At 39.4% G+C, this 54,451-nt stretch carries 68 protein-coding genes, 1 tRNA gene, 1 pseudogene and 1 riboswitch (2 of these 71 only partly in view); of the genes and pseudogenes, 47 read left to right on the plus strand and 23 right to left on the minus strand.

Annotation, left to right across the window (positions count from 1 at the left end; all coding sequences use genetic code 11):
* From tenI to NSQ17_RS05950, 8 genes are all read left to right on the plus strand, one after another.
* Nucleotides 1–204, plus strand: partial view of a thiazole tautomerase TenI gene (gene tenI / locus NSQ17_RS05915; RefSeq protein WP_277519217.1) — the 3' portion only. It extends 414 nt beyond the left edge of the window; the window shows 204 of its 618 coding nt (coding positions 415–618); the start codon falls outside the window, past its left edge; the stop codon is at nt 202–204.
* Complete coding sequence (gene thiO / locus NSQ17_RS05920; RefSeq protein WP_326377828.1) at nt 188–1,300, plus strand: glycine oxidase ThiO; 1,113 nt, start codon at nt 188–190, stop codon at nt 1,298–1,300. Before tenI ends, thiO begins: the two co-directional genes overlap by 17 nt.
* Nucleotides 1,297–1,500, plus strand: a complete 204-nt coding sequence (thiS, locus tag NSQ17_RS05925; RefSeq protein WP_008348442.1) for a sulfur carrier protein ThiS — start codon at nt 1,297–1,299, stop codon at nt 1,498–1,500. Before thiO ends, thiS begins: the two co-directional genes overlap by 4 nt.
* Nucleotides 1,501–1,504: 4 nt before the next feature.
* Nucleotides 1,505–2,272, plus strand: a complete 768-nt coding sequence (locus NSQ17_RS05930) for a thiazole synthase (RefSeq protein WP_007498979.1) — start codon at nt 1,505–1,507, stop codon at nt 2,270–2,272.
* On the plus strand, nt 2,269–3,282 hold the full coding sequence (locus tag NSQ17_RS05935) for a thiazole biosynthesis adenylyltransferase ThiF (RefSeq protein WP_024720132.1): 1,014 nt from the start codon (nt 2,269–2,271) through the stop codon (nt 3,280–3,282). The genes NSQ17_RS05930 and NSQ17_RS05935 overlap by 4 nt, the downstream gene beginning before the upstream one ends.
* A 17-nt stretch (nt 3,283–3,299) precedes the next feature.
* Nucleotides 3,300–4,106, plus strand: a complete 807-nt coding sequence (gene thiD / locus NSQ17_RS05940) for a bifunctional hydroxymethylpyrimidine kinase/phosphomethylpyrimidine kinase (RefSeq protein WP_342467947.1) — start codon at nt 3,300–3,302, stop codon at nt 4,104–4,106.
* A gap of 149 nt (nt 4,107–4,255) precedes the next feature.
* Nucleotides 4,256–5,032, plus strand: a complete 777-nt coding sequence (fabI, locus tag NSQ17_RS05945) for an enoyl-ACP reductase FabI (RefSeq protein ID WP_003211867.1) — start codon at nt 4,256–4,258, stop codon at nt 5,030–5,032.
* A gap of 113 nt (nt 5,033–5,145) precedes the next feature.
* On the plus strand, nt 5,146–5,721 hold the full coding sequence (locus tag NSQ17_RS05950; protein WP_024720134.1) for a CotO family spore coat protein: 576 nt from the start codon (nt 5,146–5,148) through the stop codon (nt 5,719–5,721).
* Between the two features lie 37 nt (nt 5,722–5,758).
* On the opposite strand, the gene NSQ17_RS05955 is transcribed toward NSQ17_RS05950, so the two are convergent.
* From NSQ17_RS05955 to NSQ17_RS05975, 5 genes are all read right to left on the minus strand, one after another.
* Nucleotides 5,759–6,202: a CotY/CotZ family spore coat protein gene (locus NSQ17_RS05955; protein WP_008348434.1), complete on the minus strand. Its 444-nt coding sequence runs from the start codon at nt 6,200–6,202 to the stop codon at nt 5,759–5,761.
* Nucleotides 6,203–6,414: 212 nt separating this feature from the next.
* A complete protein-coding gene (locus NSQ17_RS05960; protein WP_008348432.1) occupies nt 6,415–6,906 on the minus strand; it encodes a CotY/CotZ family spore coat protein in 492 nt (163 codons plus the stop codon).
* A 147-nt stretch (nt 6,907–7,053) separates the two neighbouring features.
* Nucleotides 7,054–7,539 carry a spore coat protein gene (locus tag NSQ17_RS05965; protein WP_008348431.1) on the minus strand — a complete coding sequence of 162 codons (486 nt, stop codon included), beginning with the start codon at nt 7,537–7,539 and terminating at the stop codon, nt 7,054–7,056.
* An 88-nt stretch (nt 7,540–7,627) separates the two neighbouring features.
* Complete coding sequence (locus NSQ17_RS05970) at nt 7,628–7,963, minus strand: hypothetical protein (protein ID WP_035392394.1); 336 nt, start codon at nt 7,961–7,963, stop codon at nt 7,628–7,630.
* 44 nt (nt 7,964–8,007) lie between these two features.
* Complete coding sequence (locus NSQ17_RS05975) at nt 8,008–8,394, minus strand: spore coat protein (RefSeq protein WP_007498962.1); 387 nt, start codon at nt 8,392–8,394, stop codon at nt 8,008–8,010.
* Nucleotides 8,395–8,571: 177 nt separating this feature from the next.
* Between NSQ17_RS05975 and NSQ17_RS05980 the strand changes: the two genes are divergently transcribed.
* The 5 genes from NSQ17_RS05980 (at nt 8,572) to NSQ17_RS06000 (ending at nt 10,044) form a co-directional block, all read left to right on the plus strand.
* Nucleotides 8,572–8,922, plus strand: a complete 351-nt coding sequence (locus NSQ17_RS05980) for a DUF1360 domain-containing protein (protein WP_035700339.1) — start codon at nt 8,572–8,574, stop codon at nt 8,920–8,922.
* Nucleotides 8,923–8,993: 71 nt separating this feature from the next.
* Nucleotides 8,994–9,122 (plus strand): hypothetical protein, encoded by a 129-nt coding sequence (locus NSQ17_RS05985; RefSeq protein WP_008348422.1) that lies wholly within the window; start codon nt 8,994–8,996, stop codon nt 9,120–9,122.
* An 84-nt stretch (nt 9,123–9,206) separates the two neighbouring features.
* On the plus strand, nt 9,207–9,428 hold the full coding sequence (locus NSQ17_RS05990; RefSeq protein ID WP_008348420.1) for a hypothetical protein: 222 nt from the start codon (nt 9,207–9,209) through the stop codon (nt 9,426–9,428).
* An 84-nt stretch (nt 9,429–9,512) separates the two neighbouring features.
* Entirely contained in the window at nt 9,513–9,650 is a 138-nt protein-coding gene (locus NSQ17_RS05995) for a YjcZ family sporulation protein (RefSeq protein WP_008348419.1), read from the plus strand.
* A 136-nt stretch (nt 9,651–9,786) separates the two neighbouring features.
* Nucleotides 9,787–10,044: a stage VI sporulation protein F gene (locus NSQ17_RS06000; RefSeq protein WP_008348417.1), complete on the plus strand. Its 258-nt coding sequence runs from the start codon at nt 9,787–9,789 to the stop codon at nt 10,042–10,044.
* A 16-nt stretch (nt 10,045–10,060) separates the two neighbouring features.
* On the opposite strand, the gene NSQ17_RS06005 is transcribed toward NSQ17_RS06000, so the two are convergent.
* The gene (locus NSQ17_RS06005; protein ID WP_342467948.1) at nt 10,061–12,370 is read right to left on the minus strand and encodes an ATP-dependent helicase; all 2,310 of its coding nucleotides are present in this window, start codon (nt 12,368–12,370) and stop codon (nt 10,061–10,063) included.
* A gap of 126 nt (nt 12,371–12,496) precedes the next feature.
* Between NSQ17_RS06005 and NSQ17_RS06010 the strand changes: the two genes are divergently transcribed.
* On the plus strand, nt 12,497–12,754 hold the full coding sequence (locus NSQ17_RS06010; RefSeq protein WP_008348414.1) for a hypothetical protein: 258 nt from the start codon (nt 12,497–12,499) through the stop codon (nt 12,752–12,754).
* Between the two features lie 83 nt (nt 12,755–12,837).
* Here NSQ17_RS06010 and NSQ17_RS06015 read toward each other — a convergent pair whose 3' ends face one another.
* The 3 genes from NSQ17_RS06015 to NSQ17_RS06025 are packed head-to-tail and all read right to left on the minus strand — an operon-like array spanning nt 12,838 to nt 14,587.
* Nucleotides 12,838–13,272 (minus strand): GNAT family N-acetyltransferase, encoded by a 435-nt coding sequence (locus NSQ17_RS06015; protein WP_008348412.1) that lies wholly within the window; start codon nt 13,270–13,272, stop codon nt 12,838–12,840.
* Between the two features lie 6 nt (nt 13,273–13,278).
* The gene (locus NSQ17_RS06020; protein WP_024720139.1) at nt 13,279–13,794 is read right to left on the minus strand and encodes a YjcG family protein; all 516 of its coding nucleotides are present in this window, start codon (nt 13,792–13,794) and stop codon (nt 13,279–13,281) included.
* Nucleotides 13,795–13,846: 52 nt separating this feature from the next.
* Entirely contained in the window at nt 13,847–14,587 is a 741-nt protein-coding gene (locus NSQ17_RS06025; protein WP_019743058.1) for an esterase family protein, read from the minus strand.
* A gap of 220 nt (nt 14,588–14,807) precedes the next feature.
* Nucleotides 14,808–14,929, plus strand: a riboswitch (SAM riboswitch).
* A gap of 79 nt (nt 14,930–15,008) precedes the next feature.
* On the opposite strand from NSQ17_RS06025, the gene NSQ17_RS06030 reads away from it, so the two are divergent.
* The 3 genes from NSQ17_RS06030 (at nt 15,009) to NSQ17_RS06040 (ending at nt 17,503) form a co-directional block, all read left to right on the plus strand.
* Entirely contained in the window at nt 15,009–16,127 is a 1,119-nt protein-coding gene (locus NSQ17_RS06030; protein WP_342467949.1) for a methionine biosynthesis PLP-dependent protein, read from the plus strand.
* Nucleotides 16,124–17,302, plus strand: a complete 1,179-nt coding sequence (gene metC / locus NSQ17_RS06035; protein WP_100324888.1) for a cystathionine beta-lyase — start codon at nt 16,124–16,126, stop codon at nt 17,300–17,302. The genes NSQ17_RS06030 and metC overlap by 4 nt, the downstream gene beginning before the upstream one ends.
* A 128-nt stretch (nt 17,303–17,430) precedes the next feature.
* Nucleotides 17,431–17,503: transfer RNA gene (locus NSQ17_RS06040), tRNA-Val, on the plus strand.
* A 129-nt stretch (nt 17,504–17,632) separates the two neighbouring features.
* On the opposite strand, the gene NSQ17_RS06045 is transcribed toward NSQ17_RS06040, so the two are convergent.
* Nucleotides 17,633–18,280: a site-specific integrase gene (locus NSQ17_RS06045; protein ID WP_138278402.1), complete on the minus strand. Its 648-nt coding sequence runs from the start codon at nt 18,278–18,280 to the stop codon at nt 17,633–17,635.
* A gap of 63 nt (nt 18,281–18,343) precedes the next feature.
* Between NSQ17_RS06045 and NSQ17_RS06050 the strand changes: the two genes are divergently transcribed.
* Both NSQ17_RS06050 and NSQ17_RS06055 read left to right on the plus strand, forming a co-directional pair.
* Nucleotides 18,344–18,679, plus strand: a complete 336-nt coding sequence (locus NSQ17_RS06050) for a YopX family protein (RefSeq protein WP_342467950.1) — start codon at nt 18,344–18,346, stop codon at nt 18,677–18,679.
* Nucleotides 18,676–19,158, plus strand: a complete 483-nt coding sequence (locus NSQ17_RS06055) for a hypothetical protein (RefSeq protein ID WP_167493201.1) — start codon at nt 18,676–18,678, stop codon at nt 19,156–19,158. The genes NSQ17_RS06050 and NSQ17_RS06055 overlap by 4 nt, the downstream gene beginning before the upstream one ends.
* A 39-nt stretch (nt 19,159–19,197) precedes the next feature.
* Here the strand turns inward: NSQ17_RS06055 and NSQ17_RS06060 are convergent, their stop codons facing one another.
* The gene (locus NSQ17_RS06060) at nt 19,198–19,470 is read right to left on the minus strand and encodes a hypothetical protein (protein ID WP_138278405.1); all 273 of its coding nucleotides are present in this window, start codon (nt 19,468–19,470) and stop codon (nt 19,198–19,200) included.
* Between the two features lie 121 nt (nt 19,471–19,591).
* Here NSQ17_RS06060 and NSQ17_RS06065 point away from each other — a divergent pair, with 121 nt between their 5' ends.
* From NSQ17_RS06065 to NSQ17_RS06095, 7 genes are all read left to right on the plus strand, one after another.
* Nucleotides 19,592–20,011 (plus strand): hypothetical protein, encoded by a 420-nt coding sequence (locus NSQ17_RS06065; protein ID WP_138278406.1) that lies wholly within the window; start codon nt 19,592–19,594, stop codon nt 20,009–20,011.
* A 39-nt stretch (nt 20,012–20,050) separates the two neighbouring features.
* Entirely contained in the window at nt 20,051–20,719 is a 669-nt protein-coding gene (locus NSQ17_RS06070) for a hypothetical protein (protein WP_138278407.1), read from the plus strand.
* A 94-nt stretch (nt 20,720–20,813) separates the two neighbouring features.
* The gene (locus tag NSQ17_RS06075; RefSeq protein ID WP_138278408.1) at nt 20,814–21,269 is read left to right on the plus strand and encodes a sigma-70 family RNA polymerase sigma factor; all 456 of its coding nucleotides are present in this window, start codon (nt 20,814–20,816) and stop codon (nt 21,267–21,269) included.
* A gap of 109 nt (nt 21,270–21,378) precedes the next feature.
* Nucleotides 21,379–21,897, plus strand: coding sequence for a hypothetical protein (locus NSQ17_RS06080; protein WP_056704939.1), 519 nt, complete (start codon nt 21,379–21,381; stop codon nt 21,895–21,897).
* A gap of 73 nt (nt 21,898–21,970) precedes the next feature.
* Nucleotides 21,971–22,570: a hypothetical protein gene (locus tag NSQ17_RS06085; protein ID WP_056704936.1), complete on the plus strand. Its 600-nt coding sequence runs from the start codon at nt 21,971–21,973 to the stop codon at nt 22,568–22,570.
* A 144-nt stretch (nt 22,571–22,714) separates the two neighbouring features.
* A complete protein-coding gene (locus NSQ17_RS06090; RefSeq protein WP_138278409.1) occupies nt 22,715–23,152 on the plus strand; it encodes a terminase small subunit in 438 nt (145 codons plus the stop codon).
* Nucleotides 23,145–23,681, plus strand: a complete 537-nt coding sequence (locus NSQ17_RS06095; RefSeq protein WP_235562241.1) for a phage terminase large subunit — start codon at nt 23,145–23,147, stop codon at nt 23,679–23,681. The genes NSQ17_RS06090 and NSQ17_RS06095 overlap by 8 nt, the downstream gene beginning before the upstream one ends.
* A 36-nt stretch (nt 23,682–23,717) precedes the next feature.
* On the opposite strand, the gene NSQ17_RS06100 is transcribed toward NSQ17_RS06095, so the two are convergent.
* Nucleotides 23,718–24,041, minus strand: coding sequence for a hypothetical protein (locus tag NSQ17_RS06100; protein ID WP_008348386.1), 324 nt, complete (start codon nt 24,039–24,041; stop codon nt 23,718–23,720).
* 21 nt (nt 24,042–24,062) lie between these two features.
* Nucleotides 24,063–24,608: a hypothetical protein gene (locus tag NSQ17_RS06105; RefSeq protein ID WP_047945559.1), complete on the minus strand. Its 546-nt coding sequence runs from the start codon at nt 24,606–24,608 to the stop codon at nt 24,063–24,065.
* A gap of 163 nt (nt 24,609–24,771) precedes the next feature.
* On the opposite strand from NSQ17_RS06105, the gene NSQ17_RS06110 reads away from it, so the two are divergent.
* The 3 genes from NSQ17_RS06110 to NSQ17_RS06120 all read left to right on the plus strand — a co-directional run bounded on the left by NSQ17_RS06110 (nt 24,772) and on the right by NSQ17_RS06120 (nt 26,190).
* On the plus strand, nt 24,772–24,981 hold the full coding sequence (locus tag NSQ17_RS06110; protein ID WP_342467951.1) for a hypothetical protein: 210 nt from the start codon (nt 24,772–24,774) through the stop codon (nt 24,979–24,981).
* A gap of 626 nt (nt 24,982–25,607) precedes the next feature.
* Nucleotides 25,608–25,829, plus strand: coding sequence for a hypothetical protein (locus NSQ17_RS06115; protein ID WP_056704928.1), 222 nt, complete (start codon nt 25,608–25,610; stop codon nt 25,827–25,829).
* 136 nt (nt 25,830–25,965) lie between these two features.
* Complete coding sequence (locus tag NSQ17_RS06120; protein ID WP_047945565.1) at nt 25,966–26,190, plus strand: hypothetical protein; 225 nt, start codon at nt 25,966–25,968, stop codon at nt 26,188–26,190.
* 403 nt (nt 26,191–26,593) lie between these two features.
* Here the strand turns inward: NSQ17_RS06120 and NSQ17_RS06125 are convergent, their stop codons facing one another.
* Together NSQ17_RS06125 and NSQ17_RS06130 are read right to left on the minus strand one after the other, a co-directional pair.
* Nucleotides 26,594–27,538, minus strand: a complete 945-nt coding sequence (locus NSQ17_RS06125) for an acetyl-CoA carboxylase carboxyltransferase subunit alpha (RefSeq protein ID WP_342467952.1) — start codon at nt 27,536–27,538, stop codon at nt 26,594–26,596.
* A 32-nt stretch (nt 27,539–27,570) separates the two neighbouring features.
* Nucleotides 27,571–28,017, minus strand: coding sequence for a MarR family transcriptional regulator (locus NSQ17_RS06130; RefSeq protein ID WP_072367639.1), 447 nt, complete (start codon nt 28,015–28,017; stop codon nt 27,571–27,573).
* Nucleotides 28,018–28,267: 250 nt separating this feature from the next.
* Between NSQ17_RS06130 and NSQ17_RS06135 the strand changes: the two genes are divergently transcribed.
* The 8 genes from NSQ17_RS06135 (at nt 28,268) to NSQ17_RS06170 (ending at nt 36,324) form a co-directional block, all read left to right on the plus strand.
* Nucleotides 28,268–29,098, plus strand: a complete 831-nt coding sequence (locus NSQ17_RS06135; RefSeq protein WP_342467953.1) for a sialate O-acetylesterase — start codon at nt 28,268–28,270, stop codon at nt 29,096–29,098.
* A 127-nt stretch (nt 29,099–29,225) separates the two neighbouring features.
* Complete coding sequence (catA, locus tag NSQ17_RS06140) at nt 29,226–29,888, plus strand: type A chloramphenicol O-acetyltransferase (RefSeq protein WP_342467954.1); 663 nt, start codon at nt 29,226–29,228, stop codon at nt 29,886–29,888.
* Nucleotides 29,889–30,094: 206 nt separating this feature from the next.
* Nucleotides 30,095–31,213: a Rap family tetratricopeptide repeat protein gene (locus NSQ17_RS06145; protein WP_342467955.1), complete on the plus strand. Its 1,119-nt coding sequence runs from the start codon at nt 30,095–30,097 to the stop codon at nt 31,211–31,213.
* Nucleotides 31,214–31,217: 4 nt separating this feature from the next.
* Entirely contained in the window at nt 31,218–31,403 is a 186-nt protein-coding gene (locus tag NSQ17_RS06150; RefSeq protein WP_251185347.1) for a RapH phosphatase inhibitor, read from the plus strand.
* 471 nt (nt 31,404–31,874) lie between these two features.
* Entirely contained in the window at nt 31,875–33,515 is a 1,641-nt protein-coding gene (locus NSQ17_RS06155; protein ID WP_268412567.1) for a T7SS effector LXG polymorphic toxin, read from the plus strand.
* 16 nt (nt 33,516–33,531) lie between these two features.
* Nucleotides 33,532–33,831, plus strand: a complete 300-nt coding sequence (locus NSQ17_RS06160; RefSeq protein WP_041507439.1) for a contact-dependent growth inhibition system immunity protein — start codon at nt 33,532–33,534, stop codon at nt 33,829–33,831.
* 338 nt (nt 33,832–34,169) lie between these two features.
* The gene (locus NSQ17_RS06165) at nt 34,170–35,003 is read left to right on the plus strand and encodes an SMI1/KNR4 family protein (RefSeq protein WP_338704923.1); all 834 of its coding nucleotides are present in this window, start codon (nt 34,170–34,172) and stop codon (nt 35,001–35,003) included.
* 424 nt (nt 35,004–35,427) lie between these two features.
* Complete coding sequence (locus tag NSQ17_RS06170; RefSeq protein WP_072367645.1) at nt 35,428–36,324, plus strand: macrolide 2'-phosphotransferase; 897 nt, start codon at nt 35,428–35,430, stop codon at nt 36,322–36,324.
* 43 nt (nt 36,325–36,367) lie between these two features.
* Here the strand turns inward: NSQ17_RS06170 and NSQ17_RS06175 are convergent, their stop codons facing one another.
* Both NSQ17_RS06175 and NSQ17_RS06180 read right to left on the minus strand, forming a co-directional pair.
* Complete coding sequence (locus tag NSQ17_RS06175; protein ID WP_342467956.1) at nt 36,368–37,243, minus strand: LysR family transcriptional regulator; 876 nt, start codon at nt 37,241–37,243, stop codon at nt 36,368–36,370.
* Nucleotides 37,244–37,266: 23 nt separating this feature from the next.
* Nucleotides 37,267–37,965 (minus strand): amino acid racemase, encoded by a 699-nt coding sequence (locus NSQ17_RS06180; RefSeq protein ID WP_342467957.1) that lies wholly within the window; start codon nt 37,963–37,965, stop codon nt 37,267–37,269.
* 192 nt (nt 37,966–38,157) lie between these two features.
* Between NSQ17_RS06180 and NSQ17_RS06185 the strand changes: the two genes are divergently transcribed.
* Complete coding sequence (locus tag NSQ17_RS06185) at nt 38,158–38,682, plus strand: DinB family protein (RefSeq protein WP_259254721.1); 525 nt, start codon at nt 38,158–38,160, stop codon at nt 38,680–38,682.
* A 4-nt stretch (nt 38,683–38,686) separates the two neighbouring features.
* Here NSQ17_RS06185 and NSQ17_RS06190 read toward each other — a convergent pair whose 3' ends face one another.
* Together NSQ17_RS06190 and NSQ17_RS06195 are read right to left on the minus strand one after the other, a co-directional pair.
* Entirely contained in the window at nt 38,687–39,250 is a 564-nt protein-coding gene (locus tag NSQ17_RS06190) for a GNAT family protein (protein WP_342467958.1), read from the minus strand.
* 16 nt (nt 39,251–39,266) lie between these two features.
* Entirely contained in the window at nt 39,267–40,172 is a 906-nt protein-coding gene (locus tag NSQ17_RS06195) for a LysR family transcriptional regulator (protein WP_342467959.1), read from the minus strand.
* Between the two features lie 112 nt (nt 40,173–40,284).
* Here NSQ17_RS06195 and NSQ17_RS06200 point away from each other — a divergent pair, with 112 nt between their 5' ends.
* Nucleotides 40,285–41,442: an MFS transporter gene (locus NSQ17_RS06200; protein ID WP_268431462.1), complete on the plus strand. Its 1,158-nt coding sequence runs from the start codon at nt 40,285–40,287 to the stop codon at nt 41,440–41,442.
* A 115-nt stretch (nt 41,443–41,557) separates the two neighbouring features.
* Here NSQ17_RS06200 and lpdA read toward each other — a convergent pair whose 3' ends face one another.
* Nucleotides 41,558–42,952: a dihydrolipoyl dehydrogenase gene (lpdA, locus tag NSQ17_RS06205; RefSeq protein WP_212360517.1), complete on the minus strand. Its 1,395-nt coding sequence runs from the start codon at nt 42,950–42,952 to the stop codon at nt 41,558–41,560.
* Nucleotides 42,953–43,136: 184 nt separating this feature from the next.
* On the opposite strand from lpdA, the gene NSQ17_RS06210 reads away from it, so the two are divergent.
* The 3 genes and pseudogenes from NSQ17_RS06210 (at nt 43,137) to NSQ17_RS06220 (ending at nt 45,420) form a co-directional block, all read left to right on the plus strand.
* A complete protein-coding gene (locus tag NSQ17_RS06210) occupies nt 43,137–43,706 on the plus strand; it encodes a TetR/AcrR family transcriptional regulator (protein WP_144625989.1) in 570 nt (189 codons plus the stop codon).
* A 31-nt stretch (nt 43,707–43,737) separates the two neighbouring features.
* Nucleotides 43,738–44,157, plus strand: coding sequence for a GNAT family N-acetyltransferase (locus NSQ17_RS06215; RefSeq protein ID WP_342467960.1), 420 nt, complete (start codon nt 43,738–43,740; stop codon nt 44,155–44,157).
* 128 nt (nt 44,158–44,285) lie between these two features.
* Nucleotides 44,286–45,420, plus strand: a pseudogene (locus tag NSQ17_RS06220) (Rap family tetratricopeptide repeat protein).
* A 791-nt stretch (nt 45,421–46,211) separates the two neighbouring features.
* On the opposite strand, the gene NSQ17_RS06225 reads toward NSQ17_RS06220, so the two are convergent.
* Nucleotides 46,212–46,475 carry a hypothetical protein gene (locus tag NSQ17_RS06225; protein WP_024720168.1) on the minus strand — a complete coding sequence of 88 codons (264 nt, stop codon included), beginning with the start codon at nt 46,473–46,475 and terminating at the stop codon, nt 46,212–46,214.
* Between the two features lie 251 nt (nt 46,476–46,726).
* On the opposite strand from NSQ17_RS06225, the gene alr reads away from it, so the two are divergent.
* Nucleotides 46,727–47,908: an alanine racemase gene (alr, locus tag NSQ17_RS06230; protein WP_024720169.1), complete on the plus strand. Its 1,182-nt coding sequence runs from the start codon at nt 46,727–46,729 to the stop codon at nt 47,906–47,908.
* Between the two features lie 78 nt (nt 47,909–47,986).
* Here the strand turns inward: alr and NSQ17_RS06235 are convergent, their stop codons facing one another.
* Entirely contained in the window at nt 47,987–49,099 is a 1,113-nt protein-coding gene (locus NSQ17_RS06235) for an NAD(P)-dependent alcohol dehydrogenase (RefSeq protein ID WP_007498906.1), read from the minus strand.
* Nucleotides 49,100–49,313: 214 nt separating this feature from the next.
* Between NSQ17_RS06235 and NSQ17_RS06240 the strand changes: the two genes are divergently transcribed.
* The 4 genes from NSQ17_RS06240 to hag (NSQ17_RS06255) all read left to right on the plus strand — a co-directional run bounded on the left by NSQ17_RS06240 (nt 49,314) and on the right by hag (NSQ17_RS06255) (nt 53,830).
* Complete coding sequence (locus NSQ17_RS06240; RefSeq protein WP_165378831.1) at nt 49,314–49,928, plus strand: TetR/AcrR family transcriptional regulator; 615 nt, start codon at nt 49,314–49,316, stop codon at nt 49,926–49,928.
* Between the two features lie 133 nt (nt 49,929–50,061).
* Entirely contained in the window at nt 50,062–51,534 is a 1,473-nt protein-coding gene (locus NSQ17_RS06245; RefSeq protein ID WP_342467961.1) for a kelch repeat-containing protein, read from the plus strand.
* A gap of 225 nt (nt 51,535–51,759) precedes the next feature.
* Nucleotides 51,760–52,626 (plus strand): flagellin Hag, encoded by an 867-nt coding sequence (hag, locus tag NSQ17_RS06250; RefSeq protein ID WP_159159571.1) that lies wholly within the window; start codon nt 51,760–51,762, stop codon nt 52,624–52,626.
* A 283-nt stretch (nt 52,627–52,909) separates the two neighbouring features.
* Nucleotides 52,910–53,830 (plus strand): flagellin Hag, encoded by a 921-nt coding sequence (gene hag / locus NSQ17_RS06255; protein WP_041092274.1) that lies wholly within the window; start codon nt 52,910–52,912, stop codon nt 53,828–53,830.
* 28 nt (nt 53,831–53,858) lie between these two features.
* Here hag (NSQ17_RS06255) and NSQ17_RS06260 read toward each other — a convergent pair whose 3' ends face one another.
* On the minus strand, nt 53,859–54,451 hold the 3' portion of the coding sequence (locus NSQ17_RS06260; protein WP_342467962.1) for an FAD-dependent monooxygenase. Its footprint extends 877 nt past the window's final position; only the last 593 of its 1,470 coding nucleotides appear in the window; its start codon lies beyond the right edge, outside the window; it ends in the stop codon at nt 53,859–53,861.

A 54,451-nucleotide genomic window follows, 5' to 3' on the forward strand; every position in this document is an offset into this window, starting at 1 on the left:
ATTGTGGAAGACATGACTTCTTCGCTGTCCATTCCAGTCGTTGTCATTGGTGGAATCACACCAGAACGACTGCCAGAATTGATGCATGTTGATTTAAAGGGAATAGCCGTCATGTCGGGGATTTTTGCTCATCCTCAGCCGCGCAAAATGGCGCAAATATTTTCTAAAAAGCGAAAGGAGAATCCTTATGAACAAGCATTATGATGTTGCAATCATTGGTGGTGGAATCATAGGGATGTCGATCGCTTATCACCTTGCAAAAGCAGGAAAGCAGATTGTCTTATTTGAGGCAAATGAGATCGGGAAGCAAACGACGAGTGCGGCTGCTGGCATGCTGGGTGCACATGCTGAAGGAGAAGGTGATGAAGATATTTTCTTTCAAGTAGGCAGACAAAGTCAGGCTTTATATGAAAAATTAACGGTCGACCTTCAGCGTGAATCGGGCATTGATATTCGGACATCAGTGGGCGGAATTATGAAGGTGGCTTTTACAGAACAAGAAAAGCGAGCGCTTTGCCGGATGCAGCATTTGCCCACATTTGAATGGCTTGAAGCAAGCAGCGTAAAAGAACGTATGCCTCAAATTGCAGATGACATCGTAGGAGCAGGCTTGATAGCAGATGATGTACATGTCGAGCCATATGCGGTATGCAGGGCTTTTTGGCAGGCGGCTATTCGGCACGGAGCGGATGTGAAGGAGTTTACCCCCGTTATCGATGTGAAGAGGGGAAAAGAAACTTTGACAGTCAGTACAGCCAAAGGCATCTTCACATGTGATCATCTGACTGTAGCAAGTGGTGTATGGTCAGGCCGTTTTTTGGAAGAACTGGGGTTATCACATTCTCTCTATCCAGTAAAAGGAGAATGCGTGTCTGTTTGGAATAACGGTCCAGCGCTTGCACACACCATCTATCATGATCATTGTTATATCGTTCAAAGGGATAGCGGTAAGCTAGTAATTGGTGCAACGATGAAACCGAATGACTGGCAGGCCGTTCCGACACTTGGCGGTATTGAAGCAGTTATTCACAAAGCATCTCAGCTCATGCCTTCTATTCGAGAGATGCCGATTGATCAATGCTGGGCAGGTCTTCGGCCAGCGACAAGCGACCGGCACCCCTATATCGGAAAACATCCGGAAGACGAGCGTATTCTTTTTGCAACGGGACATTACCGAAATGGCATTTTACTTGCGCCGATTACGGGGGAAATCATTCGCGGCTTGATAGTAGGCGAGTCTGTGAATAAGGAATGGCTTCATGCGTTTCGTATTGGGCGAAAGGAGGCATTGTTCGTATGAAAATTCAATTGAATGGAAGAATGGTTGATTTCGATAAGGAAAATGGCACGATTTTTGATCTGCTATCAGCCTATCAACTTGAAAACCGAGTGGTGATCGTTGAAAAGAACCAAGAAATTATAGATAAAGAAGCCTATCAACAGGTAAAAATTCAATCAAATGACACGATTGAAATCGTTCACTTTGTAGGAGGAGGATGACACCATGCTGCGCATTGGCGGAAAAACATTTACATCAAGACTATTACTAGGGACAGGAAAGTATCCATCATTTGAAGTTCAAAAAGAGGCGGTCAACGTATCAGAAGCTGAAATTTTGACCTTTGCTGTGCGAAGAATGAACATATTTGAACCATCACAGCCCAATTTTTTAGAGCAGCTTGATTTATCAGCCTATACATTGCTGCCAAATACTGCCGGGGCAAGTACAGCGGAAGAAGCGGTGCGGATTGCCCGTTTAGCGAAAGCTTCTGGACTGTGTGACATGATCAAAGTAGAAGTCATTGGCTGTTCAAGGTCTCTTCTGCCAGATCCAGTCGAAACGTTAAAAGCATCTGAAATGCTATTAGAAGAAGGTTTTATCGTGCTGCCATATACGTCAGATGATGTGGTGCTGGCAAGGAAATTAGAAGAACTTGGTGTCCATGCCATTATGCCAGGTGCTTCTCCAATTGGATCAGGTCAAGGGCTTTTAAACCCTCTGAATCTATCGTTTATTATCGAACAGGCAAAGGTGCCAGTTATTATTGATGCGGGTGTTGGTTCTCCGAAGGATGCTGCTTATGCGATGGAATTGGGCGCTGATGCTGTATTACTGAATACAGCCGTGTCTGGCGCAAAGGACCCTGTGAAAATGGCTAAAGCGATGAAGCTGGCGATTGAATCTGGAAGACTCGGGTTCGAGGCAGGCCGTATTCCACTCAAAAACTATGGAACAGCCAGCAGTCCGCAGGAAGGAATGCCAGCATTTTGAGCACACGTTATTCACGCCAAGAGCTTTTTAGGCCTATTGGAGAGGAAGGACAAAAACGGCTACATGCCTCAAAGGCCGTCATTATTGGGGCTGGGGCACTTGGAACAGCTAGTGCCGAAATGCTCGTTCGTGCCGGCGTAGGGTCTGTCACCATTTTGGATAGAGATTATATTGAATGGAGCAACCTGCAGCGTCAGCAGCTATACACAGAACAAGATGTTCTTGATCGGCTGCCAAAGGCTGTGGCTGCTGAGAAAAGACTCAAGCAGGTGAACAGTGACGTTCATGTGAGAGGAATCGTCATTGACGTGACCGCTCAAAATATTGATGAGTACGTCAGCGGGGCATCCATCATCGTGGATGCAGCGGATAATTTTGAGGTGAGAATGATTGCGAACGATGCAGCCGTCAAACATCAAATTCCGTTCCTTTACGGAGCCTGTGTAGCAAGCTACGGTATTCAATTCACAGTGATTCCTGGTGAAACACCATGTTTACACTGCCTGCTTGAGCATTTACCTGCACAAGGCATGACATGTGATACAGCAGGAATTATTAGTCCAGTTGTCCAGCAGGTTGCGGCCTATCAAGTGGCGGATGCACTGAAGCTTTTAACAGGACACCACATCACGCCGGTATTAAGATCGTTTGATTTATGGACAAACGAGCGATCTGATATTCGATCCGTTACGTCTTTAAAAAAGAAACAATGTCCAAGCTGCGGTCTTAAGACATACCCATTTCTCTCATATGATCAAAGAGCAAAAGCAGATGTATTATGTGGACGAAATACCGTCCAAATTCGCAGTGCACTAGGGGCACCCCCGGCGCTGCATGAAGTAGCCCGTCAGCTAAAGAAAGCAGGAATGGATGTGCTGGAAAATCCTTATTTGCTTTCGTGTCAGAAGGATGAGTACAAGCTCGTTTTATTCAAAGATGGCAGAGCGCTTGTACATGGGACAAATGATATTGCGAAAGCGAGAACGATTTATCATCAATGGATCGGCTAATGAGAGGGTGAGATGACATGACGATTAAAAAAGCATTAACCATCGCAGGTACTGATTCTGGTGGTGGAGCAGGTATTCAAGCAGACTTGAAAACCTTTCAGGAGCTTGGTGTGTACGGAATGTCCGCCATTACGGCCATTACAGCTCAAAACACACTTGGTGTTCACGGTATTTATCCACTGTCTATCGAGGCGCTCGAAAGTCAAATTGATGCAGTAGCAGAAGACTTGTTGCCAGATGCCGCTAAAACAGGGATGCTGTGGAGTGCCGACATGATCAGTGTCGTTGCTGAAAAGACGAAGCAATATGAATTGAAACTAATTGTCGATCCAGTCATGATTGCTAAAGGAGGCGCTTCTTTATTAAATGAAGATGCGGTCTCTGCTATGAAAACACAGTTACTACCTGTCAGTTATGCAGTCACACCGAATCTCCCTGAGGCAGAAGTGCTGACAGGCATGCGCATTCAGACAAAAGACGATCGCCATAGAGCAGCAGAACGACTTTATGAGCTTGGCACGTCCTATGTTGTGATCAAAGGAGGTCATAGCCCTTCAGACGGCCTCATTACAGATCTTTTGTACGATGGAAAAAGCTTTTTTGAACTCAGTAATGAACATATTGATACACCACATACACACGGAACAGGCTGTACATTTGCAGCGGCATTAACGGCAGAAATAGCAAAAGGTCGTTCCATGAAGGAAGCCTTTGAAACGGCAGAAACCTTTGTCCATGAGGCGATCAAATTTCCTCTGAATATTGGCGCTGGGCACGGACCGACTAACCACTTTGCTTATCAGCAAAACAGAGTCAAAGCATAAAAAGAAGACTGTCTTCACTTGTGAGGGCGGTCTTTTTTCTGAAATAAAAACTTTCTTTCAGAGGAAATTGTCAATATCTCATGATTTGTGATAAGATTATGATCAGGTACTAATACTATGTCTTGAAAAAATAGGAGGCTTTAATACATATGAATTTTTCTTTAGAAGGCCGTAATATTGTGGTGATGGGTGTTGCCAATAAACGAAGCATCGCTTGGGGAATTGCTCGTTCACTTCACGAAGCAGGAGCTCGTTTGATTTTTACTTATGTTGGAGATCGTCTGGCAGAATCAGTGAAAGAGCTAGCAAGCACGCTAGAGCGTGATGATTCCATTATTCTTCCTTGTGATGTGACAAGTGATGAAGAAATCGAAAAATGTTTTGCAACGATTAAAGAAAAAGTACAAGTCATCCATGGTGTTGCACATGCGATTGCATTTGCGAACAAAGAAGAGCTTGTCGGTGAATATTTGAACACGAACCGTGAAGGTTTCCTTTTAGCGCACAACATTAGTGCCTATTCACTAACAGCTGTAGCAAAAGCAGCACGTCCGCTCATGACAGAAGGCGGAAGCATTGTCACACTTACTTACCTAGGCGGAGAGCGCGTTGTCTCTAACTACAATGTCATGGGTGTAGCAAAAGCAGCCCTTGAAGCAAGTGTGAAATACTTAGCAGCTGATCTTGGAGCGGAAGGCATCCGTGTGAACAGCATTTCTGCTGGTCCAATTCGTACGTTATCTGCAAAAGGAATCAGCGGCTTTAATACGATCCTGAAGGATATTGAAGAGCGTGCACCGCTTCGCCGTACAACGACTCCTGAAGAAGTTGGCGATACAGCACTATTCTTATTCAGTGATTTATCGCGCGGCATGACAGGTGAGAATCTTCATGTTGATTCTGGCTTCCATATCATTGCCCGCTAAACGAATAAATGATTTGCAGCATACCAATCACTGGTATGCTGTTTTTTATTTTTCTTCTGATTTGGGGTGTCCTCTCATATATATAAGGAATGAATCATTCGGGAGGGATTAGTATGTCAAATAAAGGTGATGAGAATCAAAAGCCGCTTATGTATATTGTTCAGCCGAGCTATGATGAATCAGCGCCGGCCATGCAAAATATTGTGAGAAAGCGCAAGAAGTCAGAAAAACCTTCAGAAACCAAAAAAAGCGACAAAGAGCATGCAATCGAAGAGAGCGTGCAAGAACCTGTATCACAGGAAGTAAAGCAGAAAAAAGAAGAGCCGCCTGCGCTACAGCAAGAGCGGGAGATCAATCAAGAAAAAGATAATTCACAAAATCGAGAGCCAGTACAAGAACAAGAAAAACAGCCAGAAGGCGTATTTCATGAAACAAAAGAAGAACCAAGAAGAAAACGAGTGAAGAAGCCGTTAAGCCAAATGAATATCGAGGAGAAAGTCGATTTTCTTACAAGTCTGCCGCATAATATGCCGAGAGCGCTTTGCCTCATTGAAGCCGATGGAAAAACATACAGAGGAATCATCATGGAGAGAAAAGACAATATGGTCGTCATCCGCACGGCAGGCGGCGGTAATCCAGTGGAATTAGCGATTGGTGATATTTCTTCTATTCATCCACTTGGTTTTTAATGAACATAAAAAAAGTCCCATAACGGGACTTTTTTTGTTAGCAGCTACGGTTGATGAGTCTTGGATTTAAGCACTCGATTGCGCAGAAGCAGTCAAGGTCTACTTCAATGCAATATTTTGATTTTTCTAAACGGAACACATCACATACGGAATCTTTATCTGTAAAATCTAAAATATGACGATCTTTGTCAAATGCAATAAGCAAGCTGAGTGTTGCGCAGTGATCAGAGATGTGTTCGACTCTGAAAAATGCAGTGCTGAAGCAAGGGCCAGCATCTACTTCTCCGACGTTTCCGAATGCGACGAATGGTTTTGATTTTGAGGTAAATAGAACAAACGGGACAGTGTCACCTAATGAATGTGATGGAGAAAGGAGATTGCTGTAACAGCTGGTTGGGCAATCCTCTTCGACGGCATTTTGTAAGTCGTTTATGTTTTCAACAGCCTCTGCTACACAGTTCCATGAATGTTTGCGGCTCATATTCAACCCTCCTATACAAGGAAATTTGTTTGAGTGTTTGAGCACTGTCATCATCATCTATAAGCTTTATTACGTGTCTCGCCGGTTGATGCATCTAATGTCAATCAATGCGGAAGCGGCCGCCTTTTGCTGACTGCTCCGCATGATTGGTTGTCATTCGTGAGGAAGGGGATGCTTTGACTTATGACAAGTTAGATGAGCGGGCGATTGGTTTAGCCGTGGTGATGATGCTTTTTATCTTTTGTTGGCATGACTCTGTCGACAAGTTCTGGATTTAAACATTGGATCGCGCAGAAACAGTTCAAATCAACTTCGATACAAAAGTCCGCTTTTTCTAAACCAAAGAAGTCAGGATCGCAAGGGTGACAAACGCTTAGCGTATGTCCGTGTACATCAACAGGTCTTAATACAGATAATGTGGCACAGCAGTCATGCAATTTTTCAACCCGGAAGAAAATGGATTCGAAGCATTGGCAATCGTCAACAAATCCTCCAATGTTTCCGAAAGTAGAGAACAATCCGCCCTTTTTATCAAAAAGTAAAAACGGAATCGTATCTTTTCCAGAAACTGTCGGGCTTAATAAATTACTGTAGCAGCTCGTAGGACATTTATCTTCTACAGCTTCCTGCTCTGCTAAAATCTTATCAACCGCATCGCATACACAGTTTTCATCATGTCGGCCATGGTGTTTTCCGCAGCTCATGGATTTCAGCTCCTTTAACAAGGTATTTGACTTTAGTCCTTAACAACATATGTATGCGCCCTCTAGTTGGTGTGGGTAAATGACTATTTATCTTTGTTGTATTTTTAGAAAAAGGAAAAGCAGAGCTTTTCGCTCTGCTTTTGTACATTAGAGGATACCAATTGCAACGATCGTCGCAACAAGTGTCTGTGTAAGCGTTTGGATGGCAATAGAGATGTCTGCGTCGATTGTAGAGACTGTAACGTTTCTAGAGTTTTCGATGACAAGTTTCTGGCGATTTGTTTGTTTGTGGCTAGCTGCTTGCAATAGATCTTGCGTGACGCGGTCAGCTAGGTCACCATCAGCGATTGAGATGTTTGTAATGGTGATGATCGCTGTTTGAACAGCTGCTTGGATAGATGCTGCAACCTGTGCATCAACAGAAGAGACGTTAATGTCACAAGAATCTCTAACGATAATGACTTCCTCAGATGTCTGCTTTGTTACACTCACTTGATCAAAGTCTTGTAAAACATCTTCATCATCATAATAGTGGCCGTCACAAACTGCTTTTCTTTCGTAGTTATGATGGTAATCGCCGTGATGTGTACAGTTGCGATCTAGAGCGACCCAAGAGTATGGTTTAGAATCCATTTCTTTTCCTCCTTCCGTTTACTTTATTAAATGCTGGAATGATTGGTTTTGTCTCGGGCATTTATCCTAGCAGGCAACCCATTTTTATTTAATCGTTATTTTGCTGCGCTTGACGACGCTGCTGGATACGTTCTCTAAGTGAATTTCGTTTAGGGCGCACTTGTGGTTCAGGCTCGACCTCTTCTGCATGTTTTGCTGCCTCTGCCTGACGCTTTTTCTCCTGCTGCTGCTGTACGAAATCATCTGCTTTCTTTTGTAAATCCTGAACCAGCTTCAAAATCATCCTTCTTTGATCTTCTGAAAGGTTTGCTTTCTGATCATCTGTGACATTATTTTTGTTTAAAATATCACTCACAAGAAGGCTTGTTAATGGATCAACATCAGTGTTGATTTGAAACTCCTTTTTTTCGTTCTCTTCAGCCACGATTATTTCACCTCTTTCATACGTGATGTTAGAAAAAGAAAGGGTCAAAGAATGCCGGCTTCAACTAAAAGTACATTCAGTGTTTGAGTGAGAATTTGTACGGAGTTCATAATGGATGCATCAGATAATGTAATCGTGACGTTATAACAATTGATGATTTGAATCACGGTTTTCTTTTGAACTGTCACTTGTTGTGCAGCTAAAAGCTGTTCTGTGATGTCTGCAGCCAATTCATCATCTGGTACAAGAATTTGAATTAAAAGAGTAATGATTGTCGTTACGGTCGCTTGAAGGGAGAGTGCGGCTGTTACATCTGTTTTATGAATCGTGACATTTTCGGAATCCTTGATCTCGATGAAATCATCATAATTGCTGATTAATTCGTTCAACAGTTGTGTGTATAATAAATCAGCACTTTCTTCAATAGACAATACTTTCACTCCTTTCTTATCTATACATTATTTAATGCAGCAGAGGCTCAAGGTGGAATCGGAAAGCATGAAAAAGTACAACCCAATTTTATTTGCACCCGATTCATCATGGCGGTCTTTCTTTTTGCATATATAAAGAAAGGACGGAAAAAGAAGAATGAAGGAGGTGGAGGTTCCATGAGCGGCGCTTTGTCATTTGCTATATTTGCCCTCGCATCCTTTAGGCTGACGAGATTGATCGTGTTTGATACGATTACAGCCCCCTTTCGCCGTCTATTTCATGAAGAGCAAGAAGAGGTAAACGAACAAGGTGAAGTCGAGACCTATATCGTCATTAAGGGGAAGGGACTGCGATCGTGGATAGGAGAGCTGTTAAGCTGTTATTGGTGTACGGGTATGTGGTGCACTGCTGCTTTACTACTGATATACATATTTTTTCCTGTCATCAGCATGTGGCTTAATTTACTATTAGCGATTGCCGCAGCAGCAGGCTTGATTGAAGCAGTCGTGTCGAAGCTTGTGAAATAAACAGGCATTCTGATCAGACACGCTTAAAGAAAATGCATATACTAACATGGAATAGGAAAGGAAGGGTTGCGATGAAACCAACTGAAACACCGTCACATATGCTTCAAGGGTATCCAGCGCAGTCAAATCAACAATCTGTATATACGAAGAAAATCAAGAAGACGGGCTGCGGCTGCGGGAAGAAAAAGAAACCTCAATAGGGAAAAACAAAAGCCGGATTTATCCGGTTTTTTTGTTGCCCTTTTTTTGGGTGATGCATATGTAAGAGAGAAGGGGTGACCAGAATGGATGCATTCGAACAATTAATCGGTTCCTTGTTCACTAAACCCCATGATGGGAAAGAGCAAGCGCACGAAAAAGCTGAAATGGATCTAGCGAATAAAGCGAAGGATCTTGAAGAGCACTTAAAAGCATTTGGCGAGAAAATGGATACTTTTGCGAAAGAAACAGAAGCATTCATGATCCGTCATGGAGAGGCAGATTACGTCTTTAAACAGCAGAAATAAAAATTCCGCACTTTTTTATGTGATCGTCCAAACCATTTCATGTATTTTTCATATTTTGTAAGGGAGAAGAGGAGGTGCTTAAATATGAGTTGTTACGGTTACGGTGGCGGTTATTGCGGAGGTTATGGCGGCGGCTACGGCGGCGGTTATGGTTCAACTTTTGTTCTTGTCGTCGTGCTTTTCATTCTTCTAATCATCGTTGGTGCTTCTTTCTTTAACTAAACAGTAAGAAGGTGAGGGAAGCAATAGGGAAGCCTTTTGCTTTCCTTTCTCTTTGCTAACAAGGCAGCAGGATAGGCACATATCTCGCCTATTTTCATATAGTAAGGTGATTACTCCACAAAGAGGAGGCAAAGGAATGGATAATAAGTTCTTTAAAAGTGTGGAAAATAAAACAGGTGTAAATATGAATGATGTCTTTAAGCTTGCAGGTTCTTTGCAAAACGCGAACTTTAAAGATGAGAATACCGTTCGAGGTGTCATTAAAAAAGTAGCGCAGCTTGCAAACAAACGTGTACCTAAAGAAATGGAAGACAAAATCGTTCAATCGATTACAAGTGGAAAAGAAAAGCTTGATTTTAATACAATCGCTAAAATGATGAACAACAAAAAATAAACAACAGGCTCTCCGTTTAAAGGGGGGCCTGTTGTTTTTGTGTGAATAATTCTCGATTTTTCTTTAAAAGAGGGTACAAAAAGCGGGAGCGGTGAGCAGTTTTTCCTCTTCTATATGATGGAACGGATAGATAAAGGGATTGTTCTGCTCTCGTCATGGCAACGTATAATAAGCGCCGCTCCTCTTCAATGGCTTCTTCATCACCGCTTCTCAGCTCATCAAGTGCAAAGTCATGAGGGAGCGCCCCATCAACCACGCTCGTGATGTACACTGTTTGGAATTCTAGTCCCTTCGCACGGTGGATCGTCATGAGCTGAACGCCTGGTACATCTGATTTTTCCTTTTCAGCAGATTTCATATGTTCGGCATGAGCGAGGAAGGCTTCAATTGTTTCAAAACGTTTCGCCGCTGTTTTCACATCTCGTACATCATCTGTTCCTTTTTCAAGCACATTCGTATCATTCACACGTTTTTTTAAATAATCACCAAGTCCCATCCTTTGTTCAATAAACGCTACAGCTTCAGATGGCTTTAACGATTTTAACGTTCGAAACAGGGGAACGATCGATTGCAGTTTTTTGCGCTGAAACGGCTGAATGTCTGTTAGCTTTCCAAGTGCCTCTACCATAGAACAATCTTCCGTAATGGTCAGCGCCTTCAGGGTATTCAGTGTTTGCTGCTTTAAAAAGAAAACGGGCAGCAGCAGCTTCATTGCGGCGACATCATCTGCATCCTGACTTAGCGAAAGAAAAGCGAGCAGCACCCGAACAATTCTTCTGCTATAAAAGGCTTTTACACCAGCATCGGTTTGATACGGAATCGCCGATTGATGAAGACGTTCATAAATCGCACGGCCTCCTGTATTCGTTCTAAACAGCACGCAAAAGTCATTCGGTTTTGCACCGTTTTTAATTTTCTCCTGAATATCTGCTACGATCATGGTCGCTTCCTCTTCCTCGTCATATGGATAAAAAAGAGTCGGCGGAATTTTCTCCACGCGTACGGCTTTTAACGTTTTCTCGTAACGATGCTGGTTCTTCTTAATAATGGCGTCTGCACTTGCGACAATCGTATGATGAGAGCGGTAATTTGCATGTAAATGGACGATCTCGGCCGAAGGATAGTCCTGTTTGAAGTCAAGAATAAAAGCAGGATTGCTTCCTCTAAATGCATAGATGGCTTGATCATCATCGCCTACACAAAATAGCTGCTCGGATTCTCCAGCTAAAAGCTGGATTAATTGATATTGTACGGGATTAATATCTTGAAATTCATCTACTAAAATATACTTGAATCGTTCTTGATATTGTTTGAGCAATTCAGGCTGCTTATTCAGCATGTGTAAACAGGCAATCGCCATGTCATCAAAGTCAAATTGTTGATTTTCACGCTTTTGCTGTTCGTATGACTGATAGATTGTCCATATTTGCTTTTCCTTTTCATCTTTCAGCTCAGGAAGTTCGTTTGGTAAAAAAGCATTTTTCCAATAGCCGATTGATTGCAGCACTTGATCGGTTGGATAGTCTTTTTCATCAAGTCCTTCATTCATGATCGCTTTGCGAATATACTGCTCTTTTTGCCAGTCGAATTTGATCAAATGCTGTCCGTTCCATTTACCCCGATCATCGTGAAGCAGCATTTTATAAAATAGACTGTGGAATGTGCCTGTCACAACTTGGCTCGCCTGTGAAGGATGAAGCTGATACTGCATACGCAGTCTTTCTTTCATTTCACTGCTTGCTTTTGTGGTGAAGGTCACGAGCAGAATATGGTGAGCAGGGATTTGATGGTGCGACATCAGATAAGCAGCTCTTGCTGTCAGTACCCTTGTTTTCCCGCTGCCGGCGCCAGCTAGCACAAGCATCGGACCGTCTTTGTGTGTGACTGCTTGAAGCTGCGGTGCGCTAAAGGTGATGTGTGGAAAGAGGTCAATGGTATGCACTTCTTCATTCTTTTCTAAATGAAAGGTTTCGCCAAATTGAATGGATCGTGGTTCCTGCCAGTCATCCGATTCTTCTGTTTGTGAGATGATCTGTTTGCCGGTTGGAAAGCGAAAGCCGCCAAGTTCTTTGTAGGATGCCTCTTCCTCTCGTTCAGCCGGTTTCTTTTCCTCTTGTTGTTCTCTTTTTTCGCAAATCTCTTGCTGAGATATTTGCTTATGGATAAAGGCAGGTTCTTCATGTATATTTAATCTAAAAAAGACGGGTTGTCCGCAATATGGGCAAGATAAATGCCCTTTTTTCCCCTCATCATGGAGGAATTGATAGTGTTCTCTCGAATATGTATGTAATGAGATCGTTCGATCATGTCGTCGTGCGCATTTCAAAGCTAGTCCTCCAATAGTCAATCAATCTTAAAAAGAAACACATCTAATCATATCAAATGAGGCGTGTTTCAAACAGTCATAATTAGGGAATAGTAGAGTAGAAGAGAAGCAAAGGAGGCGTTCTTGATGGGATATATAGCCCCGATTCAGCCGGATCTGTATTTTCAATATATCAATCGTCCTGCTCCTCAGGATAAAGAAGACTATGCGAAAGTGACGAAGGTCACCCGCACCTTTCATGACAAGGTATACAGAGAGCTGGAGAAAAAAGAGGACTTAGTGACAGAAGCGGAAACGAAAGTACAGCAAAAAAAGCGGGAACGCTTTGTACGAGATATGTTTATGGAAGAAGGTAAGGGCGTTCATATCAATACTTACGTCTAAATGACTGCGCTTTCTTCCTGAGCGAACGAGATGGAATCAATAAAAAGCCAGAGCATCCATGATGCCCTGGCTTTTTATTTTCGTTAAACGGATAGTGTTTTTGTCATTTTGACATGTGTAATCCCTGCTTCTTCAAACGGTTCTGAAACGGCTTTGTAGCCTTTCTTTTCGTAGAAAGGAAGAGCTTGGACTTGTGCATGCATGACAGCTTCTTTCGCTCCGTTTGCCATCGCTTCAGACTCAAGTGCTTCTAAAAGCTGATGGCCAAGACCGAAAGAGCGCGCCTCTTTTAATACACAAATTCGTTCAAGCTTTGCCTTATGACCTTCAATTATGCGCAGTCTAGCAGCAGCTTGTGGTTTGTTGTCATCATTATAAATGACAAAATGAATGGCTTCGTCCTCAAGTTCATCAATTTCGATCTCTAACGGGACTTCTTGTTCTTTTACGAAAACTTCTTTTCGAACATAATAAGCATCTTCTCGTTGTGTTTGTTCTTTTACGATGACTGTATTCAAATGTCTTTAACCCTCTTCTCCTAAGATAAATGTTTCATAAACGGTCCAAGAACCGTTCTCTAATTGATATAAAAGATGGAAGCGGTCAACCGTTTCCTCGTGGTCAATTTTTCTGAGCTTCAATGTGCCTAGAACGTCTGAATGCTCATCGTCTGATAACTTTTGAGCCACTGTCACATGCGGAACAAATGCATATTCAGGTGTACCAGCAAGCGGATCAGTGTACAACTTCTCATTGAGAGTCATTAATTCTTCGTTCGGTTCTACTTTCATATAAATCACGTTGTTTACAGGAGCGAATGAACTGAATTTTTTAATACGTAACGTAATAGGAGAAGCATTTTTTGCGTACTCTCGCAAGGTGGAGACGACCTCAGCTGCTTCTAGATCCGTTAATTCAAAAGGTGTTCTTAATGTTAAATGAGGTGGTATGAGTGCATAGTTCGGATCATAACGTTTCCGATAAGAGTTCGCAATGTCTTGCAATTTTTTTGATGGAAATAAAACAACTCCGTATTTCATCATGTTCCCTCCTGATTAAGAAAGTATTTATTATTTTTTATTATAACAAAATTCAGTTGATTAACGAATATGGGAGCATTCTTTTTAACGAAGGTGAAATGAGCGGCTGCCAAAACGTCCATTTATGATCGCCTTCGAATGTCTCAAATAAATAATCCGCACCGGACTTCTCCAAAAGGACCTTTAATTCTTCGTTCGGCTGAATAAAGTCTAGCACTTGCCCATCTGTCGTTTTCACAGCTGTTTCTTCTAACCCGATTTGATGGATAATGGCATAATGAGCAAGGGATGATGACTGTTTGACTGCTTGCAGAACAGACTCATCCACGTAAGGAGACTGCAAAATCAGTCCGCCAAATAACGAAGGATAATCAATGGCTGTCATAAGTGAGATCGTAGCACCTAATGAATCACCAATAAATGTACGACCTGATCCAACTTGATACGTTGGATAGTGTTCATCAATATACGGAACTAGTTCATTTGCCAAAAAGCGTTTATACGCCTCGAACTTTGGTCCGTCTGGATGATACGTATTTCGTCTTTCAGTAACATTTTCATATGGGACACCAATGATAATCGAGCGTTCCATTTCTTTGTTTTGCATTAATTCTTCCGCTTGTCTGCCTATTTTACCTAGACGGAAATAATCATGACCATCTTGTGCAATGATGACATGATATGTATAAAGGGGGGAGTAATTGACTGGTAAATAAATCAAAATGGTCATATCTGCCCCAAGTTCTTTTGACTGTAAGGTTTCTTCTTGAATGATGCCTGTTTTCTTCACCATAATCCATTCCTCCAGCTAACCAAATTCATCATAAGTGAAACGTTTCCATTCATTGTAACACGAAAAACAGCGTTGTTCCTATATGCTAACATGCAATCAAATTGGCTAACATTCAATCTGCTACAAAATACAGAAAATTTTAATTAATCGTTACATTTCCCCTTGAAAAATGAGGTTTAATGCGTTACAGTATTAAGAATTAGAACAGACAGACAACACATTCTTATCGTGAGAGGTGGAGGGACTGGCCCTTTGAAACCTCAGCAACCGGTATGCATCACTTCATGTGATGTACCAAGGTGCTAAATCCAGCAAGCAGCTTTTTTGCTTGGAAGATAAGAGGAAGCGATTAAACCCCTTCTTCTTATGAAGAAGGGGTTTTTCTGTTTTGAAATTAGATTTTTACTTAGGATGGTGTCAAATGACAGAACATGTGGAAACGAAGTTAGCGCAAATTGGAAACCGCAGCGAAGAGGTGACTGGTACTGTCAGTCCTCCCGTTTATCTTTCAACAGCTTACAGACATAGAGGCATTGGAGAATCAACAGGATTTGATTATATTCGGACGAAAAACCCAACAAGGCAGCTTGTAGAAGATGCGATTGCTTCACTCGAAGAAGGAACGGCCGGTTTTGCCTTCAGTTCGGGAATGGCTGCCATCCAAACGATCATGGCGCTGTTTGAGAGCGGGGATGAACTCATTGTTTCATCAGATTTATATGGCGGTACATACCGTCTATTTGAAAACGAATGGAAAAAGTACGGACTGCGCTTTGTTTATGATGATTTTTCAGATGAAGACTGTTTACGCTCTAAAATGACGCCAAATACAAAAGCCGTCTTTATTGAAACGCCAACAAACCCACTCATGCAGGAAGCGGATATTCAAAAGGTTGCGAAAATCGCAAAAGAACACGGTGCATTGGTCATTGTGGATAACACCTTTTATACGCCCGTCTTGCAAAAACCGATTACACTCGGAGCGAACATTGTCATTCATAGTGCAACCAAATATTTAGGCGGACATAACGATGTTCTTGCCGGACTTGTCGTCACAAAAGGAGAGAAGCTATCTGAAGACATGTTCCAGCATCAAAACGCCATTGGGGCGGTTTTATCTCCATTTGACTCATGGCTTTTAATGAGAGGAATGAAAACATTGGCGCTGAGAATGCGTCAGCACGAGGCAAATGCGAAGGAATTAGCTGACTTTCTAAAGCAGCAGCCGGAAATTCAAGATGTCCTTTACCCAGGCAAGGGAGGCATGCTGTCATTCCGAGTAGCCAAAGAGGACTGGGTCAATCCATTTTTAAAGCAGCTGAAAACGATTTGTTTTGCTGAAAGCCTTGGCGGAGTTGAAAGCTTCATTACGTATCCTGCAACGCAAACCCATATGGACATCCCAGAAGAGATTCGCATCGCAAACGGTGTGTGTAACAAATTGCTCCGTTTCTCAGTCGGGATTGAGCATGTGGAGGACCTAAAAGCAGACCTGAAACAGGCACTATCAAATGTGAAAGAGGAGGTACACACGAAATGACCACACACGATTGGACACTAGAAACACAACTCGTTCATAATGCGTTTAAAACAGACCGTTCAACAGGTGCAGTCAGTGTACCGATTCAACATGCATCGACGTTTCACCAAAGCAGCTTCGATGACTTTGGTCAATATGACTACTCCCGATCAGGCACCCCTACACGTCAGGCATTAGAGGATACCATTGCAGCGCTAGAAGGAGGAACAAGGGGTCTTGCCTTTGCGTCAGGTATGGCAGCCATTTCAACCGCTTTTCTTCTATTATCAAAAGGAGATCATGTCCTTGTCACAAGAGATGTGTACGGCGGGACTTTCCGAATGATCACCCAAGTTCTTTCGAGATTTGGGATTGAGCATACCTTTGTGGACATGACTGATTTGAATGAAGTGAAACAAGGCATTCAATCAAATACAAAAGTCATTTACATGGAAACACCGTCAAACCCTACACTCGGTATTACGGATATTGAAGGTGTCGTACAGATTGCGAAAGAACATGACTGTCTGACTTTCTTAGATAATACGTTTTTAACGCCTGCGCTTCAGCGTCCGCTGGACCTTGGTGTTGATGTTGTGCTGCACAGCGCAACGAAATTTTTAAGCGGCCACAGTGATGTACTGTCAGGCTTAGCAGTGGTGAAAGATGAGAAGCTAGGAGACGAACTTTATTCGCTGCAAAACTCCTTCGGGGCGGTACTTGGCGTACAGGATTGCTGGCTTGTGCTTAGAGGATTAAAGACCCTTCAAGTCAGATTAGAAAAAGCCAGTCAAACCGCATTAGAACTGGCTTCATTCCTCAAAGAACATCCTGCGGTCAAAAAAGTATATTACCCAGGATTAGATGATCACCCAGGGGCAGACATTCAGCGGAAGCAGGCGAGCGGTGCAGGTGCTGTTCTTTCATTTGAACTAGAAAACCAAGCGGCTGTCAAAGAATTGGTCGATGGCGTCACATTACCTGTATTCGCCGTCAGCCTCGGAGCAGTCGAATCCATTCTTTCCTATCCGGCCAAAATGTCCCATGCCGCTATGCCAAAAGAAGAAAGAGAAAAAAGAGGCATCACGGATGGTTTACTTCGATTAAGTGTGGGCGTAGAAAACGGAGAAGACCTCAAAAGGGACTTCAAACAAGCACTAGATCAACTAAAGCCAGCTCTTGTAAACCAATCATAAAAGTCAGTAAAAAGCCGGTATGGATACCGGCTTTGTGCCTTTTTTGAACAAAACCATTGACGATTGATCATGATGGTTATATAATAGAGACTGTCAGTAACAGAAAGCCCAGAACTGATACATAACCCGATTCCGTAGCTCAGCTGGGAGAGCGCTACCTTGACAGGGTAGAGGTCGCTGGTTCGAGCCCAGTCGGAATCATCGTTGAAACCCTTGCCTAGCAAGGGTTTTTTGTTTTTATCTTTCCACATAAAACAAAGATTTCGACTTGTGGGGCCATTCTTTCAAAAAAAGTTATGAAATTGATCAAATGGTCTATTAATATTTAAATTAATTTGCGGTTTCGCTACGAGCTGTTTTAAACACATCGAATTTATCAGCTGTATCTTTATCAACTTTTTCTGTTACATGACTATATGTGTCAGAAAGAACTTTAAGGCGTTCATGACCACTTCTTTTTTGGATGGCTTTCATTTGAGCACCAGCTTCAATAAGAAGAGTAACCATTGTATGCCTTAGATCATGAAGTCTTATTTCTTTTATCTCAGCTTTTTTTCTAAACTTATCCCATCGAGCGGTTGGAGTTGTATAGTAAAATGGTTTTCCGCTGCCGTTGTGGAATAAAAATTCAAATGTACCGCCTTCCCATTCTTCACCAACTTTCATTTTTTCTTTCCTCCACCACAAATAATATTTCTGTAAATCTTCCATATACCATTCAGGCATTGAAACGAAACGACTTTTTTTGTTTTTAGTGGCTTTTATATACGCTTCTCCATTTTTAGTCTTGGACAAACTGCGGCTTATATTCAATCCTCCTTTATCCCAATCAACGTCTTTCCATTCTAAAGCCAGACCCTCACCTCTTCTTGTACCGGCAATTAACGTTGTTAAAAAATACATTCTCCACCAAATAGGCTCTAATTCATATAGTTTAGAAATGCACAAAGCAGCTTCTTCTGAATCAAAAAATCCCATCTCTTTTTTTCGATTTTTGGTGGTTTTAGTCCTTTCATAGGGTTCTCAGGAAGGATACAACGAATGTTCTACAATGTCCAATCAGGTATTTATATGGTTCCAGATGAATTTGAAAGTTTTAACGACATACTCGGGTTAGCACGTTATAAAGTGATGCAGTTCACAGGATTGAAGGATTGTAACGGCGTTGAGATTTATGAGGGGGGATTTCTAAAAATCATCTCAGCCTACAATGGACAAGAGATAATAGCAACAGTTAGATATGAAAATTCTCTTGCGTCATTTGTGTTTGAAACAGGAGAAGATCAAGGGTATTCGAGAATTGATGCAAGTTTTAAAGGGATCGAAGTCATCGGGAACATCTATCAAAATTCTGATCTATTGGAGGAAACACAATGAACGAAAACAACCTGATCATTACAAAAGTGATTGAAAAACTACATCGCCAGCAGGAAAAAGGCCTGCAAAAGTACGGGGTTGAGGTTGAAACCTCATCCCACGACTTAAAAGGATGGTTGCGACATGCGCAGGAAGAAGCAATTGATTTTGCGACATACCTTGAAACGGCCATTCAGTTGCTGGAAGAACAGGTTAATAGAAAAGACGAGGAAATGAAGTTTTATGAGGTAAACGAGCCGTATTACGCACTGATCAAAGCGAAAAACGATGAAAATGCTATGACAATCTATACTGATGTTGTCGCTGATGATGATGGCGGATTATCAGAAGAAATAACCGAAGTTACAGAAGCATATGCAACAATCATATACAGCCGAGTAAATGGAGAGGACAACAATATGATCCCGGTCAAAGAAGTGCTTGAGCATTTAACAAGTGAAGAAGAAATGGTGCTGATTATTGATGGCAGCTTGATATAAATAAAAAAGAGGGAGTTTTCCCTCTTTTAAAAGTAATATTCACGTCAATGTCGAGTACCAGCAACGCTCATATGCGCCATACCAAATACCTGAGTAAGTTTGCGCACCTTTTAGATACCAATTATAGGTGCCGTCGTTATAAATTGCTGGTATTGCATTTCTTGAAAAGTATGGACCAAATATTTCAGAAGTACAATGCTTCCATGTTTCGTTAGGAGTAGCAGCGTCTGCTTGTGCAGTAAAAAAAGCAGATGAAGAAAATAGCAAAGCGAGTGATAGAACTGAACTTGCAATTACTTTTCTGATTTGCATGATTGATGCTCCTTTTCATTTGGGATAATAGTCTTACAAGTTTAATAATACTATATATTCAAAAATAAACCATATGAAAATTTATTTAACTTATATGGGAATAAATATCGGGGGTTGTGAAATGAAAAAACTACTAATCACACTAACTATTATTATTGCGGCGGTGCTTTATGCGCCGTCTGTTGCGGCAGTAACAAGCGAATATAAAACAATTGGAGGGCATACAGTCAGCGTGTCGACGGATGCCAATTCATACACGCCGAGAGCCAAAAGTATTGATGTCACGGCACGTAAAACGGGAAATGAGACAGTATACTACCGCTTCACGTTACAAAAGAAGGTGAGCGGCAAATGGAAAGATCAACGGTTTAGTCTCGTTGGATCGTTTAAGACCGCCACGCCTGCAAAAGAGTTTTACATCGTCAACCATACAGTTGGCACGCACCGTATCAAAATGACGATATACAAAAACACCAATTGGACAGGTGTTAAGGGCTACATCTATACGCCAGCTTTTGAAGTGAAAAAGATGTTGAAATAAAGAATTTAATGTAATATTAAGTAAAAAAGGGAGAAATATATGAAACAACAAATTTTAGTCCCCAATATGGTTTATAAATTTATGGAGCCTAAGTATTTAAAAAAAATTCAAGATGATAAGAAAATTTTTATTAATTTTCTTGGTAATTATTCAACTGATAAATATGGGAATGCCATTGGTGATGACGATGAAGGTAAGCTTAATATCAGTGTTGAAATTAATAACCACATATTAGGTGATGGAAATGAAAGTGATTTAGATCATTACATGAATAATTTTTTTACTAAAGGAGATCCAAACGCAAAACTTCAGATAACGGGTGGTACTTTTTTAACACAAAATTTTGATAACAACTTTTATAATTATTGCGTTGCATTAGAGTATAGAGAAGAAATTAGAAAAGAGTTTGGCGGGGCCGTAATGGTGATCAGAAATTTCCCGAAATTTATAGAAGAGTTGAATAAAAAATTAAAGAAAAGAAAGATTGGTTTTGTATCTGCCGAGCAATGCGAATATGTTGTAAATAGAGAAAAAATTTATACTCAGAATAACTTCAGGTATGAAAATCCAGCTACTATTAAAGAATCAAAATATGAGTATCAGCAAGAATATAGATTATTATGGAAACCATTTAGTGGAATTAAAATAACTAAACCAATTGAAGTGTATTGTCCAAAAGCACTTGAATATTGTACATTCCATTTTTAATAAGTCCAAGACGGAGAGCCTGCGGACACTGATCAACACCTTTTAAGGGTGCTGGTTGGTGCCCGTTTTTTATTTCTTAGAAAGGAGTGGCACCATGAATAAAAAGGAGATCGAAGAACTCATTCACAATTATCACTGGATGGCGAAAGAGGTTCAACGGCTTCAACGTGTTTTATATGGCACTGACATACCTATGCGCAGCTGGGGCGTTGCTCAATACGGCATCGAGGCAACATTGCAAAAAGGGAGCAAAGGAAAGAGCCAAGCTGAATTACGTGACATGGATATGAGGGAAGAAAGATTGTTTAAGAGACTTCGAAAGTTTGAAGAACGTGTATATGCAATAGAGGCAGCAGCAAGCAAAATCGAAGGTGAAAAGCACAGGGTGGTCTATGACTGCATGATGGAAGGTATGAGTTATCGAGCCATTGGACTTCACTTGGGCCTGTCTCGTGAAAAGGTACGGCAGATGAAAGATAATATCATCGACCAAATATGCCAATATTGCCACTTTGTGCATATCTTGAATGACGAAAAATCCGTAGTGTAAAATGGAAGGCAGGACGGGGAGGCACAATTTTCCCGCGTCACCAATTCTTATTTTAAATAAAACTATGATAATCTTAAGTTACAAAATAAGAATTGGATGTGAATTACAAATGAAACTAGAATCTCAAAATATAAGTGAGGCTATCATTCGTAACTGGGGCCTTCCAGAAGCTTTATTAAGTCATAATGAAGATATTGAATTTAGATTCTCTGATGAAGGAATGAAAGAAAGTATTAGGACGGGTTATCACATTAATGACATGTCTTGTAAATTTTGTATATATAATGTAAGAGAGGATAAGCCTTTATTCAGTATGGATTTTCACGAAAAATTTTCTATTACGGAACGTTTTACTAAGACTTATGATGCTCAAAAAAACAGACCATTAATGCTACAACTAATACACGTACATGACGGCTCTTTAAGGAAAGGAGGAATAGCAACATTTTATATTGAAAAATTGATTGAGTATGCTAAATCAATTAAGAGTGATCATATTATTGTTAATAAAGTGAATGCAGAATCTCCAGATTTCAGAAGTGATCAAAATAATGCTTTGAAGCAGGATGAGTTAAAGAAATTCTATAAAAAGTTTGATACTCCTGAAATGCCAATAATACTAAATTGATTTTCGTTCGACAAATTTTGCGAATAGTTCCATGTGCTCGCTTTCTGCCGATATAAAGGCGGGGGTGATAAAGGTGAATTTTGAATCTAAATATTTAGTAAGATGGGGACTCCCTGGATGGGTGTTTATGATATTTATAACCCTGCTGTATTTAATAAACAAACCAGAGTATATACCCCAAATTCTAAAGTATAAAGGTTTCTCGCTAGTAGGTTTTACTGCACTAGCAGCAGCACTAGGATTAATTTTAGGGCATATCATTCATCAGATTAGTTTGTTTTTCTGGTTTGTAATTCCAGAATACAGAAAAAGAAAATGGTTAGTTTACTTTGATAAAGAATTTAAAATAGATAAGCGAATCATTGAAGAAGAACTTGGGAAAGGAATTAAAAACATATACAGTTATCGTTTAGGGCAACTACATGCGAGAAGAGGCTTACTTACAAGTTTAATGCTGTCATTTGTGACTATAGCAGTCCTCTGTTGGACAGATTTAACCTTACTCAGCGGAAAAACGATAATACTTGAAATTGGTAACGGTGTTCTAATAATGATTATGCTGATAAATTATCACTATTTTGATAGAAACCTAGAATATTTTATGGACAGAGTAAATGAGTTTAAAAAACAAAGTAATTCAAGTGATAACTCTGAACAATCTAATAATGAATAAAATGGCGCCTCTATTATTAAGGTGCTTTTTTTGTTCCCTGTAAACTGCTTCCGGTGAAGAATCTCTATAAAAAATATCGGCTTAAAGGTAGAGTGCGGCGGCAGTTTAGAGTGAATAAATTAAAAGGGGGTAAGGTGATATGCAATGAAACTGACAGAAAAACAGAAGCGCTTTGCTGACTACTACATCGAACTAGGAAATGCTACAGAAGCCGCTAGGAAAGCAGGATACAGCTCTAAGACCGCTAAATCAATCGGTCAAGAGAACCTGACTAAACCTGACATTAAATCCTATATAAAAGAGCGGTTGGATGAAAAGGATGCTGAAAGGATAGCTTCACAGGACGAGATTCTTGAGTTTCTAACTGCTGTCATGCGTGGAGAGAAAACAGAGCAAATACCTGTTGGCTTAGGCGAAGGCGCACAGCAATTAGAAGATAAAGACCCTTATCTAAAGGATCGTGTAAAAGCAGCTGAGCTGTTAGGGAAGCGTCATTCTATGTGGACAGATAAAGTTGATATGGTGGGACCTGTTGGCGTTCGTATTGTTGATGATATAGGTGATATCGATGACCATGATTAAAATATCGGAAGTGCTGGCACCGGCATTTCATGAGTTTTGGAGATGCAGGAGAGCAAAAGAGCATCTTCATTACGTTATGAAGGGCGGCCGTGCTTCTGGCAAATCGTTTAGCGTGGGTGTTGGAGTAGTAACAGACATCATTGAATACCCTGTTTCCGCTCTCGTGCTGCGTAAAGTACAGAACACGCTTGTTAAATCTGTTTTCGCACAAATAAAGCAAGCAACGGTAACGCTGGGTGTCTCTCATCTATTCAAGTTTGTTCCTTCTAGGTTAGAAATCACATACAAGCCGAGAGGGAACAAGATATATTTTGCAGGGGCTGACGATCCTGAAAAGCTCAAATCAATCAAAGACGCTGACTTTCCAATAGGTGTTATGTGGATTGAAGAGCTTGCAGAATTTAAGTCAGATGAAGAAGTAAGCACTATTATGAACTCGGTTCTACGTGAAGAACTAACACACAAAACAAAGCCGGACAACCCACGTAAACGAGCACAAGTATTTCTAAAGAGAGGTGCCTATATGTAATTGATGGCAATAAAAAAGACCTTCAAACCAAGGCCATTAATTGAATTTCTTTTTTAATCCATCCATCATATCTGCATCATAAAAAGATTGTAAAAGCTCATCTACATTGATTTTTTTATCCTTCTTGCTTAGAAATTGATTGATAATCTCTTCATATTCTTCTCTAGTATTTCCTTCAATATCTGAAAGGTTTAATTCTTCACCAAAGTGTCTAATGAACGCTGTCCTTGTTATATCATATGCCTTTTTGTTTTCTTCTTCACAGGTGCAAAATGCTCCTGAGAGAGTAATGAGGAATTGAACGTCTTCATCGTCTAAACCATTTGATTTTTGAAATTGAATGAATTGATTTTGTGACATATATATGTACCATCCTTTTATCTAAAGTATGAGTAAATCAGCAGTGAGAACAATGTATTCAACAACAAGTCCAATTGTATCAGCTACACCTGAGTCTATATGTTTTTTAAGCTCTGCAGAAACAACTTTTCGAGCCCTACTTGCTGCATTTTTTGGCGTATCAATAATTTTTTCTAATTCTTTAATGATCTTGTTTGCATTTTTGACAGTACCATTTACAGCTTCCTTTCCAAAACGTTGCTGTAAAACCCATTTTGCCCAGTCGTTATTCACTAAGCCTTTAATTACTTTTATTGCTGCCTTAATAGCCGCACCCTTAGGGCCATTTGTAGTAGCAAGTGGATCATTGTTAGCATTCTCAATAGCTTTAAATGCTTGAAGCAAGGCTTCTTGTTTTTCTAATGGTACATCTCTTAAAGCAAGTTGTTTTTGTAGCTCAGTAGGATTGAAAGTTACTGCCAAATTTTCTTTCTGTTCGATCTTTTCTGCTGCATATGTAGCTGTTGTGGGAATGAAAACTGCTGCTGATATGAGAACTAGCAACATCTTAACAAAAAACTTTTTCATTGGAATACTTCCTTTCTAATCATTTTTCAATAGTGAGGATATCACAGAAAGGAATTAATTTTACATAAATTAGAATAAATGAGCTTTAAATCACATGCTGTTTGTCTTTGTTTAATTCGATGTGTTACTAATTTCTTAAATCTTGAAAAGGGCATATTTACGCATGAAAAAACCATCTACACATCAATGTAAGTGGCTACTTGTCTATCTAATTTTTTATTTATTTGAATTCATTCTTTACATCATCAATGAATTCAATAATATTGTATTCAATTTCTTTTTAGATGTAAGGTTAATAGATGAGTTACTATTTGTAACAATCATGAGCACATTAGGGCTATTCCTACTGCTCATGATCGTCATTTCTAGCTGATTAGAAAAGTGTTGGCGCACTATCTAATCTGATGGGTTGGTACGCGCCCGTGATACCAGCCCATTCTAACTTAATTTAGTTTATATTCAATAGGTCGTGCATTTTACAAGGCAAGTAAAGTTTACCTCACCTAACTAAATAGAATTAGTCTATACTCCTAGATCAAGGTGTTGTCTTTAGTGATGCCATTTTTAAGGATAAGACTGTCGTGGAATGTGCTAACACTTTAAACTTAAAAGGGTAGTGACTCAGCCGATGCGATAAATGAGGATAGGATACCACTGTGCTTCACTATTTGCACATGTATCTGAAAGGCGAAAGCTGCCATTAAGTGCTGTACGAAGGATGGGTGTATCGTTTCTGACGATGCAGGACAAGCCACAAGTATCAAAACTCAAACTTGAGGATTGAGAAACTGTTCGGGACACTTGACACAGTAGTGCAGTATTACAAAGGGAGTAGTTTTAACCTACAGTGGGGATCTCATAAATACCTACCGTCATTTAAAATGACATCAGCTTATGTCAAAACGCATATTTGCGTTCAGTCGTTTAAAACTATGATATTCTTTCCATTCAATCTAAATCCCCTGTATAATTAAGGGAAATTAATTAGGAGGATTAAAAGTGAAGGTTCTTAGATTTGAATATGAGAATAATAGATTTGAATTACACACAATGTTTATAGACGATATTTCAAACATGAAAGATAATGATATTCAAAGAGATATGTTGTTTAAGAGTAAAAATATAGTTAAAGCTGCTTTGGGCTTTGAAGGATATTTGAAAGTAGAAAGCTTTTCGACTTATGAAGAAACCAACTCTGTATATTGCTCATATACGTTTTGAAAGGATAACAAGATAAGAAGCGATTAGAACGTGAGTTAGATGAAGCTAAGAATATGGATCACGATGAATTGATTGAAGATTAATTATTAACTCATGTTATCATGGAAGAAAATGGATTATGGGGGATTGTCAATAAATGCTCAAATCAAAATTAATTGTTTGGACTTTTATCATTGCGACTGGATTCTATATGCTCATAAGTATATGGAACATTGCTGTATTTCCAGATAAGACATGGACAGATTACGCAGGACAGATTTTGATTGTAGTTTTTGGAAGTATGGTGAATGGTTTAATCGCTGCATTCTTTATGTACGCAGCAGCTATGTTAGTGAAATATATTAATGGTGATAAAGCTTAAAACAGGTGTATAAAAAAGTAATAAAAAAGGTAACATTTTTTTTGGTTTTAAAAAATACGAAGGAACACCAGAGGATCTCAGTGATACTCACAGGATGCCATATACCTACCTTGACAGGGAAGAGGTCGCTGGTTCGAGCCCAGTCGGAATCATCGTTGAAACCCTTGCCTAGCAAGGGTTTTTTGTTTTCTTGACAACGAATTTTTGTTCTGTTTCTTTTGGTTGGGGACGAATTGGGGACGAACTTTATCCACCAGATTGTTTCTCAGTACTTTTAGAATCAAAAAATCCCTTTTCCATACCGATCACACACTTTTAATAGTATCAGCATATCAAGTTTAAGAGGTTACTTACAAAATATTTAGAACTTTTTCGTAAGAATCCTCAGAAATGTAATAGATTTTCATTTATAATTCTCTATTTGTCTATACTTCTCATATCGCTGTTGTATAAGCTCTTCCGAGGATAATCGTATCAATTTTTTAAGAGATGATTCGATTGCAGATTCAATCAATTTTGCTTGTGATTTTATATCATTTTGTGCTCCACCCTTAATTTCAGGAATGATTTCATCAATAATTCCTAAATGCTTTAAATCTTTTGCTGAAATTTTCATGTGTTTAGCAGCTTCTGGAGCATACTTAGCATCCTTCCATAGGATAGATGCTGCTCCTTCTGGCGAAATGACCGAGTACCATGAATACTCTAACATATGGATATGGTTACCGACACTAATACCAAGAGCTCCACCACTTGATGCCTCTCCAATTACAATACAAACAATTGGCACTTTAAGTGTAGCCATTTCCAATAGATTTCGAGCTATTGCTTCAGAAATTCCACGTTCTTCAGACCCTTTCCCTGGATAGGCGCCAATTGTATCAATAAATGTAATAATAGGGCGATTAAATTTATCAGCTTGTTTCATCAGTCTTAGCGCTTTTCTATATCCTTCTGGATGTGACATTCCAAAATTTCTTTCTATATTTTCCTTTGTACTTCTCCCTCTTTGATGACCTATAACCGTAACGGGCACTCCTTTAAATTTTGCAATACCACCTATCATTGCTTGATCATCACCATATAATCGATCACCATGAAGTTCTAGAAAGTTTGTAAACAATAAAGGTATATAGTCCAATGTCGTGGGCCTGTTACGTAGCCTTGCAATTTGAACTCGTTGAAAAGGTGTAAGATTAAAATAAATTTCATCTTGCATTTTATTTAAACGTTTTTCTAATTCTTGAATTTCTGATGATAAATCTACATTATGTTCTTTCATCATTTTCTTTAATTCATCAAATTTCTCTTTTAGTTCAATAATAGGACGTTCAAAATCCAAACTCATTTTATCCTCCAAAGGGTATGATTTACCTCACTCTAATCAAAAGACTTAGAAATAGAATCAATAAATAATTCAAAACCATCCACAACTATTTTTTGTTCTGATTCTGATAAATTATTGAGGATACGTTGATAAAATGTAAGGGATTGTTCTCTTAAGCGATTAACAGTAATGTGGCCTCTTTCTGTGAGGTGCAGAAAAAGTTCTCTTCTGTTTTCTTCATTTACTTCACGATAAACAAGTCCCTTTTTTACTAACTTATCTACCAATCTACTTACAGTTGAAGTCTCTAATCTAAGTTTATTGGATAGTTGCCAAACAGTTAATTTTTCCATCTCTATTTCCTCTAACGCCATCATTTGAGAAGTTGGTAGAGGTTTTTCAAATGGTCCATTGGGCAAATTTTGAGATTCAAAAACCCCAGTTATTATAATCATTTTCTTAATATCTGATCTTAGTTTTAAGGCATCTTCTCTTTTCAAAAAGGTCACCCTCCTAAAATTCATGTATAATACATCAATTGTATTATACATGAATATGTTTTTTTCACAAGTTTAACGTAAGCCCATATGACAACATGGACAAGAGATTTCTTCTTGTTAAAATGGTTTAAGTGGATTGATCATAGTCGATCCACCTGATTGATAGATGCATCAGGATCTTACCCTAAGTAATTGCTGTTTACTGTTCTTTCAACAAAAATATGAAAAATAAAGAGAGGGGGAGAAAAATATGAAGTCATTTTTACTAATTGGACAATCAAATATGGCGGGGCGAGGCTTTAAGCATGAAGTGCCGCCAATTTATAATGAAAGAATCATGATGTTGCGAAACGGTAGATGGCAAATGATGACTGAGCCCATCCATTTTGATAGACCGGTAGCTGGCGTAGGACTAGCGGCTTCTTTTGCGGAGGCTTGGTGTAAAGAGCATGAGAGAGAGAAGATTGGTCTTATCCCATGTGCCGAAGGTGGCAGTTCCATTGATGAGTGGTCACGAGATGGGGCATTATTTCGTCATGCAATAAATGAAGCTACATTTGCAAAGGAAGATAGCGAATTGGCCGGGATATTATGGCATCAAGGAGAAAGTGACAGCCAAGATGGAAAATACAAAGAATACGATGAAAAAATACGAAGATTATTTCATGAGCTAAGAACTGAATTATCTGTACCTAACATTCCGCTTGTGATAGGTGGTTTGGGCGATTTCTTAGGAAAGACAGCATTTGGCGCAGGATGTGTGGAATATCAACTGATCAATGAGGTACTACAAAAATATGCAAATCATCATGAAAATTGTTATTATGTTACTGCGAAAGGCCTTATACCTAATCCGGACGGAATTCACATCAATGCGATGTCCCAGAGAATATTTGGGATAAGATACTATGAAGCATGTCGAAAAAAAGAACATATACATGAACCATTACCAAATGAACAAGAGTTAGTGAATGAATTTCATAATAGAATGAATACCTCAGCGGAGAAAACATATATAGCACTAGAAAAATTCACGTTGGGCAAGATGACTTACGAAGAGTTGCTGCAGGCTTTAACGTAGGCAAAGCTCATGGTAGACTTTGAATAGACAGAAACATGATATAACTTTTGAAAGGATGATTGTGGTGGTAAAAACAGATAAAGCTTCCTCCTGAATACAAGCAATTACATTCAGGAGGAGATAAAAAATGTTTAAACAAATAGATGAAAATTATCCGAGAAAAGAGCACTTTCATCATTATATGACGGTAACCCGATGCTCATATAGTCTGGTGATCGATCTAGACATCACGAAATTGTATGCAATATTAAAAGAAAAAAGGCTAAAAGTATATCCTGTGCAAATTTATTTGTTAGCAAAGGCTGTGCAAAAAATACCGGAGTTTCGGATGGATCTAGTGAACGATGAACTTGGTCATTGGGAACTTCTCCATCCTAGTTATACGATTCTAAATAAAGAAACAAAGACATTTTCAAGTATTTGGACGCCTTATGACGAAAACTTTGCTCAGTTTTATAAAAGCTGTGTGGCGGACATTGAAACATTTAGCAAAAGCAGCAACCTATATCCGAAACCTAATATGCCAGAGAACATGTTCAATATTTCAAGTCTACCTTGGATTGATTTTACTTCTTTTAACCTTAATGTATCTACAAAAGAGACTTATTTACTGCCAATATTTACGATAGGCAAATTTAAAGTGGAAGAAGGGAAAATCATTTTGCCCGTTGCGATTCAAGTACATCATGCTGTTTGTGATGGCTATCACGTCGGTCAATATGTGGAATATTTGAGGTGGCTTATTGAACATTGTGACGAGTGGTTAAATGATTCAATGCCAATTACCTGAAGACAAAAGGTATGCTCATGGAAATCTAGAAGATGAAGGCAGACTGAAATGAGTCTGCCTTTTTGTTTTGTGATGAGAATGAAAATGTTCCAAAGGTTTACTGAGGCTATATTTGTTCTTTTTGCGGTTTCTTTTCGGTGCTTTGTAAATTCTTGTATGTGATAATAAATGTCATATAAGGGAGTTCAGTGGAAGGGGAATAAGGGATGGAGAAAGTTCTTTCTTCACATGTAGGTGTGAAAATCAATGAATGGTATAAAATGATTCGGCAATTCAGTGTACCTGATGCAGAGATTTTGAAAGCTGAGGTAGAACAAGAAATTGAACGGATGGAAGAAGATCAGGATTTACTCATTTATTATCAATTGATGTGCTTTCGTCACCAGCTTATGCTTGATTATATCAAACCATCAGAAAAACGATCGCCTTCTGTTTCTGATTTGGTTGATAAAATTGAGAATTCTAATCATCAACTTTCGGGTATGTTGCAATATTACAATGCCTTTTTTAGAGGAATGCATGAATTTAGTAAGAAAGAATATGTACAGGCTATTCAATATTACAAAATCGCTGAAAGGCAGCTCGCATTGGTTGTCGATGATATTGAGCAAGCAGAGTTTCACTTCAAGGTGGCTGAAGCCTACTATATTATGAAACAAACTCATGTTTCTATGCATCACATCATAAAGGCGCTTGAAATTTACGATCAGTACGAGTTATACAAGATCAGAAAAGTTCAATGCCTATTTGTAATAGCAGGAAATTATGATGATTTTAAGCAGTATGAAAAATCATTAATATATCTGAATAAAGCCTATTCCATCGCTGAAGAAATAGCGGATAATAGGTTGATTTCCAAGGTACTTTTAAATATAGGAAACAATTATGAAAAAAAACAAGATTATGCAAAGGCTATCCAATACTATCAAGAGTCCCTTGAAATATCAGAAGATGGTATGGACGATGTAAAATCGGTCATATATGTTAACCTTTGTTGGGCTCTATATAAGACAGGAGAATATGATGAAGCATCCAAATTAGTGGATAAAGCTTTGAAACTCGTCTCTCATAATGAGAACCCACACGAGATTTTATTAATACGATCTATAAGAACAACATATGAAAGTAATGATGAGGAAGAGATTCAAGCTATGCTTCAGACATTTGAAAAAAAGCAGTTGTTTGTTTTCGTAGAAGAATTCACTAAAAACCTTGCAGTTATTCATGAAAAAAGAGGAAAGTTTGAGAAAGCAACAGAATATTACAGGAAGGCATTTCAAGCCCAACATAATATTCAAAAAGGAGAGTGTCTTTATGAGTGTTAAAAAAATGATTGTTATAACCTCTATTATCCTTCTAGGTGCAGGTGTATATGAAGCATCTAGCTTGATTAAACCAGCATCAAATCGAAATACAACAATGGAGGAGTCGAATAGAAATACAACTTTTGTTCCACAAAAAATAGATCGAAACACGACTACGATAGACCGAAACACAACATCTCAAAACGTATAAGCAAAATTAAAACAGACCCTGCATGGTCTGTTTTTTTATGGAGACGGATTGAGGATCAACCCTTTCAGTTTTCTTCAAAAATTCACATTTTTTAATAGAAAGGCTCATCATAGAACCTTATTAAATTAGTCTTTTTCAAAGAACTTACGTTCGCTTTAGTTATGGTCATTCACCTTGACAGGGGAGGAGGCACTGGTTTAAGTCCAGTCGAATCATCGTTGAAGTCTTTATCTAGCAAGTTTTTTTGTTTTTACGACAACGAAAGTTCTGTTTCTTTTGATTGGGATGGCCTTTTATCTATCAAAATTGTTTTGAGTGTTTTTAGGAAGAGCTAGATATTACTTATTAAAAAACAAGTAACCTAAAACTCTAGTACTCTGGGTCTTGTTTTTGTGTCTTTACTCCTATTTCATGACAAATCCTCTGTTGGTAAAATTGACCTTGTCAATGAATAGGAAGGAGTGAATTCTTCTGGGGAAGATACTTGATGCAAAAGCACTAACAAGTGCCATGGACACAAGGGCCAAACACTATCAGGAACTCCGCGAACAAATGGTAGATTTAAAAAAGTCATTACAAGGTGTGGCCAATCTCGGTGATGACTTCACTGGGAAAGGAGCCGATAACATTAAAAGCTTTTATAAAGAGCTCGCCGGAAATGTAGACATGTTTATCAGCTTCATTGATAAGCAAAAAGCCTTTCATGAAGGTGTTTCTGGAACACTGGATGATACGAGCTTTGGCGGCGATACCTTTATAGAAGAACACTTTTTAGACAACGCAGTACATATGGGTATCAAGAATGCCAAAAGCATTGTAAAGGATCAAAAAAAGGCACTCAAAACGATTTTTCAAGACATTGATGACCTCATTTCCCTAGAGGTATTTGATAGCCAAACCTTTGATGAAAAAATAGAAGATGCGGAAGATGAACGAAAAAAGACGGTCAAAGATCTAAGAGAGCTTGATCAAAATTTAAAAGATGAATATGCTTTGTCAGAGACGGAACAGCAAGCTACAATGGCATTGTACGCTGAAATGATGAATGCGACAAATGACGGAAAAGCGATTTCGCCTATGAATTTTGACAAGAAAGCGTATCAAAATAGCGAAATCTACAAGGCAAAGAGCGATATTGAGAAGCAAACTTCTGAATATCTGAAAATCAAAAAAGAACAAGAAGAAGCCCGCAAGATCGCAAAGGAACAAGAAGCCCTCGCCAACCGCTCTTGGTATGAAAAAGCCCTCGATTATGGTGGAAACATCGTGAATGAACTGACTGGCGTGAACGATGCAAAACGTGCCGCAACAGGCGTTGATCCAATCACAGGCGAAGAGCTCACCGCAGGTCAGCGCGTTGCCGCAGGAGGCATGGCAGCAGCAGGCTACATCCCAATCGTCGGCTGGGCAGGCCGCATTTTCAAAGGCGGAAAAGCTATTTATAAAACCACCCAAGCCACATCAGCTGCAGTTAGGGCAGTCGACATTTACAAGACATCACAAAAATCCTTTGACGCCCTAAAGACATCCCAAAAAGGTTTATACGGCCTCACCGCCACCAACGGCTTCAGCGAAGCGATCACAGGCCGAGACATGTTTGGAAACAAGATCTCCAAAGAACAGCAGGAAGCGAGTATGAACGCGGCGCTGGGAATGCTTTTGCCGTTTGGGGCGAAAGGGTTTCATGGAAAAATGGGGATTAAGAAAGGTGAGAAAAATTCTTTATCTCCAGGTAATGGATTAGCTATACATGAATCTAGAGGTGGACACTTAATAGAAAGACACGTTGGGAAAACAGATGAAGAACTATTAGAAAGATTGAAAAGTAATCCTAAAATTACGGGTTCTTCTACTTTTAATGATAGAATGACTGCAGAAAAAGTTGCTGATTCAGTTTTGGGTGATCCTAAGAGTGTTGATAAAATACAAAAGTGGTTATCTGACCCCAATAGTAGACCTACATTACAATTAAAATATAAGGGTGATGGAGAGGTAATTGGCAGAAGTGTTTCGAGAAATTCAGAAGTAGTCGAGAATGTTACAAATGCGAAAATTATATTGAAAAAAGATGAGAATGGCGGTTTTATTTTAACAGGATACCCTGTTAAATAGAAAGAAGGATGATAAAATGAATGAGAGTTACAGTTATTTAGAAGAGTTAGAAGATTTTTTAGGTGGTACATTTCATCAGGATATCGATTCACCAGAAGAAGCGATTGAGGAGTTTATTCATGAAGCTAGCAAAGAATGTCTGCTGTCTACTATAAAGGATTGTCAGGATTTTTTGAATAGTACTTTAACAATACAGGAAAAAGAAAACTTTATCGAAAATAATGCAGAAATCTACTTTCCGGCGATCTCATTAAACCCTTTACAGTGGTTAAATAAAATAATAGAGGAAATGAAAGAAGCAGTAAAGATGAAGTAACAAAATGAACCTTGATTGGCTAATGCCTTTCAAGGTTTTTTGTGTCTATTGGTCAACAAACCGAGAAAAAGAAGATTTTTTTCTGTGTGGATCATCGTATGATATAGATAAGCAAATCGAACGTGAATATTTTGTCCAGAAGGAATAACCTGCGGATGCTGGCATTGAGCACTTAAGTGTACATGGCTGGAACTCCAGCTAGGTCTTTTTTATATCTACTGATAAATTCTTTATTGGAGGAACGGATTGAACAGGTTTGTAATTTGAGGTTTTAAAATGGTAAGTGAATAGTTGGTCAATGTTATACTTACCTCAATAGATATAGGGAGGCATACACTTTGAAATCGTTCTGGGAGAAAGAAGAAGAGAGTCCTTTCACGTTAGAAAAGATAGATGAGAAAAAAATTCGTGAAGCAGAGGGAAGACTTGGTGTCACTTTACCTGATACATACAAAAAGCTCATTTTAGAATGGAACGGTGGTTTTACAGTTCGTAATGCTTTTCCAACGGAACAGCCGAATTCATGGGCTGAGGATCATGTTCAATTTGACCATCTAAGAGGAATCGCCAAAGGTGATGGAATTATGACTAGCCCTCAGTTAAGTGATGAATTGGAGCTGCCTGAGGGACTTATTTTCATCAGCGGAGAAGAAGATACATGGATCGCAATGGATTATCGACAAACGAAAGAGCACCCTCCTATTCACTATTTTGATTTAGAGATGGGAGTCGATTTTAAGCTGGCAGATACTTTCGATGCTTTTATTGAGCAGTTATATACAGCTGAAGACGCCATGGTCGAGGTAGTAGAGATTGATGAGGAATGCTCGGATTTGTATATCAGTAAAGAAGAGCTTGAACAAATTTTTGAGAGACAAGACCTTCGTCAGCAGAATCTCTTTAAAATGGCACATTATCCTATGGAAAAAACAGAAGAGATCGAATGGTTTTTCGATCGTATGAAACAATGTATCCAACAGATAAAAGATCAACATGTTTTGTATGAAGCAGCGACAACGATTCACTCCATCCTTCTGTTAAACCCGGATATGCAAAGAAATGACCTTATCAATCAAGAGCTGAAAGAAATAGCGGAGTTTCTAGAAAATAGTGGTGAGCCTAATACCGCTTTTTTGGGAGAAGATATTCATCCAGGGAATAAACGATGGTGAAAGACGAAAAGCCCCTGAAAAGGGCTTCTTTTTGTCATCTTATTGAAAGCCATATTTAAATAAAGTATAGTAAATTTATATGATAAAGAGGAGGATGGTTAAAGATGATGCATTCAGGAAGATTACGCCAGAAAACTTTGAACAATCAGTAATTTCATATGTTCAAAGGCTCTGTTTTCATCAAACGGAGTAAACGGGGTAGTCTGCACATTTTTAATAATCTTCAGCGGGAAAGTATGCAATTTCACTAGAAAAGAGGCAGCTAATCGATCTGTCTTTTTTTTGTATGTTTTTTATGATGCAAAGAAAGGCATATGTCTAGCTTTGTTTACTCTGACCACATAAAGTAGCCTGTTTGTGGGTTTTGTGATGATATTCTTGGTGCCTATTGATCATGACTAAATGAGCAATTGGAGGAATGGATATGAACAGACTGGAATTAAAGCAGTTAGTCAAACATCACGGATTAGAGATTTTAGAGAATACCATCAAAATAAATGAATCAGGTGTGGATTTCCGTGTCGCTCACGTCGAAGATTTACATGGTGATCAATGGATATTAAGAATGCCTCGCAGACCTGAATCAATGAAACATACCTTACAAGAAAAAAAGACATTAGATTACATTAGTAATCAGGTTCACTTTCAGGTTCCTAAGTGGTCTATCTTTACAGAAAATCTGATTGCTTATAAACAATTAGAGGGGGTACCGGCAGCTAGTATTGATGTGGAACAGCAATCTTATGTGTGGAGTTTTGACCAAACGAATGTACCGCAAGCTTATTATGAATCATTAGGAAGAGTTTTAGCGAATGTACATTCCTTAGATCAACAGCCTTTTAAAACGATCGGTGTGGAGATGATCAGTGCACATGAATTAAGAGGATCAATGAAACAGCGAATGGAATGTGTCAAATCGCAATACACCATTAACAGCGGTTTATGGGAGCGTTGGCAAGAATGGCTAGCTAAAGATTCTTTATGGCCGCCTTTTGTGGGAGTGAAGCATGGAGATTTGCATCCTGGCCACATTCTGATTGATGAAAATCAATGTGTTACCGGTGTGATTGATTGGTCTGAAGTGGGGATTGGTGATGTATCTGCCGACTTTTTGTCGCATCAACTTCTGTTTGGGAAAGAAGGATTAACGAAACTTATCCATGCGTATGAAAAAGCAGGCGGGAGAACTTGGTCAGGAATGGATGAACATATAATAGAACTTCTGACGACAAGTGCGATCACTGTGGCCGAGTACGCACAGAGATCAGGATTGAAAGATATGCATGAATCTGCCGAATACATGTTGGCAAACGAAAGCTGATCAATCAGAACGAATCCAAAAAAGCCCCCAAAAAGGGCTTTTTTTAATCTAAGTCATGAAAAAATTGTTTGAGGTGATCAATGAAAACGGATTTGGATTTTCCTTTTTTATAAATGAACTCGATATTGATGTTGAAATCGATGGATGGATCGATTGAAATTTGTTTTAATGTTCCTTGTTTTACTTCATTTCTAACACAATGATGAGGAAGAAACGATAGTCCCATCCCTTGCAGCACCAAATTTTTTGCAGTTTCCATATGATCAACCTCAATGGAAATGTTCGGTGTGATGTTGTTTTTTTGAAATAATCGGTGGAGCATCAACCAATCAAATGACCCATAGTCAAAGAAAATAAAAGGTTGTTCTTCTAGTTCTTTCATATTGATGTTGTCTAGGCTGGCGAGCGGGTGATGAGTTGGGACGAACAGCCCGATTGGATCGCTGAAAATCGGGATTGATTCAATTTGAGGATGTGTTTCAGTCCTGACAATGCCAAAGTCTACTTGGTTGTTAATCACTTTTTGGACAACATCCTTTGAATGTCCTGTTACAATTTTCACTTTCAGGTTTTCGTATTTTTCTTTTAGGGCGGGCAATATGTTAGGCAATAGATTATTGGAAATAGAGGATGCGCATCCAATCGTCAATTCATAAGGGATCATCGTTTGTTTGAGACTATGCTTTGCTTCTTGATAAGAATGGAGAATCTTTTTGGCATGAGGATAAAACTGTTCACCTTTTTCCGTCAGAGATAGTTTATTTCTCTGTCTATCAAATAATTTCAGGTCTAATTCTTTTTCTAACGATTGAATACGTGCCGAAACAGAAGGCTGGGTTAAATACAGTGCTTCTGCAGCTTTATTGATACTGCCTAGCTGGCATACATAAATAAACGCTTCTATATTCTCAATATTCATGTTATCCCCTTATATGACGTTCTTTAAATGTTTAGCTTTTCAAGCTCATACACTAATTTTACAGCTTCTTTCGCCAAAATGACAGTAGGGTCAATCACTTTCACAGCTTTGGTTGACCTTAGAACTAAAGGAATTTCTGTACAGCCGGCAATGATGGCTTCTGCTCCTTGATTGATTAGAATTTCTGCAGCTAACGCCAGTTCACTTTCGCCTTTACTCAATTTCCCTGCTTTCACGGCATAAACCCCATTCATCACGTTTTTCTGAAGAGTTTCACTAGGAGTCATGACATCAATCTTGTGATGGGCACAAGCCTTTTGATAGAGCTGGGTTTTTAATGTGCCATCAGTACATAGTAAGCCCACAGACGTATAGTGATGTTTGTTCAGGTGCTTTGCGGTTTCTAATGGCATATTCATGATAGGGATATGAGTGGATTGTTGTACGTTTTCTAAAAAGAAGTGAGCGGTATTGCATGCAATCAGAATAAAGTCCGCTCCTGCGCGTTCTAATCTTTTAGCTGATGCAATCATATATTCTGTAGGATCTTCGCCTTTTCCAAATATGGCATTGGTTCTATCAGGGATTTGCGGATAATTATCAGCAATCACATGGAGATGATCCTGATCTTTAATAGCTGGTGTATGAGAGATAATTTTTTTCATCAGATCAATCGTCGCTAAAGGGCCCATACCACCCATAATCCCAATCGTTGTAGACATCACTATCACCACATTTCATTTTTTTCTATTATAAAAAAAGAAAGGATGGTGAGTGTTATAGAAAAGTTCTATTTGTATATAGAAGGTTGATCAAAAGCGCCTTTTATTTTCTTCTTTATCTGTTTTGCGGTATGAGTTGCAATCTAATTAAAAAACATTAGAATAAAGAAAAATTGATAAAGGAGCAGCCATATGAATTTCAATTTGAATGAAGCTTTAGATATGTTGAGTCGAACTCCTCGTACATTAGAAAGTCTTTTGTCAGGTTTATCGAAGGATTGGCTTCACAGTCGTGAAGGGGAGGGAACGTGGAATCCCGTTGAAGTCATTGAACATTTGATTGAAGCAGAGAAATTCAACTGGATTCCCCGATTAAATGTCATTCTTGCTGATGGAGAGAATACCCCATTTCCTGCATTTGACCGCTACTCCCATTTGAATCAAACTGAAAGACAGATAGAACAAGCACTAGCGGAGCTTCATCATGTGCGGATGGAGAATGTGGCATACATTCAGCGTATGACACATTCAAGTCTTGATCTAGAGAAAAAGGGCGTCCATCCAGAATTCGGCGTCGTGCAAGTGAGCGAATTACTTTCTGCGTGGGTTGTCCATGATTTCACCCATATTTCCCAAATTGTTCGGGTCATGGCGGAACGATATCGAACCGATGTAGGATCGTGGAGCGCTTATTTAGGGATTTTGAATAGGAAATAAATGATTAATGACGCTTCGAGTCCCACTCGGATTGAAGAATCGCATATTGATACTCATCGATCCAATGTCCTTTTGACATATAATTTTGTAGCAAATGTCCTTCGCGCCTCATGTCTAAACGTTCCAGCACTCGAATGGATTTTTCGTTTCGTACATCTGTAAAGGCAATGATTTTATGCTTGTTCAGTGTAGTGAAAATATATTCGATCATTGAATTCAAGGCTTCATGAATATAGCCCTTTCCTTGAAATTCAGGCGCTAGGGTAAATCCTATTTCAACGATTCTAGGCTCGCTGCCGAGTGTATGAATGGCGCAATCTCCTATCAACTGATTGGATTCAGATAAGGCAATCGCGTATTGAAACCACGTCCCTGGTTGATTAGGTTGTTGCGTCATTTGGTGTTGAACAAATGATTCAGCGTCTTCGTGCGTGTAGTTTTCCCAAGATTGAAATGTGGCAATAGAGGGATTTGATCGGTATTGATAAAATGCTTCAATATCCTGCTGATCAAACTGACGAATCACAACCCGGTTTGTTCTTGTAAATATGCTGTTTGCATTCTTCATGTGTTACCCTCACTTTTTAGTTTGTTCTTGATTTAAAAAAGTCTATTAGCCATTCAGATAGCTGTTTTTGCGCTTTGGTCACAAATCGATCGGCATAATACGTTAATTCAAGATGCCGAACAGGAGCAGGGGCAGAAATAGGGATAGAGACAATATTAGGCCATGCTGAATGTTGCTTTAACAGCCCTCTTGGCTGGATGGTGGCGCCGATACCGGCTTCAACCAGCTGCAATAATGAAGTGGCAGACCCAACATCCATGACCGTGTCCAATTCAAAACAGTGTTCTTTACATACGTCATCGACCAAATCTCTTCCTAGATAGCCTTTTGGATACATGACCAGTGCATGCTTTGTCAGCTCTTTTAGCGTCACTTCACGCCTTTTTGCCAGTTCACTGTCTGAATGAACAAACAATTCGTAGGGCTCATCGCCAAGTGGAATTTGAATCAGTCGTTTATCCGCAGGCCCGCGCAGCCCAATTCCGATATCGACTTTATGTGAGAGCACCTCGTCACGAACAAAGATGGTCGAAAAAGCCTTTAGGTTGATCTCTGGATACAGCGTTTTAAATTCTACAAAAAGCGGAACAAGCTGAAAGTCAAGATCAGAGGGAAGGACGGCAAGCCGAACAGTGCCCCGCTGTTCAGATAACAGTTCTTTCATAGCATTTTTGGCATCTCGTTCAGCCTGAAGCATTTTCATGCCATATTGATAAAGAAGCGTACCAGCTTCAGTTGCAACTACTTTTTTACCGATTCGGTCAAAAAGCGGCATCCCAACTTCAGCTTCAAGCAGCTGAATCTGTTGGCTTAATGTAGGCTGTGATATACCTAGTTGCTCTGCAGCCTTTGTGAAATGTAAATGATCGAATACAGCCATAAAATAGGTAATGTGACGAGTATCCATATGCCATCCTTTCATTAATGATAGTATTTTCCTATCATCATAATACGAATTATTGTATTGATCAATGAATGAAGCGGATTTATACTCATAGTAACCTCAACAAGATGAGAGAGGAAGAAGAGTATTGATAAAAAAAATATTTTATTTAGCTGCTTTATTTTTAGCTGCCTTAAACTTGCGCCCAATTATTACATCCGTAGCTTCTATGATGAGCATGATTCAATCAGACCTTGGCGTTAGTGCACTCACGGCAAGTCTTTTAACCACTTTGCCGGTCTTGTGCATGGGGGTGTTTGCCCCTGTAGCAACGAAACTAAGCCGACGGTTTGGATTAGAGAGAACTCTTTTTTTCTCGATTTTTCTTATCACAATTGCGACTGGACTGCGTGGTACAAGTCAAACGGTTACCATCCTTCTAACGACTGCTTTTGCAGGAGGAGTTGGAATTAGTTTTGCCGGACCATTGTTGTCTAGTTTTATTAAAAAGTATTTCCCGAAAAGTCCTGGGATTGTCAGTGTGTACTCTATATCGATGACAGTTGGAGCTGCACTTGCTTCGGGCTTGACCATTCCGATTTACCTTCGCAGTGAGCATAACCTTCCACTTGCGTTATCCTGCTGGGCGATTTTAGGCGTTATTGCCATGATTTTATGGCTCGGTCTAGCTCGTCAAAACCAACAAGCGGATCTTGCAGACGTGCCGCTGAGATTACCGCTGCGAAACAAAAAAGCCATTCAATTCACCTTGTTCTTTGGCTTTATGTCTAGCATGTTCTATTCGTTAACAGCGTGGATTTCACCCATTGCGCTTGATTTTGGGAATAGTCCGCAGTATGCCGCCATGCTGCTTACGATATTTACACTCATTCAGATTCCGGTGGCATTACTCGTTCCAAACATCGTCAATCGTCTAGGAAAGCCGAAATTATTTCTGATCTTATGCAGTTTGTCAGAGCTGATTGGCCTCCTATTCCTTCTACTGCCAATGCCGATCCTGCCAGCTGTTATTTTTCTAGGGATTGGAGCAGGTGGATTATTTCCTTTGGCGCTTATGCTGCCTATTATTGAAACGCGTACGCCAGAAGAAGCCGGCACATGGTCAGCGATGTCGCAGATGGGCGGGTACATCATGGGAGGATTTGGTCCATTTTTAATCGGTTTGATTTTCGATATCAGCGGACATTTTCAAGCTGCTATTGTCGCAATGCTCGCCATCGTGGTGCTGATGATTGGTGTTCAGTTATCTATGAAGTTAGGGAAAAAACGTGAAGAGGTATCCAATTAAAGATCAGTATACCGCTGCTTTTATATCATCACTCAATTGAAAAATCGCCATAGCCTATTTCTAAGTAGGCTATGACGATTATTTTGCTCAATCGAAACAGATGCACCTGAATGAATTATCGTGAAAGAAATTTTTCAACTTTACGAGTGGCCATTTCTGCAGCCTCCATGATCATTTCACCTAATGTTGGGTGAGGATGAATCGTCATGGCTAAATCTTCTACTGTAGCACCAATTTCAATAGAGAGAGAAAGTTCTGATATAAGAGTAGATGCCTCTGCACCTACGATTTGTGCTCCTAAAATAAGGCCAGATTCAGCATGGGCCACAATCTTCACAAAACCTTCTGGTTCTTTTAATGCAAGCGCTCGGCCATTAATGGAGAACATTGTTTTTCCAATGACAGTCGGAATGGATTGTTGCTTGCAATCCATTTCGCTTAGTCCAACACTCGCCAATTCTGGGCTGGAAAACACAACAAGTGGGAGCGCTTTATAATCTATCATCGAAGGTTTACCAGCGATTGCTTCTGCTGCCACTTTCGCTTCATATGAAGCTTTATGAGCCAGAGCAGGACCCTCGGTGATATCACCAATCGCATATATGTGCGGAATGGAAGTTCTGCATTGTTCATCAATTTTAACCAGTCCGTTAGGGGTAATGGATAAACCGATAGAATGGAGACCTAATGCTCCATCTGTATTCGGTTTTCTTCCGACAGTAATCAATGCATATTCCGCTTTCACCGTGTAACTTTCTTTCTGTTTCTCATAATGAAGATCAATTCCGCTCATATGCTGCTCGGCATCTATGACGTTCGCTCCTGTAATCACGGTGATGTCATCTTCTTTCAATTGTCGAACAACAGGAGAGACAAGTTCACTTTCAAAGCCAGGCAATACTTGATTGCCGCCTTCTAGAATGGTGACTTTAGATCCAAACCTTGCAAACATCTGTCCGAGTTCAACACCAATATATCCACCCCCAACTACGACAAGGCTTTTAGGGATTTCGGAAAGGGATAGTGCTTCAGTGGAAGACAATATACGACCTCCGAAAGGGAGTGATTTAATTTCAATTGGACGAGAGCCGGTTGCTAATATAAGGTGTTTGAAGTTGATTCGTTTTTCACCTTTTTCGGCATGTTGAATCACCGCTGTATGCTGATCGAACAAGCTTGCATCGCCTTCCAGAATGGTAACTCCCGCTGACTTTAACAAAAATTGGACGCCTCCCGCTTGTTTTTCCACAACAGCTTTTTTGAACGCTTGAGCTTCATTGAAAGAACCGCTTTCTTGAAAACCATCCCATTGTGTGCGGAGTTTGAACCGCTCTGCTTCTGCTATTAGCGCTTTAGAAGGGATACAGCCTACATGGGTGCATACGCCACCTAATTGTTCACGTTCTACAATCGCTGTCTTCATGCCGAGATGAGCTGAACGTAATGCTGCCACGTAGCCTCCCGGACCTGATCCAATCACTAATGTATCTACTGTTTCAAAATGAATCATTTCTTGCACCTCCAATTTTAAAATATGATGATCATAATATATTATAGTCATCATATTTTAGCGAAGTCAATCCCATCTGAGTGAGCAAAGATGGATTTTAGTCAATTGACACATGATAATATGATGGATATAATATTTTGATAAATACACTTAGATGAGTTAAAAGGAAGGAGGGGGAAAGAGGATGCCTTATCCGAAAGGTCATAAGTCAAAAGTGAGAGAGCAGATCATCGCTAGTGCTGCACGAGCATTTCGAACAAATGGCGTCCGTAATATCAGTTTGCCATACATTATGAAAGGAGCAGGTCTAACTCATGGAGGGTTTTACGCTCACTTTAAGAACAAGGATCAGTTGGTGATAGAGACTTTTCATTTTGCTATTACTGATACGATCAAGATGCTACAAAGTGTTGCAGACAAGAAGGCAGATCAGCCTCGAATTCAGACGATCATTGAATTTTATTTAAGTACCGTTCACCGTGATCAGACGGAAGTCGGCTGTATACTGCCTGCACTGGCAGGGGAGATTGCTCAATTATCGCAAGAGGTACGGAAAGCTTATACCGATGAATTGAAACGGTTTATGGCGTTTATAGCCGATACGGGAAACATAGATCTCTCTAAGAGTTACGCACTAGTAAGCAGCATGATTGGTACAATTGCTCTTGCGCGTGCTGTCAATGACTCGCAGTTCAGTGATCAATTGTTATTTGCAGGCAGAACACAGGCAAAACACATTTTAGAAGCGAATTAACATTCAAATGAAAAACAAAGGAGATGTTGCGATGTTCATTAGAGAAGCAAGCATAGAAGATTATCCACAATTAAGACAAATCTATGTAGAATCCCGACGTCAGAGCTTTCACTGGCTCAATACAGAAGAAATCAAACTGCAAGATTTTGATCAAGATACGCAGGAAGAGCAAATTTTCTTAGCTGAGGAGAGCAATAAAATCCTTGGATTCATCTCATTATATGTACCAGATCGTTTTATTCATCTCTTGTTTGTACATCCAGAAGCTGTTGGTCAAGGGGCTGGCGATCTGTTGCTGAAACATGCGATCAAAGTGCTCGGAACACCAGTCACCCTCAAATGTGTATCCGAAAATCACAAAGCTTTGTCTTTTTATCAAAAAAGAGGATGGAAGGCTGTTGTAGAGGAAGGGGAACCTGGGGCGAAGTACTGGGTGCTTATTTATGAATAGAAGTCATGTTATCTATCATTCACACGGCCCTTTATAGGGCTTTTTTGCGGTTTGTTTTCAGTGTCGAATGATTCATAAAATGATAATATATGTCATTATAGGGAAAATAGAGGGAGGAGTAGGGGTGGATGAAAAAAGTACTTTCTTCTCACGTCGGCTTGAAAATCAATGAATGGTATTATCACATTCAAAGATTTAATGTTCCTGATGCCGAGGCGTATAAAGAAGAAATCAAATCGATGCTTGATGATATGGAAGAAAATCAGGATCTATTATTATATTTCTCACTCATGGAGTTCAGACATAAATTAATGCTAGATTACTTGGATCCTTTAGAAAATGGGAAAGAACGAGCGAACTTCAGGGAACTTGCAGTGAAGATAAAAAAAGATCAAGAGAAATTAACAGGATTGCTAGAATATTACTTCAATTTTTTCTACGGCATGTATGAATTTGAGAACTACGAATACTTAAATGCGATTACCTTCTATAAGCGGGCAGAAAAAAAAGTTAACCCTTGTAAGTGACGATATTGAACGTGCCGAGTTCAATTACAAAATGGCTGAAATCTATTACCACATGAAACAAACCCACATGTCCATGCACCATATCGCACAGGCGATAGAATGTTACCGAGAAAAAGATACATACACAGTTAGAGAAATTCAATGTTCTTTTGTCATTGGCTTAAACTATATCGATATGGGTTGTCCCGAAAAAGCCATTCCACATTTTGAACGCGCACTAGAACAAGTTGCCGATCACTCAACAAAAAGATTAGAAGGGTCAGCGCTCTATAATTTAGGGTTGAGCTATTTTCATCATGGTGACCTAGCACAAGCAATTATTCACTTTAATGACTCGATTCGAGCATTTAAAGAGCGGGGCTACGAGCATTTAAATCGGATTTTAGACCCTCTCGTGATGTTGTCAAAAGCCTATTTTAAAAAGAACGAACAGGATTTAGGTACGTATGCTTTGCATAGCGGAATAGAACTATCTGAAAAACTGAAAGATCATGTGCTGTTACGTATCTTTACGTTTTTAAAATCACTATACGTTGACAACAATTTTGAACAACTAGAACAAATTTCAGAATGGTTAGAGATGAAGTCCATGTATCCTGACCTTGAAGACTTAGCAAAAGATGCCGCAAAATATTATAATGAATTGGGAGATAAAGACAAGGCAATGCTGTTTTATGAAAAAATTCTTTATTTCCAAGTTCAAGTAAAGCGGGGTGACTGTCTATATGAAATTTAAAACTGTATCCATTGTATTCGTGGTGATGAGTGTGATAAGTGTTGTGAGTTATTTCACATCTGAAGTTACAGCAAGTCATGATGAAGCTAGGAGAGGTCATACAGCAAGTATCGGTTATTCTGCTTAGTAAAAGGCCCTTAAAGGGCTTTTTACTTTAAAATGGAATTTATGCAATGGATAAAGTATATTTTTCACATAAAATATACTGAGGAGGAAGTAAAATGACAATGTTAAAATCCAAATGATTTCGAAGGATTTTCATTATATTCTTTGCTTTAACCTTTATGATTAGCCTGTTAAATATGGCTGTATTTCCAGGGACGCCAGTGTCTTATTATGTTGGTCTGATTTGTAAGATGTTGTTAATCAGTTTGTTAAATGGTATGTTTTTCGGCACAATCTTCTATTTGATTGTCACCTTTCTTATCGCTAAAGATTTTAATCAAAATCAATAGTTAACAAAGCATTCATGAATCTAACATTCTGATTGGAAGGCAGGCAGTATAAGCCGATGCTAGAACAACAAAGATTCAAAAGTTCTCAAGTCTCATTTTTCATTCGCAAAACTCCACTACAAACTCATTCAAAATTTGAATTGCCAATGTTAAATTTCTCTTTCACCTTTATATCGATTCAATGTTGAATGTTGTTAATAATATGAGAATAGCTAGAAAAGTGTACCACATGAAAAATGATTACTAGGGGGATCACAATTTCATGTGAGGCCTCTAAGTAAGTGAAGTAAAAAAATCTGCCCTAATAAAGGGGGCAGATTTTTTTGCATTTTTACATTATTCGTAAACATAACAAGTGCCGCTTATAACAGTGACACATTCATAAGTATTAGAGTAAGACTTACCATTCGAATCTCTAAAGAAAACGGTGACGGTTGCTACTCCACTGCTATTGTAGCCATTCCATTGATATTGATAGCCATCATACTTGTCCCTAATAGGGATTAAATTCGAAGCGGCATCAGCAGGAATTGCAGAGAACATTAAAGCACCAGTGAAGAGAGTAGCTCCCACTATTTTTTTCATTTTTCCCTTAAACATTAAAACATCTCCCTTTTCCTTATTTTTCTATTAAACCAATGTTTAACAGATGCTTATAAGAATAGCACGTCTAGTAGGAGAAAGATGTCAAAAAATGTCTAAATAAATAAAAATTCAAAAAATATACATATTTAGGAATTATTTGTTTTTGGCATGATTGAATGTTTTTTGCTAAAAATGAATAAAGATAGACTACGCATAAAAGCGAACATGGATAAAGGGATGATTAAATTGATTAGGAGGAGAAATACATGCAAAAGCTTTGCAGGGAAGTCTGGATCGAAGTCAATCTTGATGCGATTAAAAGAAATATCGAAGCGATTCAAGCGCATATTCCAAGAAAAAGTAAGATCATGGCTGTCGTGAAGGCGAATGCTTATGGACACGGTTCAGTGGAGGTAGCGCGGCAGGCACTAGAAAGCGGTGCGACAGAACTTGCAGTTGCTAGCTTAGAGGAAGGCATTGTGCTGCGAAGAGCAAAAATTGAAGCGCCGATTTTGGTTCTTGGATTTACACCGCTCGATTGTGTGAAAAGGGCCGCAGCCTGGAGAATTGATCTCTCCGGCCTTCGAGAAGACTGGATTGCTCAAGCAAATGAGATCTTAGCGGAAGAAGAAAGCCAGCGCCGGCTTGGGATTCATGTCAATGTTGACACGGGGATGGGACGACTAGGTGTACGGACGAAGGAAGAGCTGTTAGGAGTGGTGGAAGCCCTTGAAAAGAGTGAAAACCTGAGGTGGGATGGAATATTTACGCATTTCTCCACTGCGGATGAGCCTGACCCTGATTTCACGTTGCTGCAGCACAGCATCTTCATTGATTTTCTTCGGTTTTTGAAAGAAGAAGGGATCAAACTGCCGACCGTACATATGAACAATACAGCTGCTTCGATTGCGTTTCCTGAATTTAGCGCCGATATGATCCGGCTTGGTATCGGACTTTATGGATTGTATCCCTCGCAATACATTAAAAGCTTAGACGCTGTTCAGCTAGAGCCCGCTCTCAGTTTAAAAGCAAGGATTGCGTTCGTGAAGAAAATGGTGACAAAGCCAAGAACGGTCAGCTATGGGGCAACCTATGTGGCAAAGCCTGACGAAGTCATTGCAACCATACCGATTGGTTATGCAGATGGGTACTCACGTGCTTTATCCAATCGAGGGTTTATGCTTTTCCGCGGAGAACGAATGCCAATTGCGGGCCGAGTCACAATGGATATGACGATGATCAGCTTAGGAGAGATGAAAGCAAAGCAAGGCGAGGAAGTCGTCATTTATGGCCGTCAAAAGGGCGGAGAAATTTCTGTTGATGAAATTGCTGAAATGCTCAATACGATTAACTATGAAGTCATTGCAACATTAAGCCGCCGTGTTCCAAGGTTTTATCGTCGAGGCGGGAAGATTATTAAAATATCGACGCCGGTGATGTATGTGTGAAGGAAAGGACAGCATGAAAGTCCAAAAATCCCCCTTTATATGGAAAGGGGGATTTTGAGTTTCATGTCTTATTTCGGCTTAAGCTCGATACTCTTTATCTAAAATAAGAATTGGTTTAATCGTAGATCCATTTTTAGAATCTTCAAAAGCTTGTTCAATCTCTTCTAATTCGTAGAATTTTGCTAGTTTCTCAACTGGGAATTGTCCATTTTTAAAGAACTTGACTAGTTTAGGAATGAATAGTTGAGGAACGGCATCGCCTTCTATCACACCTTTTAACGTGAGCGCATTGAGCATGAGATCATTTGTGACATTAAACGTTAAATCGCGTTTTCCTACTGCTACTGTTGCACAAGTTCCTTTGACACGCAGGCAGTGAAGGGCAGCTAGCGTGACTTCTGGTACTCCAGTTGTTTCAAATGAGTAATGTGCCCCTTTTCCTTCTGTGATTTCCTTCACTTTTTCAGCTGGGTTCTCATGTTTACTGTTGATGACATGTGTTGCACCTAATTCTTTTGCTAGCTCAAGGCGGCTATCATGGATATCAACGGCAATAATCGGATCACAGCCTGCAATTTTTGCTGCCATTAACCCACTTAAACCAACAGCGCCTGTACCGAACACAACAAAGCTTGTACCTGGAGCTGGAGCAAGTGAATTTAAGACAGTACCGCTCCCAGTCATTAAGCCGCAACCGAATGGTCCTAAATAACGTAAATCAGTTTCTTTGTCTACTTTCACCACATTTTTCTCATCAACCGTTGCATATGTACCAAATGACGATTGACCAAAAAATTGTGATACATCTTGATGATCATGTGTATGGATAGGCGTTTCATTATGTTTATTACGACCAGAAAAATTCAGTGGAATCATGTTTTCACATCCACCAGCGTTCCCGTCAAGACAATTATGGCAATGACCGCAATAAGCGAAACCAAGTACAACGTGGTCTCCTTCTTGAACGGTTGTGACATTAGAACCTGCTTTTACGACAATGCCAGAGCCTTCATGTCCTAATAAAGCAGGACGTGGGACAGGAAGCGTGCCATCTAATACTGTGGCATCCGTATGACAAACGCCAGATGCAACGATTTTGACAAGCACTTCATCTGCTTTTGGATCATCTAGTAATAGTGTTTGTTTCTCGAAATCTTTTTCATTTGTTGTGACCATCGCTTGAATTTCCATATCATGTGCCCTCACTTTTTGTATAGTATGATATTCTGAAGAAAGGTTAGATCAAAAGTCACAAAAAATTCATTTCTTTATGACTAAGTTGATTGTAGGACGAAAGATTTTCCGTTTCAATCAGCAAAAAATCTTTTTTGTATAGGTTTTCAACACAAATAAATTTATGTATATCTAATCAACATTTATTAAAAAGTGTCTAAAGGAGGGGCCCATGATCAAAAAAGAGGATCGCCGTGTTGAGCGAACAAAAGAAACACTTCGTCAAACATTCAAAATACTAGTAAAAGAAAAAGGATATTCGCACGTAAAAGTGAAGGATATTGTGGAAAAGGCAAACTATAATCGGACGACGTTTTATGTGCATTATGAAAGTAAAGATGAATTAGCAGCAGATGTTATTCACCGGGAAATGGTAGATTTCGAATATGAATTTTGTAAGCCGACTCGTGAAAATCCACTGTTGGATTTAACTCGCATGAAACCAGAAGGCACTGATGTATTTCAATATATCGTTGAAAATCGCGACTATTATGATTTATTAGTGATGGAAGACCGAATTCCCCACATACAAGAACAATTGCTTAAGAAAATACAATATATCTTCAAAAATAGAATGTCATTTGTGAGTGATCAGTATGCAGAAATCAACGACAGTTATTTTGTCCAGTATCGTTCATACGGAATCTTTGGTTTTATCATTGAATGGATCAGAAATGACTACAATGCATCTCCTTCAGAAATGGCACGCCGCATTATCAATTTATTATATATTCAATCCTCACTTATGATTCAGTTGAAAGATGAAGAAGCGATTATGAAAAGGTAATGCTTAGGCCGCATCTCTAGCGCACAACATTTTGAATGTATATAAAGTTTTATTTAAAACTTCTTTAAATTGTAAACTTTGTAAAAAATAGAACGATAAAAGGAGGGAACATAACGAGTTGGAGGAATAGAAAATGAAAAAAAGGTTTTTATTATTTATCACGGTACTCCTATTAATGAGTACTCTTAGTCCATTTAAAGCAAATGCAGAAAATTCAATTGGATGGACGAAACGAGCTGATTTACCAGAAGAACGTATTAATGCTGGTGTGGGCGTTGTTGATGGGAAAATTTATGTATTTGGTGGAGCTAGTGAAAAAAATAAGTTAAATAACCAAACATTTATGTATGATCCAAAAAAAGATGTTTGGGAAGAGAAAGCCAGTATGCCAAGAAATAGAACAGGCGGTACTTACGCTACTGTAGGTAAAAAAATCTATCTAATAGGTGGAATTAATGAAGAGACAGAAGTAGCTTATAACACTATAGATATTTATGATGCAGAACTTGATCAGTGGGCTGAAGAGCCGATTCGAATTCCAAGAGAGCCGGTTTTTTCAGCTTATAGTAAAGGAACTTTACAAGCAGTTGCAGTGAAAGAGAAGATATATATTGTATCTTCAAAAAACTCATATAAGAATAATGTCTATGAATACAATACAGTCTCTGGTGAATGGAAGAGCTTGAACTCATCGGGTTTACCATCTCGGAATGGGAGAGCCATTTCTGCAATTGACGGAAATATATATGTTGCAGGTGGCGAAAATTCGATAGGGCATAGTAGAGAAAAGTATTTGTTTCAGTATGATATTTCAACAGATACTTGGAAGAGATTAATTGATGTTCAGTTAACATCTTATACATATGAACCCTCCTATGAAACTTACAACGGCAAGTTCTTTATTATTGGTGGGCAATTATATGGTGATAGTTCAAAAAATATGGTAAATAAAGTTCAGATTTTCAATCCAAAAGATGGCCAATTTAAAAATTCAGCATATGATTTACCAGAAGGTAGAGTATCAGCTGTCGCAGCAATTGTTGATGACCAATTGTATGTCATTGGCGGACGTAACTATTCGGAATCTATGAGACATCTTTCTGTGAAAAGTGATTACAGATCCGTGATTTCTATTTCATTAAAAGACTTACAAGTGACTGAGGACGAAACAAAGCCGGATGATGGGATAGCAGAAGACCCAAAGGATCAAGACGGGACACAGCCAGGTGATGATACAACAGAAGAACCGAAAGATCAGGACGGGACACAGCCAGGTGATGATACAACAGAAGAACCGAAAGATCAGGACGGGACACAGCCAGGTGACGGCACAACAGAAGAGCCGAAAGACCAAGATGGAACAAAACCAGGAGAAGAAACTGTAAAAGGTATACTTTCCATTACCATGATCAATGGGTTACAAAAGGATTATCTGCTCTCAATGAAAGAAATCAACGATTTTCTTAATTGGTATAAAGAAAGAAGCTTTGGAATCGGAATAAACTTTTATGAGATCAATGATGAACACAATAAAGGACCTTTCACAAGTAAGAAAGATTACGTGGTGTACCAAAATATCTTAATGTTTGATATCAAGCAATATTAATAAAATGAAAGCTGCTGATAATAGATTAGCAGCTTTTTATATTTTACATTATTGTTAAAATTAGGATGAACATCATAAAAAAATAAGATATTTTTTTAAAAATCTGCTAAACATCCCATAACCACGTCCGATAATAGAATTGTCAGGGTTGATAAGCCCTAGAATAAAGGACTTTTTTCAGACAAGGACGTCTGTCAGGTCCCACATACATGGAGGTAATAGGAAATGAGAATTAACCACAATATCGCAGCACTTAACACTTTAAACCGTTTGTCTGCAAACAACAGTGCGAGCCAAAAGAACATGGAGAAACTTTCTTCTGGTCTTAAAATCAACCGTGCTGGAGATGACGCAGCAGGTCTTGCAATCTCTGAAAAAATGCGTGGACAAATCCGCGGATTAGAAATGGCTTCTAAAAACGCACAAGACGGTATCTCTCTTATCCAAATCGCTGAAGGTGCATTGACTGAAACTCACTCAATTCTTCAACGTGTTCGTGAACTTGTTGTTCAAGCTGGAAACACAGGTACACAAGATGATACAGATCTAAGTTCAATTCAAGAAGAAATCAAAGCTTTAATTGAAGAAGTCGGTGGAGAAACTGGAAGTAAAGGTATTGCTGATCGTACTCAATTCAACGGTAAAGACCTTTTAGATGGTTCTTTTGCTAGTGGTACAGCTGATTTAGTATTCCAAATTGGAGCTAATGGTGGCCAACAACTGACTGTAAACATTGACAGCATGAAAGCAGCTGATTTAGGAAGTGCGACAGTAAAAATCAGTGATATTGATGTAACTGCTTTCGCAACTACATCTTTTGATAACCAACTTGCTGGAATTGATGAAGCTATCAACCAAGTATCAACTCAACGTGCTAAACTAGGTGCGGTTCAAAACCGTCTAGAGCACACAATCAACAACCTTGGTGCTTCTTCTGAAAACTTAACAGCTGCTGAGTCTCGTATCCGTGACGTTGACATGGCGAAAGAAATGAGTGAGTTCACTAAGAACAACATTCTTTCTCAAGCTTCTCAAGCAATGCTTGCACAAGCGAACCAACAGCCACAAAACGTACTTCAATTACTACGTTAATGAAAGGCCCCTTAATGGGGCTTTTTTTTATGCTCTTTTTTCTCCTTCTCTTCACTTGTGATTCTTTAATCCCTCTATTAAATCATGAAAAACGACCTTTAAATTTGGCATACTCTAGCGAAACGATCATATTGAATGAGACTTTTCCCTTATTTATTCCTTTTTTGTTAAACATATTCCATTAAAGTTCGATAAATGGATTGTAAGGCTTACAGAAAAATTCTAATTTAGAACTTTTAGACATGGATGTCTAATTGGTTCAAACACATGGAGGTCATTTAATATGAGAATTAACCACAATATCGCAGCACTTAACACATTGAATCGTCTTTCTACTAACAACGGTTCAAGCCAAAAGAACATGGAGAAACTTTCTTCTGGTCTTCGCATTAATCGCGCAGGGGATGACGCAGCAGGTCTTGCGATCTCTGAAAAAATGAGAAGTCAAATCCGTGGTCTAGAAATGGCTACTAAAAACTCTCAAGATGGTATCTCTCTTATTCAAACGGCTGAAGGCGCATTGACTGAATCTCATGCGATACTTCAACGTATTCGTGAACTTGTTGTTCAAGCTGGGAACACAGGTACACAGCAGGAAGAAGATTTAGCATCCATTCAAGATGAAATCTCAAACTTGCAAGATGAGATTACAAGTATTTCTACTCGTACAGAGTTTAACGGGAAGAAATTATTAGATGGAACTTATTCGTCTAAGGGTGCTGATGACGGTGGTGAGGCACAAAGCCTTGTATTCCAAATTGGTGCAAACGCAACACAACAAATTACACTTAACATTGAAAACATGGGTGCTTCAGTTTTAGGTACAGATGGGACGGCTGAAGGTGAAGATGGAGCCGGTTCTGTTGCTGGAATCGATGTGACAAAATTTATTAGTGCAAGTGGTGAAGATGGCGAGGAAGCTGCTGGATTTGATGCACAACTTGGTATTATTGAAACAGCTATTAAGCAAGTGTCTGCTCAGCGATCTAAGCTTGGTGCAGTCCAAAACCGTCTAGAGCACACAATCAACAACCTTAGCGCTTCTGCTGAAAACTTAACAGCTGCTGAGTCTCGTATTCGTGACGTTGATATGGCGAAAGAAATGAGTGAGTTCACTAAGAACAACATTCTTTCTCAAGCTTCTCAAGCAATGCTTGCACAAGCGAACCAACAGCCACAAAACGTACTTCAATTATTACGTTAATTAAAAGCCCCCTTTGAGGGGCTTTTTTTTATGTTGATTTTAGCAACAGATGTAATTGAAAATCTGGAACAGCTTCATAGAAGAAAGCTCGATTTAATTCATCATTTTTTTGATCCCACCTATGCCACCAGTTGCGGACCTCACCAGTGGAGTCAGCTTGAATCATGTCTTGCAGCTGCTCTAGGTTGATGATTTTTCTCGGTTCTATTAAGAATGAATGCATACGATGATACGCCTCAAGGCATTTAGGTTGTTTTGTTTGAACGGCATATTTTACATAATAATTGAAAAATTCTTGTACAAATGTCAGATGGGAAATGGGGGTTCCTTTTAACTCGACGCCTTCCCATGCCATATCCGCAATTGCACAAAGCCACCAGCCAAGCTCATTGGCATGCTGCATTTGTTGTAAGGTATGCCGTTCAAAAGAAATAAGCCCATCTTCTTGTGCTTGTTTGAGCATACGCTCAAGTGTCTGTGCCTCAAGAGCTGCCTTTGTCATTCCCTGACCATGTATTGGATCTAATGTGCATAAGGCATCACCCATGACCAATAAGCCGCTTGGCCAATCTTCCATTTGTTCATAGTGGTTTCTGACACAAGCCGGAACTCTAAATCCTT

This window comes from Bacillus sp. FSL W8-0629 (assembly GCF_038593225.1).
Taxonomy (GTDB): domain Bacteria; phylum Bacillota; class Bacilli; order Bacillales; family Bacillaceae; genus Bacillus; species Bacillus altitudinis.

Excerpts from the sequence above, each read along its gene's own strand:
- thiO (WP_326377828.1), top strand. The coding sequence starts at position 188 with ATGAACAAGCATTATGATGTTGCAATCATTGGTGGTGGAATCATAGGG.
- thiS (WP_008348442.1), top strand. The coding sequence starts at position 1,297 with ATGAAAATTCAATTGAATGGAAGAATGGTTGATTTCGATAAGGAAAAT.
- NSQ17_RS05930 (WP_007498979.1), top strand. The coding sequence starts at position 1,505 with ATGCTGCGCATTGGCGGAAAAACATTTACATCAAGACTATTACTAGGG.
- thiD (WP_342467947.1), top strand. The coding sequence starts at position 3,300 with ATGACGATTAAAAAAGCATTAACCATCGCAGGTACTGATTCTGGTGGT.
- fabI (WP_003211867.1), top strand. The coding sequence starts at position 4,256 with ATGAATTTTTCTTTAGAAGGCCGTAATATTGTGGTGATGGGTGTTGCC.
- NSQ17_RS05950 (WP_024720134.1), top strand. The coding sequence starts at position 5,146 with ATGTCAAATAAAGGTGATGAGAATCAAAAGCCGCTTATGTATATTGTT.
- NSQ17_RS05955 (WP_008348434.1), bottom strand. The coding sequence starts at position 6,202 with ATGAGCCGCAAACATTCATGGAACTGTGTAGCAGAGGCTGTTGAAAAC.
- NSQ17_RS05960 (WP_008348432.1), bottom strand. The coding sequence starts at position 6,906 with ATGAGCTGCGGAAAACACCATGGCCGACATGATGAAAACTGTGTATGC.
- NSQ17_RS05965 (WP_008348431.1), bottom strand. The coding sequence starts at position 7,539 with ATGGATTCTAAACCATACTCTTGGGTCGCTCTAGATCGCAACTGTACA.
- NSQ17_RS05980 (WP_035700339.1), top strand. The coding sequence starts at position 8,572 with ATGAGCGGCGCTTTGTCATTTGCTATATTTGCCCTCGCATCCTTTAGG.
- NSQ17_RS05985 (WP_008348422.1), top strand. The coding sequence starts at position 8,994 with ATGAAACCAACTGAAACACCGTCACATATGCTTCAAGGGTATCCAGCG.
- NSQ17_RS05990 (WP_008348420.1), top strand. The coding sequence starts at position 9,207 with ATGGATGCATTCGAACAATTAATCGGTTCCTTGTTCACTAAACCCCAT.
- NSQ17_RS05995 (WP_008348419.1), top strand. The coding sequence starts at position 9,513 with ATGAGTTGTTACGGTTACGGTGGCGGTTATTGCGGAGGTTATGGCGGC.
- NSQ17_RS06000 (WP_008348417.1), top strand. The coding sequence starts at position 9,787 with ATGGATAATAAGTTCTTTAAAAGTGTGGAAAATAAAACAGGTGTAAAT.
- NSQ17_RS06010 (WP_008348414.1), top strand. The coding sequence starts at position 12,497 with ATGGGATATATAGCCCCGATTCAGCCGGATCTGTATTTTCAATATATC.
- NSQ17_RS06020 (WP_024720139.1), bottom strand. The coding sequence starts at position 13,794 with ATGAAATACGGAGTTGTTTTATTTCCATCAAAAAAATTGCAAGACATT.
- NSQ17_RS06025 (WP_019743058.1), bottom strand. The coding sequence starts at position 14,587 with ATGGTGAAGAAAACAGGCATCATTCAAGAAGAAACCTTACAGTCAAAA.
- NSQ17_RS06030 (WP_342467949.1), top strand. The coding sequence starts at position 15,009 with ATGACAGAACATGTGGAAACGAAGTTAGCGCAAATTGGAAACCGCAGC.
- metC (WP_100324888.1), top strand. The coding sequence starts at position 16,124 with ATGACCACACACGATTGGACACTAGAAACACAACTCGTTCATAATGCG.
- NSQ17_RS06045 (WP_138278402.1), bottom strand. The coding sequence starts at position 18,280 with ATGGGATTTTTTGATTCAGAAGAAGCTGCTTTGTGCATTTCTAAACTA.
- NSQ17_RS06050 (WP_342467950.1), top strand. The coding sequence starts at position 18,344 with ATGTTCTACAATGTCCAATCAGGTATTTATATGGTTCCAGATGAATTT.
- NSQ17_RS06055 (WP_167493201.1), top strand. The coding sequence starts at position 18,676 with ATGAACGAAAACAACCTGATCATTACAAAAGTGATTGAAAAACTACAT.
- NSQ17_RS06060 (WP_138278405.1), bottom strand. The coding sequence starts at position 19,470 with ATGCAAATCAGAAAAGTAATTGCAAGTTCAGTTCTATCACTCGCTTTG.
- NSQ17_RS06065 (WP_138278406.1), top strand. The coding sequence starts at position 19,592 with ATGAAAAAACTACTAATCACACTAACTATTATTATTGCGGCGGTGCTT.
- NSQ17_RS06070 (WP_138278407.1), top strand. The coding sequence starts at position 20,051 with ATGAAACAACAAATTTTAGTCCCCAATATGGTTTATAAATTTATGGAG.
- NSQ17_RS06075 (WP_138278408.1), top strand. The coding sequence starts at position 20,814 with ATGAATAAAAAGGAGATCGAAGAACTCATTCACAATTATCACTGGATG.
- NSQ17_RS06080 (WP_056704939.1), top strand. The coding sequence starts at position 21,379 with ATGAAACTAGAATCTCAAAATATAAGTGAGGCTATCATTCGTAACTGG.
- NSQ17_RS06090 (WP_138278409.1), top strand. The coding sequence starts at position 22,715 with ATGAAACTGACAGAAAAACAGAAGCGCTTTGCTGACTACTACATCGAA.
- NSQ17_RS06095 (WP_235562241.1), top strand. The coding sequence starts at position 23,145 with ATGATTAAAATATCGGAAGTGCTGGCACCGGCATTTCATGAGTTTTGG.
- NSQ17_RS06100 (WP_008348386.1), bottom strand. The coding sequence starts at position 24,041 with ATGTCACAAAATCAATTCATTCAATTTCAAAAATCAAATGGTTTAGAC.
- NSQ17_RS06105 (WP_047945559.1), bottom strand. The coding sequence starts at position 24,608 with ATGAAAAAGTTTTTTGTTAAGATGTTGCTAGTTCTCATATCAGCAGCA.
- NSQ17_RS06110 (WP_342467951.1), top strand. The coding sequence starts at position 24,772 with ATGAAAAAACCATCTACACATCAATGTAAGTGGCTACTTGTCTATCTA.
- NSQ17_RS06120 (WP_047945565.1), top strand. The coding sequence starts at position 25,966 with ATGCTCAAATCAAAATTAATTGTTTGGACTTTTATCATTGCGACTGGA.
- NSQ17_RS06125 (WP_342467952.1), bottom strand. The coding sequence starts at position 27,538 with ATGAGTTTGGATTTTGAACGTCCTATTATTGAACTAAAAGAGAAATTT.
- NSQ17_RS06135 (WP_342467953.1), top strand. The coding sequence starts at position 28,268 with ATGAAGTCATTTTTACTAATTGGACAATCAAATATGGCGGGGCGAGGC.
- catA (WP_342467954.1), top strand. The coding sequence starts at position 29,226 with ATGTTTAAACAAATAGATGAAAATTATCCGAGAAAAGAGCACTTTCAT.
- NSQ17_RS06145 (WP_342467955.1), top strand. The coding sequence starts at position 30,095 with ATGGAGAAAGTTCTTTCTTCACATGTAGGTGTGAAAATCAATGAATGG.
- NSQ17_RS06150 (WP_251185347.1), top strand. The coding sequence starts at position 31,218 with ATGATTGTTATAACCTCTATTATCCTTCTAGGTGCAGGTGTATATGAA.
- NSQ17_RS06160 (WP_041507439.1), top strand. The coding sequence starts at position 33,532 with ATGAATGAGAGTTACAGTTATTTAGAAGAGTTAGAAGATTTTTTAGGT.
- NSQ17_RS06170 (WP_072367645.1), top strand. The coding sequence starts at position 35,428 with ATGAACAGACTGGAATTAAAGCAGTTAGTCAAACATCACGGATTAGAG.
- NSQ17_RS06175 (WP_342467956.1), bottom strand. The coding sequence starts at position 37,243 with ATGAATATTGAGAATATAGAAGCGTTTATTTATGTATGCCAGCTAGGC.
- NSQ17_RS06180 (WP_342467957.1), bottom strand. The coding sequence starts at position 37,965 with ATGTCTACAACGATTGGGATTATGGGTGGTATGGGCCCTTTAGCGACG.
- NSQ17_RS06185 (WP_259254721.1), top strand. The coding sequence starts at position 38,158 with ATGAATTTCAATTTGAATGAAGCTTTAGATATGTTGAGTCGAACTCCT.
- NSQ17_RS06190 (WP_342467958.1), bottom strand. The coding sequence starts at position 39,250 with ATGAAGAATGCAAACAGCATATTTACAAGAACAAACCGGGTTGTGATT.
- NSQ17_RS06195 (WP_342467959.1), bottom strand. The coding sequence starts at position 40,172 with ATGAAAGGATGGCATATGGATACTCGTCACATTACCTATTTTATGGCT.
- lpdA (WP_212360517.1), bottom strand. The coding sequence starts at position 42,952 with ATGATTCATTTTGAAACAGTAGATACATTAGTGATTGGATCAGGTCCG.
- NSQ17_RS06210 (WP_144625989.1), top strand. The coding sequence starts at position 43,137 with ATGCCTTATCCGAAAGGTCATAAGTCAAAAGTGAGAGAGCAGATCATC.
- NSQ17_RS06215 (WP_342467960.1), top strand. The coding sequence starts at position 43,738 with ATGTTCATTAGAGAAGCAAGCATAGAAGATTATCCACAATTAAGACAA.
- NSQ17_RS06225 (WP_024720168.1), bottom strand. The coding sequence starts at position 46,475 with ATGTTTAAGGGAAAAATGAAAAAAATAGTGGGAGCTACTCTCTTCACT.
- alr (WP_024720169.1), top strand. The coding sequence starts at position 46,727 with ATGCAAAAGCTTTGCAGGGAAGTCTGGATCGAAGTCAATCTTGATGCG.
- NSQ17_RS06235 (WP_007498906.1), bottom strand. The coding sequence starts at position 49,099 with ATGGAAATTCAAGCGATGGTCACAACAAATGAAAAAGATTTCGAGAAA.
- NSQ17_RS06240 (WP_165378831.1), top strand. The coding sequence starts at position 49,314 with ATGATCAAAAAAGAGGATCGCCGTGTTGAGCGAACAAAAGAAACACTT.
- NSQ17_RS06245 (WP_342467961.1), top strand. The coding sequence starts at position 50,062 with ATGAAAAAAAGGTTTTTATTATTTATCACGGTACTCCTATTAATGAGT.
- hag (WP_159159571.1), top strand. The coding sequence starts at position 51,760 with ATGAGAATTAACCACAATATCGCAGCACTTAACACTTTAAACCGTTTG.
- hag (WP_041092274.1), top strand. The coding sequence starts at position 52,910 with ATGAGAATTAACCACAATATCGCAGCACTTAACACATTGAATCGTCTT.